This window comes from Alicyclobacillus shizuokensis NBRC 103103 (genome assembly GCF_001552255.1).
GTDB lineage: Bacteria > Bacillota > Bacilli > Alicyclobacillales > Alicyclobacillaceae > Alicyclobacillus_G > Alicyclobacillus_G shizuokensis.
The window spans coordinates 1-49,023 of sequence record NZ_BCQV01000036.1; the positions used below are offsets into that span (position 1 = coordinate 1).

At 59.7% G+C, this 49,023-nt stretch carries 52 protein-coding genes, 1 pseudogene and 2 riboswitches; of the genes and pseudogenes, 37 read left to right on the forward strand and 16 right to left on the reverse strand.

Annotation, left to right across the window (positions count from 1 at the left end):
• Positions 1-570, forward strand: a 570-nt coding sequence (locus ASH01S_RS13425; protein ID WP_067928969.1) for a GNAT family N-acetyltransferase, incomplete at its 5' end; no start/stop codon positions are given.
• Between the two features lie 11 nt (positions 571-581).
• Complete coding sequence (locus ASH01S_RS13430; protein WP_281178225.1) at positions 582-1,571, forward strand: DMT family transporter; 990 nt, start codon at positions 582-584, stop codon at positions 1,569-1,571.
• 65 nt (positions 1,572-1,636) lie between these two features.
• Here the strand turns inward: ASH01S_RS13430 and ASH01S_RS13435 are convergent, their stop codons facing one another.
• Positions 1,637-2,383: an AAA family ATPase gene (locus ASH01S_RS13435; RefSeq protein ID WP_373278580.1), complete on the reverse strand. Its 747-nt coding sequence runs from the start codon at positions 2,381-2,383 to the stop codon at positions 1,637-1,639.
• Between the two features lie 113 nt (positions 2,384-2,496).
• Here ASH01S_RS13435 and ASH01S_RS13440 point away from each other — a divergent pair, with 113 nt between their 5' ends.
• The 7 genes from ASH01S_RS13440 (at position 2,497) to ASH01S_RS13465 (ending at position 6,635) form a co-directional block, all read left to right on the forward strand.
• The gene (locus ASH01S_RS13440; RefSeq protein ID WP_245629079.1) at positions 2,497-3,069 is read left to right on the forward strand and encodes a DNA topology modulation protein; all 573 of its coding nucleotides are present in this window, start codon (positions 2,497-2,499) and stop codon (positions 3,067-3,069) included.
• Positions 3,070-3,336: 267 nt separating this feature from the next.
• Positions 3,337-3,555, forward strand: a complete 219-nt coding sequence (locus tag ASH01S_RS19285) for a hypothetical protein (protein WP_245629080.1) — start codon at positions 3,337-3,339, stop codon at positions 3,553-3,555.
• Positions 3,504-4,115 carry a class I SAM-dependent methyltransferase gene (locus tag ASH01S_RS13445; protein ID WP_245629081.1) on the forward strand — a complete coding sequence of 204 codons (612 nt, stop codon included), beginning with the start codon at positions 3,504-3,506 and terminating at the stop codon, positions 4,113-4,115. The genes ASH01S_RS19285 and ASH01S_RS13445 overlap by 52 nt, the downstream gene beginning before the upstream one ends.
• Positions 4,116-4,190: 75 nt before the next feature.
• Positions 4,191-5,123 carry an ornithine cyclodeaminase family protein gene (locus ASH01S_RS13450; RefSeq protein WP_067928972.1) on the forward strand — a complete coding sequence of 311 codons (933 nt, stop codon included), beginning with the start codon at positions 4,191-4,193 and terminating at the stop codon, positions 5,121-5,123.
• A gap of 58 nt (positions 5,124-5,181) precedes the next feature.
• Positions 5,182-5,409 carry a hypothetical protein gene (locus tag ASH01S_RS18970; protein ID WP_067928973.1) on the forward strand — a complete coding sequence of 76 codons (228 nt, stop codon included), beginning with the start codon at positions 5,182-5,184 and terminating at the stop codon, positions 5,407-5,409.
• Between the two features lie 78 nt (positions 5,410-5,487).
• Positions 5,488-6,000, forward strand: a complete 513-nt coding sequence (locus ASH01S_RS13460) for a GNAT family N-acetyltransferase (RefSeq protein WP_067928974.1) — start codon at positions 5,488-5,490, stop codon at positions 5,998-6,000.
• 35 nt (positions 6,001-6,035) lie between these two features.
• Positions 6,036-6,635 (forward strand): MOSC domain-containing protein, encoded by a 600-nt coding sequence (locus tag ASH01S_RS13465; RefSeq protein ID WP_067929008.1) that lies wholly within the window; start codon positions 6,036-6,038, stop codon positions 6,633-6,635.
• A 69-nt stretch (positions 6,636-6,704) separates the two neighbouring features.
• Here the strand turns inward: ASH01S_RS13465 and ASH01S_RS13470 are convergent, their stop codons facing one another.
• Together ASH01S_RS13470 and ASH01S_RS19290 are read right to left on the reverse strand one after the other, a co-directional pair.
• Positions 6,705-7,406, reverse strand: a complete 702-nt coding sequence (locus ASH01S_RS13470) for a LysR family transcriptional regulator substrate-binding protein (RefSeq protein WP_245629082.1) — start codon at positions 7,404-7,406, stop codon at positions 6,705-6,707.
• Between the two features lie 73 nt (positions 7,407-7,479).
• Positions 7,480-7,605 (reverse strand): annotated as a pseudogene (locus ASH01S_RS19290) (LysR family transcriptional regulator); the annotation flags it as partial.
• Positions 7,606-7,721: 116 nt separating this feature from the next.
• Between ASH01S_RS19290 and ASH01S_RS13475 the strand changes: the two are divergent.
• Positions 7,722-8,348, forward strand: coding sequence for a LysE/ArgO family amino acid transporter (locus tag ASH01S_RS13475; RefSeq protein WP_083517165.1), 627 nt, complete (start codon positions 7,722-7,724; stop codon positions 8,346-8,348).
• Between the two features lie 91 nt (positions 8,349-8,439).
• On the opposite strand, the gene ASH01S_RS13480 is transcribed toward ASH01S_RS13475, so the two are convergent.
• Entirely contained in the window at positions 8,440-10,809 is a 2,370-nt protein-coding gene (locus ASH01S_RS13480; RefSeq protein ID WP_245629083.1) for a heavy metal translocating P-type ATPase, read from the reverse strand.
• A gap of 22 nt (positions 10,810-10,831) precedes the next feature.
• Positions 10,832-11,128 carry a metal-sensitive transcriptional regulator gene (locus ASH01S_RS13485; RefSeq protein ID WP_067928975.1) on the reverse strand — a complete coding sequence of 99 codons (297 nt, stop codon included), beginning with the start codon at positions 11,126-11,128 and terminating at the stop codon, positions 10,832-10,834.
• Positions 11,129-11,369: 241 nt separating this feature from the next.
• On the opposite strand from ASH01S_RS13485, the gene ASH01S_RS13490 reads away from it, so the two are divergent.
• Positions 11,370-11,864: a GNAT family N-acetyltransferase gene (locus tag ASH01S_RS13490; RefSeq protein WP_067928976.1), complete on the forward strand. Its 495-nt coding sequence runs from the start codon at positions 11,370-11,372 to the stop codon at positions 11,862-11,864.
• Between the two features lie 73 nt (positions 11,865-11,937).
• Positions 11,938-12,531 carry an LOG family protein gene (locus tag ASH01S_RS13495; RefSeq protein ID WP_067928977.1) on the forward strand — a complete coding sequence of 198 codons (594 nt, stop codon included), beginning with the start codon at positions 11,938-11,940 and terminating at the stop codon, positions 12,529-12,531.
• 158 nt (positions 12,532-12,689) lie between these two features.
• Here the strand turns inward: ASH01S_RS13495 and ASH01S_RS13500 are convergent, their stop codons facing one another.
• Positions 12,690-13,139 carry a helix-turn-helix domain-containing protein gene (locus tag ASH01S_RS13500; protein WP_067928978.1) on the reverse strand — a complete coding sequence of 150 codons (450 nt, stop codon included), beginning with the start codon at positions 13,137-13,139 and terminating at the stop codon, positions 12,690-12,692.
• A gap of 199 nt (positions 13,140-13,338) precedes the next feature.
• Between ASH01S_RS13500 and ASH01S_RS13505 the strand changes: the two genes are divergently transcribed.
• The 3 genes from ASH01S_RS13505 to ASH01S_RS13515 all read left to right on the forward strand — a co-directional run bounded on the left by ASH01S_RS13505 (position 13,339) and on the right by ASH01S_RS13515 (position 17,278).
• A complete protein-coding gene (locus tag ASH01S_RS13505; RefSeq protein WP_067928979.1) occupies positions 13,339-14,580 on the forward strand; it encodes an aminopeptidase in 1,242 nt (413 codons plus the stop codon).
• Positions 14,581-14,656: 76 nt separating this feature from the next.
• On the forward strand, positions 14,657-15,739 hold the full coding sequence (locus tag ASH01S_RS13510; protein ID WP_067928980.1) for an NAD(P)H-dependent flavin oxidoreductase: 1,083 nt from the start codon (positions 14,657-14,659) through the stop codon (positions 15,737-15,739).
• A 90-nt stretch (positions 15,740-15,829) separates the two neighbouring features.
• Positions 15,830-17,278, forward strand: coding sequence for an NAD-dependent malic enzyme (locus ASH01S_RS13515; RefSeq protein WP_067928981.1), 1,449 nt, complete (start codon positions 15,830-15,832; stop codon positions 17,276-17,278).
• A 93-nt stretch (positions 17,279-17,371) separates the two neighbouring features.
• Here ASH01S_RS13515 and ASH01S_RS13520 read toward each other — a convergent pair whose 3' ends face one another.
• From ASH01S_RS13520 to ASH01S_RS19695, 4 genes are all read right to left on the reverse strand, one after another.
• A complete protein-coding gene (locus ASH01S_RS13520; RefSeq protein ID WP_083517167.1) occupies positions 17,372-18,685 on the reverse strand; it encodes an ammonium transporter in 1,314 nt (437 codons plus the stop codon).
• Between the two features lie 164 nt (positions 18,686-18,849).
• The gene (locus tag ASH01S_RS13525) at positions 18,850-20,049 is read right to left on the reverse strand and encodes a molybdopterin molybdotransferase MoeA (protein WP_245629087.1); all 1,200 of its coding nucleotides are present in this window, start codon (positions 20,047-20,049) and stop codon (positions 18,850-18,852) included.
• Positions 20,050-20,081: 32 nt separating this feature from the next.
• Entirely contained in the window at positions 20,082-20,657 is a 576-nt protein-coding gene (mobB, locus tag ASH01S_RS13530) for a molybdopterin-guanine dinucleotide biosynthesis protein B (protein ID WP_169794238.1), read from the reverse strand.
• The gene (locus tag ASH01S_RS19695; RefSeq protein ID WP_067928984.1) at positions 20,657-20,890 is read right to left on the reverse strand and encodes a hypothetical protein; all 234 of its coding nucleotides are present in this window, start codon (positions 20,888-20,890) and stop codon (positions 20,657-20,659) included. Before ASH01S_RS19695 ends, mobB begins: the two co-directional genes overlap by 1 nt.
• 337 nt (positions 20,891-21,227) lie before the next feature.
• Here ASH01S_RS19695 and ASH01S_RS13540 point away from each other — a divergent pair, with 337 nt between their 5' ends.
• The 14 genes from ASH01S_RS13540 (at position 21,228) to ASH01S_RS13605 (ending at position 36,287) form a co-directional block, all read left to right on the forward strand.
• Positions 21,228-21,968 carry an iron-containing redox enzyme family protein gene (locus ASH01S_RS13540; RefSeq protein ID WP_067928985.1) on the forward strand — a complete coding sequence of 247 codons (741 nt, stop codon included), beginning with the start codon at positions 21,228-21,230 and terminating at the stop codon, positions 21,966-21,968.
• Positions 21,969-21,974: 6 nt separating this feature from the next.
• On the forward strand, positions 21,975-23,036 hold the full coding sequence (gene cobT, locus ASH01S_RS13545) for a nicotinate-nucleotide--dimethylbenzimidazole phosphoribosyltransferase (protein ID WP_067928986.1): 1,062 nt from the start codon (positions 21,975-21,977) through the stop codon (positions 23,034-23,036).
• Positions 23,037-23,408: 372 nt separating this feature from the next.
• Positions 23,409-25,016: a sodium:solute symporter family protein gene (locus ASH01S_RS13550; protein ID WP_067928987.1), complete on the forward strand. Its 1,608-nt coding sequence runs from the start codon at positions 23,409-23,411 to the stop codon at positions 25,014-25,016.
• A gap of 13 nt (positions 25,017-25,029) precedes the next feature.
• Positions 25,030-25,269, forward strand: a complete 240-nt coding sequence (locus tag ASH01S_RS13555) for a hypothetical protein (protein WP_067928988.1) — start codon at positions 25,030-25,032, stop codon at positions 25,267-25,269.
• Positions 25,270-25,424: 155 nt separating this feature from the next.
• Positions 25,425-25,901 carry a flavin reductase family protein gene (locus ASH01S_RS13560; RefSeq protein ID WP_067928989.1) on the forward strand — a complete coding sequence of 159 codons (477 nt, stop codon included), beginning with the start codon at positions 25,425-25,427 and terminating at the stop codon, positions 25,899-25,901.
• A gap of 19 nt (positions 25,902-25,920) precedes the next feature.
• Positions 25,921-26,526, forward strand: coding sequence for a cob(I)yrinic acid a,c-diamide adenosyltransferase (locus tag ASH01S_RS13565; protein ID WP_067928990.1), 606 nt, complete (start codon positions 25,921-25,923; stop codon positions 26,524-26,526).
• A gap of 39 nt (positions 26,527-26,565) precedes the next feature.
• Positions 26,566-26,747: riboswitch (cobalamin riboswitch) on the forward strand.
• Between the two features lie 138 nt (positions 26,748-26,885).
• Positions 26,886-27,893, forward strand: coding sequence for an ABC transporter substrate-binding protein (locus ASH01S_RS13570; RefSeq protein WP_067928991.1), 1,008 nt, complete (start codon positions 26,886-26,888; stop codon positions 27,891-27,893).
• The gene (locus ASH01S_RS13575) at positions 27,890-28,915 is read left to right on the forward strand and encodes a FecCD family ABC transporter permease (protein ID WP_067928992.1); all 1,026 of its coding nucleotides are present in this window, start codon (positions 27,890-27,892) and stop codon (positions 28,913-28,915) included. The genes ASH01S_RS13570 and ASH01S_RS13575 overlap by 4 nt, the downstream gene beginning before the upstream one ends.
• A complete protein-coding gene (locus ASH01S_RS13580; RefSeq protein ID WP_169794239.1) occupies positions 28,912-29,742 on the forward strand; it encodes an ABC transporter ATP-binding protein in 831 nt (276 codons plus the stop codon). The genes ASH01S_RS13575 and ASH01S_RS13580 overlap by 4 nt, the downstream gene beginning before the upstream one ends.
• Positions 29,743-29,747: 5 nt before the next feature.
• On the forward strand, positions 29,748-30,281 hold the full coding sequence (cobU, locus tag ASH01S_RS13585; protein ID WP_067929011.1) for a bifunctional adenosylcobinamide kinase/adenosylcobinamide-phosphate guanylyltransferase: 534 nt from the start codon (positions 29,748-29,750) through the stop codon (positions 30,279-30,281).
• Positions 30,278-31,267 carry an adenosylcobinamide-phosphate synthase CbiB gene (gene cbiB / locus ASH01S_RS13590; protein ID WP_067928993.1) on the forward strand — a complete coding sequence of 330 codons (990 nt, stop codon included), beginning with the start codon at positions 30,278-30,280 and terminating at the stop codon, positions 31,265-31,267. The genes cobU and cbiB overlap by 4 nt, the downstream gene beginning before the upstream one ends.
• A complete protein-coding gene (locus tag ASH01S_RS13595; RefSeq protein ID WP_067928994.1) occupies positions 31,246-32,034 on the forward strand; it encodes an adenosylcobinamide-GDP ribazoletransferase in 789 nt (262 codons plus the stop codon). Before cbiB ends, ASH01S_RS13595 begins: the two co-directional genes overlap by 22 nt.
• A 2-nt stretch (positions 32,035-32,036) precedes the next feature.
• Positions 32,037-34,730, forward strand: a complete 2,694-nt coding sequence (locus ASH01S_RS13600) for a cobyric acid synthase (RefSeq protein ID WP_067928995.1) — start codon at positions 32,037-32,039, stop codon at positions 34,728-34,730.
• 81 nt (positions 34,731-34,811) lie between these two features.
• Entirely contained in the window at positions 34,812-36,287 is a 1,476-nt protein-coding gene (locus ASH01S_RS13605; RefSeq protein WP_067928996.1) for a potassium/proton antiporter, read from the forward strand.
• A gap of 25 nt (positions 36,288-36,312) precedes the next feature.
• Here ASH01S_RS13605 and ASH01S_RS13610 read toward each other — a convergent pair whose 3' ends face one another.
• Positions 36,313-37,239, reverse strand: a complete 927-nt coding sequence (locus tag ASH01S_RS13610; RefSeq protein WP_067928997.1) for a GNAT family N-acetyltransferase — start codon at positions 37,237-37,239, stop codon at positions 36,313-36,315.
• A 160-nt stretch (positions 37,240-37,399) separates the two neighbouring features.
• Here ASH01S_RS13610 and ASH01S_RS13615 point away from each other — a divergent pair, with 160 nt between their 5' ends.
• A complete protein-coding gene (locus tag ASH01S_RS13615) occupies positions 37,400-39,016 on the forward strand; it encodes an FMN-binding glutamate synthase family protein (protein WP_067928998.1) in 1,617 nt (538 codons plus the stop codon).
• 440 nt (positions 39,017-39,456) lie between these two features.
• On the opposite strand, the gene ASH01S_RS13620 is transcribed toward ASH01S_RS13615, so the two are convergent.
• Positions 39,457-39,759: a hypothetical protein gene (locus tag ASH01S_RS13620; RefSeq protein ID WP_067928999.1), complete on the reverse strand. Its 303-nt coding sequence runs from the start codon at positions 39,757-39,759 to the stop codon at positions 39,457-39,459.
• Between the two features lie 226 nt (positions 39,760-39,985).
• On the opposite strand from ASH01S_RS13620, the gene ASH01S_RS13625 reads away from it, so the two are divergent.
• Together ASH01S_RS13625 and ASH01S_RS19530 are read left to right on the forward strand one after the other, a co-directional pair.
• Complete coding sequence (locus ASH01S_RS13625; RefSeq protein ID WP_245629084.1) at positions 39,986-40,591, forward strand: DedA family protein; 606 nt, start codon at positions 39,986-39,988, stop codon at positions 40,589-40,591.
• Positions 40,592-40,803: 212 nt separating this feature from the next.
• On the forward strand, positions 40,804-40,938 hold the full coding sequence (locus tag ASH01S_RS19530; RefSeq protein ID WP_281178226.1) for a hypothetical protein: 135 nt from the start codon (positions 40,804-40,806) through the stop codon (positions 40,936-40,938).
• Between the two features lie 259 nt (positions 40,939-41,197).
• Here the strand turns inward: ASH01S_RS19530 and ASH01S_RS13630 are convergent, their stop codons facing one another.
• Positions 41,198-42,067: a MetQ/NlpA family ABC transporter substrate-binding protein gene (locus ASH01S_RS13630; RefSeq protein ID WP_067929000.1), complete on the reverse strand. Its 870-nt coding sequence runs from the start codon at positions 42,065-42,067 to the stop codon at positions 41,198-41,200.
• Positions 42,068-42,181: 114 nt separating this feature from the next.
• Positions 42,182-42,280, reverse strand: a riboswitch (SAM riboswitch).
• A gap of 259 nt (positions 42,281-42,539) precedes the next feature.
• Between ASH01S_RS13630 and ASH01S_RS13635 the strand changes: the two genes are divergently transcribed.
• Both ASH01S_RS13635 and ASH01S_RS13640 read left to right on the forward strand, forming a co-directional pair.
• Entirely contained in the window at positions 42,540-43,616 is a 1,077-nt protein-coding gene (locus ASH01S_RS13635) for a methionine ABC transporter ATP-binding protein (protein ID WP_245629085.1), read from the forward strand.
• On the forward strand, positions 43,613-44,269 hold the full coding sequence (locus tag ASH01S_RS13640; protein ID WP_067929001.1) for a methionine ABC transporter permease: 657 nt from the start codon (positions 43,613-43,615) through the stop codon (positions 44,267-44,269). The genes ASH01S_RS13635 and ASH01S_RS13640 overlap by 4 nt, the downstream gene beginning before the upstream one ends.
• A gap of 112 nt (positions 44,270-44,381) precedes the next feature.
• Here the strand turns inward: ASH01S_RS13640 and ASH01S_RS13645 are convergent, their stop codons facing one another.
• Entirely contained in the window at positions 44,382-45,125 is a 744-nt protein-coding gene (locus ASH01S_RS13645; RefSeq protein ID WP_083517173.1) for a L,D-transpeptidase, read from the reverse strand.
• A gap of 394 nt (positions 45,126-45,519) precedes the next feature.
• On the opposite strand from ASH01S_RS13645, the gene ASH01S_RS13650 reads away from it, so the two are divergent.
• The 3 genes from ASH01S_RS13650 to ASH01S_RS19700 all read left to right on the forward strand — a co-directional run bounded on the left by ASH01S_RS13650 (position 45,520) and on the right by ASH01S_RS19700 (position 46,537).
• A complete protein-coding gene (locus tag ASH01S_RS13650; RefSeq protein ID WP_067929002.1) occupies positions 45,520-45,747 on the forward strand; it encodes a hypothetical protein in 228 nt (75 codons plus the stop codon).
• 190 nt (positions 45,748-45,937) lie between these two features.
• Positions 45,938-46,252 (forward strand): GNAT family N-acetyltransferase, encoded by a 315-nt coding sequence (locus ASH01S_RS13655; protein ID WP_245629086.1) that lies wholly within the window; start codon positions 45,938-45,940, stop codon positions 46,250-46,252.
• Positions 46,253-46,336: 84 nt separating this feature from the next.
• Entirely contained in the window at positions 46,337-46,537 is a 201-nt protein-coding gene (locus ASH01S_RS19700; RefSeq protein ID WP_373278581.1) for a DUF6904 family protein, read from the forward strand.
• Positions 46,538-46,879: 342 nt separating this feature from the next.
• Here the strand turns inward: ASH01S_RS19700 and ASH01S_RS13665 are convergent, their stop codons facing one another.
• Positions 46,880-47,479: an acyl-CoA-like ligand-binding transcription factor gene (locus ASH01S_RS13665; protein WP_067929004.1), complete on the reverse strand. Its 600-nt coding sequence runs from the start codon at positions 47,477-47,479 to the stop codon at positions 46,880-46,882.
• 15 nt (positions 47,480-47,494) lie between these two features.
• Positions 47,495-49,023, reverse strand: a 1,529-nt coding sequence (locus tag ASH01S_RS13670; RefSeq protein WP_217996332.1) for a DHA2 family efflux MFS transporter permease subunit, incomplete at its 5' end; no start/stop codon positions are given.

Consider the following 49,023-nt stretch of genomic DNA (forward strand, 5'->3'; position numbering starts at 1 on the left):
TACATATGGAATCTACGGACGAATCAAGACTTCATGAAACACCTGCAGATGAGCGGCTATCGTATGGAGACATCTGTAAATGCGGTCCAGATATGGGACGGAACCTTCGTGGATACGGTCAGCCATGCGGAGGTCACTGTCGAACCGGTAACAGATCAAAATTATACGGACGCCCTGTATGTGGAATGCAGCATGACGGAATTTGGGGGACGGGAAGTACGTGAGAAGGCGTTTGACCAGGAATTTCATAGTCCTTTATATACCCACTTCCTGATGCGTGTTCATGGCCATCCCGCAGGAATCGCCTGCCTTTTTATGCATGGCCGTCACGCCCGAGTCGAGTCGGTGGGCATCGTGGAGGCATGTCGCGGACGCGGATTGGTCAAACCATTGCTGCGACGGGTGCAGAAAGAGGCCAGAACCCAAGGCTGCGCTCAGTTATGGGTGTTTCCTATCGATGAAGTCGCCGAGCGGATCTATCAAAAGTGCGGCTTTGCGACGTGCGGACGTCTCGAAAGCGCGCATGCGTATCGGGACACGAGCGGATTGGGCGGAGGTCGCAAACAATAGGGGGTACAGCTTTGGAATACGTCGAATCCAAGCTCGACTTTGCGGACCATTTAGTTCCTGCTTCCAACGGAACATCGTCCTCCGTGGCGGTTACGGGCACGAAATTCGACCGTTTCAAGGGCTTATCGATGGTGCTTCTGGGAGCTGTTCTTTGGGGCGTGTCGGGAACCGTTGCGCAAGTGTTGTTTCAGGGTTATGGATTGAACCCGGGATGGTTGGTCGCCGTGCGCATGAGCGTTGCGGGCCTCCTGCTGTTGGCGGGAAGTTCCATCAAGTCCGGTCCCAGCCAGGTCCTGGCGGTGTGGACGGATAGACGAGACGCCGGGAGACTTGTCCTCTTTGGGATTGTGGGATTGCTGGGGGTCCAGTATTCCTATTTCGCATCCATCCGTTATGGGAATGCGGCCACAGGAACCATCCTTCAATACATGGGTCCCGTGTTCATCACCGTGTACGGCGCATGGCGAAGCCGGCGCATGCCGAGCGCCGCACAGGTGTTGTCCGTCTTTCTCGCTCTCGTGGGTGCCCTGTTGCTTGTCACCGATGGGGATTTTCACAGCTTTTCGGTGGCTCCCCTGGCTGTGTTGTGGGGGATTGTTTCCGCCATCACGGTGGCTTTTTATTCATTGTACCCGCAGCATTTATTGCGCCGATACGGTGCGGCGGCGACCGTGGGATGGGCTATGCTCATCGGCGGTGTCGGCATGTCCTTCGTAACCCCTCCCTGGCACTTTACCGGTCACTACACACTCGGCACCTGGGGGCTTGTTGGGTTTGTCGTTGTGTTTGGCACCTTGATTGCGTTTTACATCTACATTGCGAGTTTGAAATATATTTCCGCTTTCGAAGCAAGCGTCCTGTCCTGTGGCGAACCCTTGTCTGCCGCCATCATCGCGGTTGCGTGTCTACATGTACAAATGGGAGCGCTGGCGATGCTGGGAGGGGTGTGCATCCTTGTCACCGTCATCCTTCTGGCACGCCAGCCTGCGGAGTCGAGGTAGCTGCTCGGAGAAGGCGCTGTGGCTGGCTGTCCGACGGCATCCACCCAGTCTCTTGGCGAGGGGGCTCACGATTGGCGGTCGTCCTCCTGAAAAAGTTCCTGAAGCAGGGCCTCTCGATGAAGCAGAAATTGTTTAGAAATGATATAGTGGTCGGTATCCTCATACTTGATAGGAGATAGGGGGGAGGTATCAAAATTGAGGATGCGGGCTCCTGGGTAGCCCAAGAGAATGGGTGAGTGTGTCGCGATGATAAATTGGCTTTGCCCGCTTTGCTCGTGCTGCCAAAGGATGCGCAGCAGGGCCAGTTGTCGGGATGGAGACAGGGCGGCCTCCGGTTCGTCCAGGAGATACAGCGCCTTCCCCCGGCCTCGAAACCGGTAGGTGAAGAGGGCCAGGAACGATTCACCGTGAGATTGCTCGTGCAACGACTTGCCTCCATAGGCTGCGTAGCCGGTGGGGCACTCTCGTTCCACTTCTTCAATGTGACTGGCAAAGTTGAAGAAACTCTCTGCTCGCAGAAAAAAGCCGCGCGTGACTTTGGGAAGCCATGAGAGTTGGAGGTGTTCATACAGCTGAGATTCGGTCTTCGCCGTGGAAAACACGTTCTGCTTTCCGCCACCTTCCGGATTGAACCCCGCCTGGATGGCGATGGCCTCCAGAAGTGTGGACTTGCCTGATCCGTTTTCTCCGATGAAAAAGGTCACGGGTGTATCGAACTCCAGGCTGGAAAGCCCGCGGAATGCCGGGATGTTGTAAGGGTATGCGGGACTTTCTTGAGGCCAGTCACGAAAGCGGACCTCGCGCAGGAACACAGGTTTCACCTTCATTTCTTGTGGCAAGAACTTTTTAGATATTATAGCCGAATGTGTGCGACTGACGCAGATAGCAGCGACCTGATGCGCGTTGCAAGAGAGGACCCGCTCGCATGCGGACCGCGGGTCTGAACGGCGGAGTGGTACGGATGCGGAAAATCGCCATTATTGGTTCTCCTGGGGCGGGGAAGTCGACGCTTGCCCGGCGGCTGGGTCAGGCGACCAGGATCCCTGTGATCCATCTCGATTCGTTATTTTGGCGCCCCGGCTGGACGGCTACGCCTCGCCCTGAGTGGATTCGGCTCCACACGAAGGCGATCAGCGGTGAGGAATGGATTATCGACGGGCATTATGGTTCCACACTGGACCTGCGCATCCAGGCAGCTGATACCATCGTCTTTCTCGATGTTCCACGCTGGCTGTGCCTGTGGCGGGTGTGCAAGCGGGCCATGCGGTATGTTGGCCGCACCCGGCCAGACATGGCAGAAGGGTGTCGTGAGAAACTGGATGTGGAATTCTTGAGATACGTTTGGGGTTTTCGCAGACGCGAACAGGCGGGCATTCTACGACGGTTGCAGGACGCGCAACGTGAGGGCAAGTGCGTCATCCATTTGCGCACCCGTGCGCAAGTAGAAAGGTTTCTGAGCGAGGTTCAGGTAAGTCGGGTTGCACAAATTAGAAAGTAAGCGACGGGGGCGACGAATCATATTTCGGGAGTGCGTGGATGAGCTGAATCGTGTCATCCGAGTGATGCATGATTTTCCCCATCCTTGGTTGGTGGGCGGGAAGGGACAAGGACAACCAGGATTTCCATGTCTGTCTGCCTCACCTGACCAAGGCTCAACGTCAATGGCTGTTGCGGGCATTGCAAAGACATCAGCCCAGCTGCCCGTGGTTGGCCGAGCTGGAAGGATAATTTGCCCAGGATAGAAACGATAGTGGGAGGGATGGGCATGGAGGAAGATGTAAAGAGCTCTGTTCGAAGGCAATTCAGCCAAAATGCCGGAGACTATCGTGCGGAGCCCCTGTTTGCACAAGGTGACGATCTGCAGTACTTGCTGGAAGCTGTTCCTCTCACGGGGGCGAACGCGTTTTGGACGTGGCGACAGGAGCTGGCCATGTGGCGCTGGCGTTTGCTCCGCATGTCGAGCAATGTGTCGGAATTGACTTGACGGACTCTATGGTCAAAGTTGCGACGGATTTCGCGAGGGAACGGGGGATAGGGAACGTTCAGTTTGCGACCGGGGACGCGGAACATCTGCCCTTTCCCGCAGCGTCCTTCGACCTCGTCACCTGCCGGTTCGCCGCACACCATTTCGCGGATGTCGGCAAAGCTGTGCAGGAAGTGACGCGCGTACTGAAACCTGGGGGCGCCTTCCTGCTCATTGACCACTATGCGCCCGAAGACGAAGCTCTGGACACGTTCGTCAATCACCTGGACAAACTGCGCGATCCGTCCCATGTCCGGGAACACCGGCTTTCGGAATACCAGGCCTGGTTTGCGGATGCGGGATTGTTGTATCGCGAAGAACGTAGATGGAATCTGCCAGTGCACTTTGAGAATTGGGTGCAGAGGGCACGGACACCGGAGGATGTGAAAAGGAAGCTGGCGGATTACCTTCGCGACGCTTCTCCCTCTTGCAAGGAAACATTTTGCATTCAACTGGATGAGCATCAGCACCCGGTTTCCTTTTGTTTGAAGTGCGCCTTGGTCGTGGGCAGAAAGCCTTGATGTTTGGTGGTTCCTGGGGCAATCGGGGGGATGGGCTCCAGCTTAGCTTGCGACCGGAAAGGAGAAAAGAGAACAATGGCCTATCGGACATTGACCGACTGGGATGTGGACGATGGCCTCTCGATGCGCGAGGCTGTTCAGATCATCGAGAGGGCCTTCGTGGAGCGAGCCAAGGGAACATTTGTATCGCCGCCAAGATTTCGTGTGGACGGAGGCAAAGGGGCGCTTGTGTTCACAGCGGGGGGAGCCATCGGATCGGAAAAACTTATCGGGTTTCGTGTTTATGACACCTTTCCGGGCGAACACCCGGACCGGACACAATTGGTGGCCGTTTTCAGCGCAGAAACCGGCGCCCTGCAGGGAATCGTGCTAGGGGAACGGGTGGGTATCATGCGTACGGGCGCTATCGGCAGCGTCGCCGTGAAGCACATGGCGCGACCCGACGCGGCAACGCTCGCAATTCTGGGGACCGGCAAGCAAGCCCGGGCCCAACTCGAGGCTGCTGTTGCGGTGCGTGACTTCCAGACCGTCAAGGTTTATAGCCCCAAGGCGGAACACCGCCGGCGCTTTATCGAGACTATGGAGCCGAAGATTGCCGCCGATCTCTTTGCGGTCGAGTCAGCGAGAGCGTGCGTCGATGGGGCCGATGTCGTGATATGCGCGACCAACAGTTCCAGCCCTGTGTTGGAAGCCGAGTGGGTGAAGGAGGGCGCGCACATCAATACGGTGGGTCCGAAGTACGTGGGCGCCCATGAGATCCCGATAGAACTGATTCAGAGAAACGGCGTCCTGGCGACCGATTCGCTGGAACAACTGCAGGCGTACCCGAAGCCCCATGTGGCGACGCAAGTGTCTCAAACGCCTGACATCATCGACCTGGCGGATATCGTTGCGGGCAAGACGGCCGGGCGCAAAAGCGTTCGTGACATCACGGTCTTCTTCTCCGTCGGGCTGGCGGGCACCGAGGTTGTTCTCGCCGGTGAGGTGCTGGGGAGAACGGGCGAATAAGCCGCAGGCTGAATTTGCGGTCGTCCACTTTACGGGGCAATAAGGATGGGCTGGGCGGATGAAGCTGTTTCGCTTTGACTTGTCGTTCGGGGCGGGACGAGTGCACGGCAGGCAATTCGAACTGGCTTATAGCGCCTCGATTTCTGCTGGCCATGCTGTGTATGGGGAGGATGGAGAATGGCACGAAACACGAACGGACACGGGACTTACGGCCATCGTCGTAGAGGGTGAAGACTTGGCTCCCGAGCAGTTTATTCCTAGGGTTTCTCTGAGGCGGCATGGGTGAGAGAAGACAACCGAGTCGGCTGATATGATGCGGACACAGTTGTCAGGGAACCTTGCAGTGAAGGAGACGATAGCCAGAGTGCAAGACAGCACGTTTGACGTTCGACCGATAGCTGTTAGCGATGCTGCTGCGTATTTAGACCTATGCCGACAACTGGACAGGGAAACATCTTTCATGTTATACGAACCCGATGAACGAACGACAACAGTGGATGAGCAGCGTGAACAAATCCAGTCGATATTGAGGACTGAAAACCAAATGTACTTTGTGGCTGAATCGGGACATCGGTTGGTGGGACATGTCCAGGCTTACGGTGGGAGCCACCGGAGAAACCGAAATACAGTACATTTGGTTGTTGGTGTTTTACAGGCCTATTCCCGCAAGGGGATTGGCGCGGCCTTGCTACGAATCATGGAGGAGTGGGCGCGAAATGTTGGCATTCATCGCCTTGAGCTCACAGTTATGACGCATAACTTGGCGGCTGTAAACTTGTACCGAAAAGCGGGGTTCGAAATCGAAGGAACCATGCGACATACGCTGTTCGTGGATGGGCGGTACGTGGACGAATACATTATGGGCAAGGTGATCTAGGGTTGCCATTGCCTATCGGCACAAAGGTGATATGGATGTGGAAGTCCCATACGTGTCGTGTGGAATCGGTTTACATAGCGGATCAGAAGGGGACATTCGTTACCAGGCCTGTGAATAGGATTCAACTGGAGTACGGTGGGATTCCAGGGGACCTGCACTTTGGTTTGACCAAACGGTCCGGTGTTCGGGAGTCGATGTATCCTCGCGGCACAGAGATTTTCAACCGCCGTCAGGTTACGATAGTATCCCTTGAGGAATGCGGGCGCATTGCCGAACGATTGGGAGTTCCGAGCATACGTCCGGAGTGGCTTGGGGCCAACATCGCAGTCGGCGGTTTTCCAAATTTAACGACTCTGCCCGTAGGGAGTCGCATTCTGTTCCCGGGTGGAGCCGGGCTCGTGTGCGAAGGGGAAAACCTGCCGTGCACACAACCTGGAGGCGTCGTACAGGCCCAATATCCAGATGAGCCTCGTCTGTCGTCCCGGTTCGTGCGCCATGCGTTGGGGCTCCGGGGCATCATCTGTGTCGTCGAGCGTCCCGGCGTTGTCCAGACGGGCGATACGGTCAAGGTCCTGGCCTACAGTCCGCCTCACAGAAACACAGTGCCTGGGAAAGGGCTGCCTCAACAACTATGAACGGTTGTATGCTTACAGACGATTGGAAGCCGAGAGGGCATTGCCGAGCGGACCAACTCCGAATATGGGTCAGACAGGCTGCACGGATATGACCTCTCGAGCGACATCGATAAATGCCTTCATGGCCGGAGAAAGCCACTTGTCCTTGTGCCAGGCGATTTGCGTGACGATGTTGAAATCGTACCCAGTCCAAGGCAATGCCTTCAGCCAGCCTTTGGCCACTTCGTCGCGGACGGCAATCTCAGGGAGAACGGCCAGCCCCAGCCCTTCCATGGCACAGCGCTTGATGGCTTCGATACTCCTAAGCTCCAATCGGTTTGCCGGGAGAGCTCCGGCACTGGCTATGGCGCTTTCGAACGCGCTTCGGTAATGGCAGCCAGGCTCGGTCAGCAGCAGAGTTTCATCGGTCAGGTCGGTGGGATACACTGCCCTTTGTTGCGTCAGAGGGTGCGTGGGATGACACACGAGCACCACGGGCTCCGGACAGAGTGGCACTATCTGCAGTGCGTCCGAAGTCGCTGCTGGCTCCAGCAAAAACGCTACGTCCAGTTCTCCGCGAGCGAGAAGGACTCGGATGTCGGCATCTGGAATGCCGGGGCGAAATGTCAGTTGTACCTTCGGATAACGCGAGTGAAACTGGCTGAGTACTGGGGGCAACCGGTAAATGCACTGGCTCTCCTGCGCGCAGATTGGCGAGCGTCCCCCTCGGTTCTTCCGGGCTTCCCACCACCTGTTGGGCCTCGTTCGACAATTGCAGGACCTGTTCCGCATACCGTTGCAAACGACGGCCAGACTCGGTCAGCAGCACGCGTTTTCCCAACCGTTCAAACAAGCGCACGCCGAGTTCGGATTCCAAGGACTGAATCTGGGCTGTAACGGTCGATTGCGCGTAATTCAAGGTCTCGGCGGCGCGGCTAAAATTAAGCGTTTTTGCGGCCGTGAGAAAAACTCGAAGCTGCTTCAGGTCCATTTGGCCAACTCCCTTATCGACCTCTCCGATAATGGTTATCGCGTCTTTCGCATACCGCGATTATACACCCTGGTGTACAATCACACTTGTTCATCGCGGAGCAAGGAGAGGGGAAATTGACAGCCGCGTTTGTCCACGGATTCCTGCTTTCATTGGGTCTCATCCTGCCGATTGGGATGCAGAATGGTTTCATCCTGATGCAGGGGGCGCTTCATCGCGGGCGGGGTTGGCTGCCTGCGGTGGTGACAGCTTCCCTGTGCGACACGTTGCTCATCGCCCTGGCGGTTCTCGGCGTCTCGGCAGTCGCGCTGCATATTGGGTGGGTGAGGTATACGCTTGGTTTCATAGGCGGGGCGTTCCTGCTGTACATGGGATGGTCCACATGGCGGGATGGCCAAGAGGAGGACGCTGCCTTCGCTGCTATGAGTACGGCGTGGACACCCAAGCGGCAGATGGGTTTCGCCACCTCCGTTTCCCTGCTCAATCCGCACGCCCTCATCGACACCTTGGCCGTAATCGGAGGGAGCGCGTCAGCGTACTCGGCTTGGGCTGAGAAGCTGGCCTTTGGCACTGCCTGCGCCGCTCTTTCATGGCTGTGGTTCTTTGGCTTGGCCGGTGTGGGCCACGTGCTCGGCAGACGCGCGCTGCAGACTACATCTTTGCGGGCGCTCCATCGGATTGCAGCGGGCATGATGTGGGCCTCCGCACTGTATTTGGGCTACATCCTGTATACATTTCGTTGACCCTGGCCTCTTGGGGCTGTGCAGTGCGTGGACATGGCGAATAACGAGCCGGCCAAGGGCCTGCCCCACCGTGCTACTTGCTACGCGCCTTCTACCGTAATTTCATGCGGCGCAGCAGCAAACTGTTCGACACCACGCTGACAGAACTGAGCGCCATGGCCGCCCCGGCGATGATGGGGCTTAAGATTCCAAGGGCTGCCAGCGGAATGCCCAATAGGTTATAGAAGAACGCCCAGAACAGGTTTTGCCGTATCTTCCGCATAGTGGCCCTAGACAGACGCAGGGCGTCGACAACGCCGTGGGTCCGGCCATGCATGAGCGCAATATGGGCCGCCTCCAACGCCACATCCGTGCCCGTGCCCATGGCCATTCCGATGTCCGCCGCGGCCAACGCGGGCGCGTCGTTGATGCCGTCCCCCACCATGGCGACCACGCGTCCTTGGTTTCTCAGTTCCTGTACCTTGGCCGCCTTGTCCTCGGGCAACACCCCGGCCATCACATGTGGAATTCCGGTTTCGTCGGCGACGGCCTGGGCGGTGCGCTCCTGGTCTCCCGTGATCAGCCATACGTCTATGCCGAGCGCTCTGAGCCCCTCGACCGTCGCGTGGGCGTCCTCTTTCAACGTGTCTGCGATGGCGATGACGCCGAGCAGCTGCTCATCCCGCGCGACCACCACCGTCGTGCGACCGGCGCGCTCGTGGCGGAAGAGTATCGCGTCCGGGAGCGGATCGGCAACAAGGTCCTGCAGCCATGCACGATTTCCGACGCGCAGCGTGGTCCCCGCCACTCGCCCTTGGATGCCTTTGCCGGGAATCGCTTCGATGCCCTCCGCGTGTGGGACGTCCACACCTTCCCCATTGGCGCACGCCACAATCGCAGCGCCGAGCGGGTGCTCGCTCTGCACCTCCAACGCGGCCGCGGCAGCGAGGAGGTCTTTGCGTGACACACCCGTCGCTGTCCAGACCTCCGTGACCTTCGGTTTGCCCGCGGTGAGGGTTCCCGTTTTGTCAAACACGACCGTGTCCACCCGGTGGGCCAGTTCCAGGTGTTCACCGCTTTTTATCAGAATTCCGGACTCAGCTCCCAATCCGGTGCCGACCATGATGGCGGTGGGGGTGGCCAGTCCCAGTGAGCAGGGGCAGGCGATGACCAGCACGGCGACGGCGGCTATGAGTCCATGGAACCAGTTTCCCGATACGCCCCAAGCGAGCAACGTGAGGATTGCCACACCAAGCACGACGGGCACAAAGACACCCGAAATTCGATCTACCAGTCGTTGCACCGGCGCCTTGGAACCCTGGGCCTGGTCGACAAGCCGGATGACTTGGGCGAGCGCCGTGTCCCGGCCGACCTTCGTGACTTCCATGAGAAAAGCGCCCGTTTGATTGACAGAAGCCCCGATGACGGGGTCCCCAGGCCCTCGAGCCACCGGCATCGCCTCACCGGTCAGGAGCGATTCATCTATCGACGTGTGGCCTTCTTTCACCACACCGTCGGCTGGAACCTTCTCCCCCGGGCGGACACGGACGAGATCGCCCACACGGAGCTCTTCCACCGGCACATCGGTTTCCACACCGTCGCGGAGCAGATGCGCCTCTTTCGCGCCCAGCTTGGCCAGCGATTCCAACGCCGCGCCCGACCGCGCCTTGGCCCGAGTCTCCAGCAGCTTGCCCATAAAAATCAAGGTCACGACCGTCGCGGAGCTGTCGAAGTACACGCCCGGCCTGCTCAAAATGGTCAAGGTCACGCTGTAAAAGTAGGCGACGCTGGTCCCAAGCGCCACGAGCACGTCCATGTTCGCGGCGCCACCCCGGAGCGCGTGGTAGGCTGCCTGATAAAACCGCCAGCCTACGTAAAACTGTACAGGCGTGGCCAGAATCAGGCTCGCCCAGCCGGGGAGGAACGGCTGTCCTCCAAACAGCATCACGAACATCTGGACCAACAAAGGCAGGGTCAGCAACGCCGAAAACCCGAACGTGACCCAGTCGCGGCGGTAGGCCTCGTCTTTGCGCCGTTTTTCCTCGTCCCTATTAGCGGCGCTTGCCAGGGTGGCGCCATATCCAGCCTTTTCCACAGCGCGGATGAGGTCCGGGGTGTCAATCAGACCCGGCACATACGTCACCTTCGCCCGTTCCGACGCCAGGTTCACGGAGGCCGACTGCACGCCAGGCAGCCGTCCGACAACCTTTTCGATGCGAGCGGCGCAGGCCGCACAGGTCATGCCTGTGATGACTAGGTCTGCTTCTTGAAGGGGCACCGTGTAGCCCGTCTTTACGATTCTATCGACAACGTCTTTCCAGGTCGTCTCCCCGCCGAGCACTACGTGCGCCCTCTCCGACGCCAGATTGACGTGCACCGCCTGGACTCCGGGCAGTTTCCCCACGGTCTTTTCAATCCGTGCAGCACAGGCGGCGCAGGTCATGCCCTCGACAGGCAGGGTCATTTCTGTGACTTGCGACACAACTTCATCCCCCGATTCTTGCTTATCCGCGGGTGAATTGGCGAATCACGCTCATCAGTTCCTCAATCTTCTCGTCGCCGTGGTCTTGGTGAGCCAAGGCATCGGCCACACAACCGCGGGTATGGGATTCGAGAATGGCCAGGCCCACTTGGTGAACCGCACTCTTGATGGCGGCGATTTGCACAAGAATATCGACACAATAGCGGTCTTCCTCAATCATCCGCTGGATTCCGCGGACTTGACCTTCCACGCGCCGCAGCCGGCTCAGCAGTTCATCCTTTTGATGGGCGTAGCTGTGTCGGGCATGCTCTGGACTCATGGGGGACCTCCTCACCTTCGTCGCTTCCGATAAGAAAACCATACCCCCCTACCGTATAAATGTCAATTCTCATCCCAGAAATGCCGGCACATGTTGTATCATGGGTGTGTATTTGTAGGAAGATACCTTTCCCCGTACGGGATGGCGTCTTGAAGGCGATGAAAGGGGCCGCGGGAACCACGTGCAGAACGAAAGGCGAACCATAGACCAGGACGGATGCAACAGGAACGGGTACAGGCCTATGGCGGTAAAGGTGCAGATTGGGCCTCCGAAGGGGGAAACGGAGTGGCGTTGGCTTCACACCCTGTGGCAACAGGAATGGGGTGGAGACACGATGGTCAGTCGCGGACACATCTATCAACTCGCCGATCTCGTCTCGCTGGTGGCCAAGGTGGATGGCGAGATGGCGGGGGCGGCAACGTATCGGATTGATGGCAGGGGTGGCTGCGAACTGATGAGTATCAACGCGACCCGACCCCACGCTGGGGTGGGCAGCCGCTTGCTTGAAGCGGTGGAACGTGCGGCGAGGGAAGCCGGATGCCGCCGGGTGTGGTTGATTACCAGCAACGACAACCTAAACGCCCTGCGCTTCTATCAACGCCGTGGGTACCGCATGGCCGCCCTGTACCCGGGCGCCATCGATGAAGCCCGGCGCATCAAACCGTCCATCCCGCTTGTGGGCAACGACGGGATTGAAATTCATGATGAACTGGAGCTCGCCAAAGCGCTCGCTTAATTCCTGGCGGATTCGAACCGGTTGGGGAGACTCTGGCCTCCGGGTAACCGGTTGAGCGGATGAGGAGGCACGCATGAAGAGGGTTTGTGTATTTGCTGGTTCCAGCACAGGAATTGACCCGGCGTACACGGTGGCTGCGCGGCAGCTTGGGGAAACCATCGCGGCCAGCGGATTGGAGCTGGTCTACGGCGGATCGAAAGTAGGACTGATGGGCGAGGTGGCCAACACGGTGTTGCGACATGGCGGCACCGTGATTGGTGTCATGCCAACGGGCTTGTTTCGAACCGAAGTTGTGCACACGGGACTGTCGCGGTTCATCGAGGTCAAGGACATGCATGAGCGCAAGGCCGCGATGGGCAACCTGTCCGACGCGTTTGTCGCCTTGCCTGGGGGATACGGCACCTTCGAGGAGTTGTTTGAGGTGGTCAGCTGGGCCCAGCTCGGCATCCATCGCAAACCTATCGGGTTGTTGAACGTTCAGGGCTATTATGTCCCCTTGCTGCAGATGGTCGACCACGCGGTGCGGGTGGGCTTTGTCCGCAGCGCCTCCAGGCAATTGCTCCTCGCAGCGGACAATGCGCCGGACTTGTTGGAAGCGTTGAAAGCCCATCCGCCCGCAGAAGTCGAACCCAGGTGGCAGCCTCCTGCTCAGGACTCCGCAAACTAGCTGCTCGCCGTACCGCCGACGAGTCTACCTTTCCGCAGGGCTTAAGACCGGCTTGAGACCGAACGAGGCCCCACGACCACAGCCCCTTAGGGGCCGGCAAGCCGCAAACGGGCCGCGTCTGGGATACCACGCGCAGCACCGCCAGGGAGCAGGCCCGTTCAGCGCCAGATCAGTCGGCGCGCTGAACGTGGGTGCTTGAGTTCCTGGATGGTCTTCAGAATGGACGTCAGCTGTTCGTCTCGGCTCTTGCGATGAGCATCCTCCTGCAGCTCCAGGATGTTCAGGATGCGCTCGACTTTCTCCTGAAGTTCCTGTTGCGTCGCCGCCAGCGTGTCAATAGCCGCTTGACAGGCGGCGATACGCTGGAGCAACCGTCCTTCAACCACCGCCCCGGAACCCGAGCCGGACTGGGATGCATCGCTTGCATCCCGGGGTTTTCGTCCCGGGGTCTCATCCGTAAGGAAAGCTTGTACATCGCGGGGTTGAATGATATAGGTGGGACCGAACGGTTCATCGACCTGTGTCGCCTTCAGCTTGCCCCGTTGAATCCAGCGCCGGACTGTGCTGGGATGGCAGCCCAGAGCCTGGGCGGCTTCGCGCACGGTCATGGGGCATCCCTCCTCATGAAAGCTTTGTTTCGAGTGTAGCCCATGCGGGCCGCGAGGTGTGTCGAAGCGGCCCGTCGACCGCTGGCAGTCAGTCCGGACCGCTTTTCGCGGCGGAACGGATTTCCTATACTGAGAATGGCAAGCACAAGATGGACTGTTTGAAACCGGAGACAGTTGAACGCGATAGGGGGCCTCGACCATGCCGGCAGACACGCATTGGTTGACATCATACGCGGAGTTGGCGATAGAAATGGGGGTGAATCTGCAGCCGGATCAGACCCTGGTCATCCTGGCTCCGGTCGCGGCCTGCGAATTCGTGCGGTGTGTGGTTGAAACCGCCTACGGGTATGGGGCCAAGGCCGTGCACGTGCTGTGGGATGACGACCGGGTGACACATGCGCGCTTGCAGCACGAGCGGCCGGAACAATTGCGGCAATATCCGGCCTGGAAGGCGCAGGCTTATCGGGATCTGGTAGACACACGGGCCGCCTTTCTCACGGTCGTCGCACCGCATCCGAAGTTGATGGACGACGTGCCGGCCGAGCGCATGGCGCTGGCCATGCGCGCCGCAGGTCAGGCCCTGGCTGCCTACCGGGAGGCCGTCCAGTCGGCGCAGGTAAGTTGGTCGATTGTGGCCGTGCCCAATGACGACTGGGCGCGAGAGGTGTACCCGCAGAGCCCACCGCCTGAGCGGCTGGAGCGGTTGTGGCAGGCGCTGGCGCGCGTCATCCGCCTGGATACGGCCGACCCCGTAGCGGCGTGGAAGCAGCACCTAGGGCAGTTAACGAGGCGAATCGAGGCGCTCAATGGGGCGCGTTTTCGGCAACTCCGCTATCTGGGCCCAGGGACCGATTTACGGATTGGCTTGCCAAGCGAACACGTGTGGCTTGGCGGGGGCACCACGACCCAGGATGGGATCTTGTTTGTTCCGAATCTCCCGACGGAGGAATGCTTTACGGCCCCGGTGAAGACCGAAGTGGACGGCGTGGTGCGCAGTACCCGGCCCCTCTTGCACGGAGGGCAGTGGATAGAGGACTTTGAACTGCGGTTCGAGGAAGGCCGCATTGTGGAGTACAGGGCGCGCGTCGGGCAAGACGTGCTGGCGTCGATTCTCGACACCGACGAGGGGGCCCGTTTCTTGGGCGAGGTGGCCCTGGTTCCGCACAGTTCCCCGGTTTCGCGGGAGGGCGTCATGTTCTGCCATACCCTGTTGGACGAGAATGCTTCCTGTCATCTGGCCATCGGATCGGCGTATCCCATCAATCTCCGAGATGGAGCCAAGATGAGCCGTGAACAGAGGCGCTCCAAAGGCTTGAACGAGAGCCTGGTGCACGTGGATTTCATGGTGGGGTCCGCGCAGCTGAACATCGACGGGCTGGATGCGTCCGGGCGGTGGGTGCCCATCATGCGCCAGGGCGAGTGGGCGGCCGGATTGGTATGAGCGGCTGCGGGCAGCCGCTGGATGGAGGATGGTGCGGGGTTCGTGGGGCGCGAAAAAAGCTGGGGAGGGATGTAGGGTGCTGGAAACCCCTGTAACGCGATTGCTTCACATCAAGTACCCGCTGATTCAGGCGGGCATGGCGGGCGGACCGACCACCCCGGAGTTGGTGGCGGCTGTGTCTAACGCTGGAGGACTGGGAACGATTGGCGGCGGCTACCTGCAACCCGAACAACTTCGCCTGCAAATTCGACAGGTGCGGGAGTTGACGGAGAAACCGTTTGCGGTCAATCTGTTTGTCCAGCCGCCTGTACAGGCACCGGCTCAGACGGTCGTCACGCAGATGAACGACTATTTGAATCAGTTGCGCCGCGAGTTGGGTCTGCCCGAACAGACAGAGGCCACTCCTATTGACGCGGACTTTGAGGAGCAGGTTGCCGTCGTCGTGGAAGAACGGGTGCCGGTGTTCAGCTTCACCTTCGGTATTCCCCATCCGGACGTCCTGCGTCGTATTCAGGAACACAGTGTGTGTATTGGCACCGCCACCAGCGTGGGCGAAGCCGTGGCGCTGGAACAGGCGGGGGTGGACGTGCTCGTGGCTCAGGGCAGTGAGGCCGGCGGGCATCGCGGCACCTTTCTGGGACCGGAGGAGCAGGCGCTCATCGGGACGATGGCCCTGATTCCACAGGTGGTGGACCGGGTGCAAATCCCGGTCATCGCCGCCGGCGGCATTGTGGATGGCCGCGGCTTGGTCGCCGCTTTGTCTCTCGGAGCCAGCGCGGTGCAGATGGGAACCGCTTTCTTGGCCAGTCCGGAGAGTGGCGCCCATCCGCTGTACAAACGGCGGCTCATGGAGGCTGAGGAAGACAACACCGAGCTGACGCGGGCCTATTCGGGACGCCTGGCGCGCGGAATACGGACGGAATACATGCGGAAAATGGCGCAGTACCCGGGTGAAATCCCTCCCTATCCGATACAGAACACACTCACGCGAGATATTCGCAAGGCTGCGGCCGAGAGGCATGACCCAGAATACATGTCCCTCTGGGCCGGGCAGGCCCACCCGCTGGTCAACACGCATCCTGCCGCCGCGCTGGTCCAGGAGGTCATGGATGTGGCCGCGGCCACACTGCGCTCCCTGGTTCATGCTGCTCATCCATAGTCCCATCTTCTCTCTCGCCCGCGGTCCCGTAGGATTTATGGTAGTATATCTATTATTTCTATTCTGATAATCTGGCGAGGAGGGGATTGTGTGGCGAATTCGGGTGGGAATGAACTGAGGCTCGTGTTTCGTCTGCGCATTGACAAGGGGGTGCGGTTCAGCGATGCATACACCGCCATCACGGAGGCGGGTGGGGATATAGTCGCCATGGATGTGCACCACGCCACCAAGGAGCACAGCGTACGGGATATCACAGTCAGCGTGCGCAGCGACGAAGACGGACAGCGCGTGGTTGCCGCCTTGCAGTCGCGTCCTGGGATTGAAATCCTGCACGCGTCCGACCGGACGTTCTTAGTGCACCTGGGCGGCAAGATTGGCACCCACTTAAAGGTGCCCGTGAAAAACCGTGACGACCTGTCGATGGTCTACACGCCCGGTGTGGCGAGGGTTTGTCAAGCCATCCACCAGGACCCGAGCAAGGCGTTTCAACTGACTATCAAGCGCAACACCGTGGCCGTGGTTACGGACGGATCGGCCGTACTGGGCTTGGGCAACATCGGGCCGCAGGCCGCTTTGCCCGTGATGGAAGGCAAGGCGATGTTGTTCAAGCAGTTCGCGGATGTGGACGCCTTTCCCATCTGCCTGGATACCCAGGATACGGAGGAAATCATCCGCATGGTCAAGGGATTGGCGCCTGTGTTCGGCGGCATCAACCTGGAGGACATCTCGTCTCCGCGATGCTTTGAAATTGAAGAGCGGCTGCGCCAGGAATTGGACATTCCCGTGTTTCACGATGACCAACACGGCACGGCGGTGGTCATGCTGGCGGGGCTTCTGAACGCACTTAAGATTGTGGGAAAGCGCATGCAAGACCTGTACGTGGTGGTCAGCGGCGTCGGCGCGGCGGGCGTGGCTTGTACGAAAATCCTGCTGGCGTCAGGGGTGCGCGAGGTGGTTGGCTGCGACCGCGCCGGCATTATTGAATCCGGCAAGACGTACGACAACCCCATCAAACAGTGGTACGCCGAAAACACCAACCGGGCGGGGCGGTCGGGCTCCTTGGCCGACGCTATCCGCGGTGCCGACGTGTTCATTGGGGTGTCCGGGCCCGGGGTCTTGCGCGTCGAAGACCTCCAGGCGATGGCGGCCGATCCGATTGTTTTCGCCATGGCCAATCCCACCCCGGAGATTCTGCCGGAGCAGGCGGAGCCCTATGTGCGTGTGATGGCCACGGGGCGATCCGACTATCCGAATCAAATCAACAACGTCCTGTGCTTTCCGGGCATGTTCCGCGGAGCCCTGGATGTGCGGGCGAGAGAAATCAACGAGGCGATGAAATTGGCCGCCGCCCAGGCGATTGCCGCCTGCGTGCCCGAGGACCAATTGAACGAGCAGTATATCATTCCCAGCGTTTTCAATCCGCACGTGGTGGAATCGGTGCGCAGATCTGTCGCCGAAGCCGCCGTCCAAACCGGGGTCGCCAGGCGAGACGTGCGCGATGGCGCACTGGATACAGCCGTGCTGACGGAGCACAATTGACTCAGCCCCGCAGATGGGCGGCAACCGGCTCGACGGCCAACCGGCCACCGTGTGCTTTCCACCGGCCGGTTGGCTGACCGCCAAGGCAAGCGGCTACTCCCGAACCGGATGGGATAGGGAGGCAGCCGGTTGCACCCGGTGTCCGAGGTGGGCCGCCCTGCTCGAACGCGGGGCGGCGGGGCTCCATTCGGCATGCGTTGCCGAGATTCCGTGCTGGCTGAGATCCAGGCCAGCGTCCTCCTCGGCCGCGCTGACCCGCAATGGCACAAAGGAGCCAATCAGCTTGAGGGCGCCGAATGTGGAGACCGCTCCCCACAGGCAGACGACGACGGCCCCGAGAGCCTGCACGGCTACAAGTCGGATGCCGCCCCCGAACAACAGGCCGCCCTGCTTCGCGAACACGCCGACCATCACGGTGCCGAAAAGTCCGCAGGCGCCGTGGACCGCGACGGCTCCCACCGGATCGTCCACATGCAGCGCATCGACCCAGTGGGTGGCGAAGATCATCAGCACCCCTGCGCAGGCCCCGATGACGAGCGCGCCCCAAGCGCCGACATAGGCGCAGCCGGCCGTGATGGCGACCAGGCCGGCCAGGATGCCGTTGATGGTGGCGAGGACGTCCGCCTGGTCGGAGGTGACGAGCGTGTAGGTCAGCGCACAGGCACCACCGGCGATGGAAGCCAGCAGGGTGTTGACGGCGATGGGGGCAAGTTCGGGGGCCTGGGCATTCAACGTACTGCCGGCGTTGAATCCAAACCAGCCGAACCATAGGACATAGGTACCTATGGCAGCCAGGGGAACGCTGCTGGGGGGGAACGGGTTGGCGCGTCCAGCGGCGCCAAACTTCCCGATGCGCGGTCCCAACAAGCGGGCGGCGACGAGCGCGGACATGCCGGCCATGGCGTGGATGGTGGCAGATCCAGCAAAATCGCGCATGCCGAGACGGTTCAGCCAGCCATCAGCACCCCATATCCAATGACCAGAAACGGGATAAATGACGGCCGTCATGATAAGTGCGAACAACAGATACGCCTTGAAATTCATCCGCTCCGCCACAGCGCCGCTGACGATGCTGATGGCCGCCACCGCGAACGCGGCCTGAAACAACCAAAAGGCGTCGTGAGGCACCGTGGTTGGCAGGTGCGTCAGCGAGCCAGAGAGGGCAAATCCAGAGGTGCCGATGACTCCGCCCGCGTCGCGGCCGAACATCAGGCCAAAACCGATTACATAATAAGCCAACACACCGAAGATGAGATCGACGAAGACCTTCATGATGATGGAGACGTGGTTCTTGGAGCGGATAAGACCGGCCTCCAGGAGCGCAAATCCGCCCTCCATAAAGAAGATCATCGAGGCGGTCAGCACCACCCAAACCGTGTTGAGTCCAAGCGCCAAGTGGTTTCCCATCGATCCATCTCCGTTCTCTGGCTGTTCTTTCACCCATTATGCGGGGGAGGCGGGGGAATGAAAACTGTTTGTGTCAGGAAATATAACAGACGGATGTGATGTAATCGGATTCATATGGAGGAGCCCGTATCGTACGGAGGAGAAGGTTGGGGTCGCGGCTGGGATTAACTTCCTGGGTGCAACCAGCGCAGGGGCACCACGGTGCCCGGCGGGCAGGATACATCGTCGACGCGCACCAGGCAATTGGCATCGGCCAGGCTGGACAGCACTCCTGGCGACTGGGATGTCGCCGTGTCTACCCAGACGCGGCCCGATTCTATCCATCCACGCGCCCGCAGCACGCGCGTGTGCTTGACAGGCTTGAGGTTGAGGGGCCGCGTGAGAGCTCCTGAAGCGGGGAAGGGGGTGTCCAGCCAACCGAGGCTGCGGCGAATGACCGGACGGACCAGCACTTCAAACTGGATGAGGCAGGCCGCTGGGTTCCCGGAGAGAGCGAAAACCACCGTCTCTCCCCATAATCCGGCCAGAAGCGGGGTGCCGGGCCGCATCCAGACTTTTTCGAGAACCGGGGTGATTCCCAGGTCCGCCAGGACGTTGGGAACATGATCGGCGTCACCCTTGGATATGCCTCCACTCAGCACGAGATAGTCCACTCCCGAGAGGTTGGTCACCGCGGCGCGGATGGCGGATGCGTCATCCGCCACGGTTTGCACGCTGGTGATGTCCACCCCGTCTTCCAGCAGAGCGGAGGCCAAAAAGGCGTCGTTGGTTGAGTAGATCTGTCCGCGACGCAGCGGCTGCTGGGGGTTTGCCACGAGTTCGCTGCCGGTTATCACGATGGCGGCAGTCGGGCGTACGGCCACGGATACTTCGGGGACGCCGAAGCCGTGGCAGGCGGCTAAGTGGCGGGCGCTCAGACGAGTCCCGCTCGGCACAATAACTTGGCCCGCTCGTGCGTCATCTCCAGCGGGTTGGACCGACTCACCTTCCCGGATGGAGCGCAGCACGATGACCTCGTCTTCGCCGTCGTCTTCACACCACTCGAAGCGCAGGACGCTGTCGGCTCCGAGAGGCAGCGGGGCCCCCGTCATGATGCGGACGGCCTCGCCCGGGTGCACCTCGCCAGCGCTCTCGTCGCCGGCCAGCACACACCCAACCCGGCGCAAGCGAGCGCCGCGCCGGGCGCTCTCCGCCCGCACCGCGTAGCCGTCCATCATGGCGCGGGCGAACGGGGGAACCGAGGCGCGTGCGCTGACCGCCGCCGTGGTAATGCGGCCCAAAGCCTGGGCGACGGGTATCTGCTCGCTGCGCACGGGACGGTGCAGCTGCAACAGCCGGTCAAAGGCGCCGTCCAGGCCTAGCATCGTGGTCAAACCGCATCCCTCCTGGGCCTTTCTCATCCAGACACCAGCCTCATGTCACCCAATCGTCCGGCCTCAATATCCGCGCACAACTCCGCCACCGATCCGTCCGTATACACCGGAACAGAGAGGGCGGTCGCCGTCATCACCAGATCCTCGGTGGTCACGACGGCGCGCAGGTTGTTCACGGCCGAGCTGGCCAACCAGTTCAACTCGCTCGCTTGGCGAATCACCGCCAGCTTGGGGAGCGGGTGGAACTTGAAGCCTTCGACGAGGACGGCATGCAGCGGACGCCCTTGCTGACAGGCGCGATGGACCACGCGGCGGCACAGGACCAGGGGTTGCTCTGCCGCCTGGTCCGCCATGTCCCGCCACAAGGTGCGCCCGCCGCCTGCCAGCACGGTGGCCACTGCGCCGCTGTGGACATATCTTGCGGTGTCGGAGGTCGCCTTTTCCCAGTCGTCCGGAGCGGTTTCCTGCAGGTGACCGTCGTGTTTGATCACCGCGACGCGCCAACCCTGTCTCGTCCACATCTGCAGGATGCGCTCCATCAGCTGGGTCTTGCCCGAATCCTGAAACCCAACGACGGAGACGACAAGAGGGCGTGGCATCATCGCTGCGGATTGTACGGGACACCATTGGCCGCCGGTGGGGTGCTCTTTCCGACCCAACCGGCAAGGGTGAGAATGGTCAGGGCATATGGAAGCATCTGGAGCAGGTTGGACGAGATGCTGGTTCCCTGCAGAGCCAGGCCCAACGCCTGGGCCAACGGAGGATTTTCGCCAACCGCTTGTGCGCGCATCAGGACTACGTTGGAAAACGAGCGACGATTCCACTTTCCCATCTGCTATGACTCCCTTGTAATCATCTCTTTGAACCGGGAGCAAGCTCCCGGTGGACAAAAGCAGATATCAATGGGAGCAATAAATTGAAATTCGATCTGTGTGAACAAAATCCTGCTCTTGCGAGACCATCCGCGCCTGCGTTGGCTGTGACGCGTGCCTGGTTCCTGTCTCCCGACACCGGCTATGGAGACTCTGTGGAAAATGTTTGCCATGTCGCGCGAGATTATGCCGAAGTCATCACCCTGGAACCCACGTGCGGGCTTGGTGTACAGTAGACGTGCCCAAGTGGGCAAGCCTGCGTCGGGTGTGAATGCCACTGTACAAGGAGGATGTTCGGTGCAACGCGGCAAGGAACAGTTCACGACCTATGAGGATGTTGAGCGAGCCCTGGATGCGTTTGTCACGGAAGCTTTTTTTGCCGCCCCGTTTATGACCTCACTGCAATCCGGGCGCTATCAACCGCACCAAGTGCGTCACTTTGCGGTCCAATACAGCTACTATTCGCGGCACTTCCCGAGAGTCCTGGGAGCGGCCATATCGGCGATGGCCCCATTGGCCGATTGGTGGGTGCCGTTGGCCGACAACTTGTGGGACGAGGCCGGTCGGGGAGTGCCTGGTCGTTCCCACGAGGAACTCTACAAAACCTTTCTCTTTTCCGTATATCCAGAGGTTCCTCTTGATGAACGCGGAGTCCCGCTGCAGCCGATGTCGCCGGCCGTCGAGCGGGCGGTCGACACGTTCATACGCTTCTTTCAGAACGCCACCCCGTTGGAAGCGATGGCGGCTGTCGGATTGGGATCCGAAATGTTCGCCGGGCGCGTGATGAAGGCTATCGGAGAGGGTTTCACAAGGCCGGAGTACAATCGTGAGAGGAGCCTGGATGTGCGCTTTTGGGAGGTGCACGCGGATGAGCATGAACCGCGGCATTACCAATTGTGTCGCGACATCCTGAGCCGGTACACAGAACCTGGCGAACTGGCGCTGATGTTCCGGGTGGGACGCGACATCGCCAAATCGGAGGCCGACATGTACCAGGGACTGCATGAGGAAATGTTGGCTCTGCCGCAGGAAGGGTGAGGAGACGTGCCTGTACAATCAGTCATTCAAGACTGCCTGGACAGGATTCGGCCCGTGTCGTCTGCCGCGGCCGATGCTGCCCGTCTCCGATTGGATAGACTGACCAAGCCACTAGGCAGCCTGGGGCGGCTGGAAGACGTGATGGTGCGGGTTGCGGCCATGGTGGCTTCTCCCGCCCCGCGCTTGGAACAGCCGACTTGTCTGGTGTTTGCTGCCGATCACGGTGTCGCCGCCGAAGGGGTCTCGGCCTACCCGCAGGAGGTCACCGCCCAAATGGCGGTCAATATCGCCAGCGGCGGGGCCGTCAGCAGCGTCCTGGCCAGGCAGCACCAGGTTCGCCTGCAGGTGGTGGATGTGGGTGTGACAGCGCCTTTGCGCCACCCTGGCATCCTGAATCGACGGGTGCGTGCGGGTACGCGCAATTTTACCGCAGGGCCGGCGATGACCCGCAGCGAGGCGGAGGCGGCAGTCTGCACCGGGATTGACACCGTTAACCAGGCCCACGCGGCTGGGTGCGGGTTGTTGCTGGTCGGCGAGATGGGGATTGCCAACACGACCCCCGCTGCCGCCATGGCGGCCGTGCTTGGCCAGTGGCCGGTGTCTCAGGTAGTCGGGACGGGAACCGGCATCTCAAAGGCCCAATGGGAACACAAGGTCCACGTAATTGAACGCGCCTTGGACGTCAACCACCCGGATGCGGAAGATCCTTGGCAAGTTTTGGCCGCTCTGGGCGGGCTGGAGATCGCGGCCCTGGGCGGTGCGATATTGGCCGCCGCCGCCCACCGCATGCCGGTCCTCCTGGATGGGCTCATGACCGGGGTCGCAGCCCTGTGGGCGTGCCGATTGGCCGCCGATGTGAAAGATTATCTGCTGGCCTCGCACGTTTCGGCGGAGCCAGGGCACCGTATGGTGATCTCGGCTTTGGGGCTGCAGCCGCTGCTGGACCTGGAACTGAGGCTTGGCGAGGCCTCCGGCGCCCTGTTGGCGTTGCCGCTTTTGCTTGCGGCCCAACGTGTGTTCACGGAGACGGCGACGTTTGAGGAAGCCGGGGTGAGCGAACAAGCTTAGTCTAGCTTCTGTGGCCTTGCTGACCGTGCGATTCGTCCGGTTGTGCGGCCGTGAGACGACAATGCTCTGGATCTTTCGGCTTTGTTTCGATTCTCTTATATGTACGTACAAATGAATCTCTGATAAGCATGCAAACCATGCCAAAATTGGCGTGGTTTGCTGGGTGTTTGTTGAAAGCGGTTGATGAATCCGCTACAATAGACACGTGTTTCGTGACATTTCCATGTCAAATCCGGAATTCCAAGGAGGGTTCTTCTCGAAATCACATCGAAAGGCATATAAAGGAATCTAAGACGTCGTAGATGTACGTACCAATGTGCATACCAATGTCCGAAGATCCTACGTTCCTTCCCGCTAGGAGTGTGACGAACCATGGGCCATGCCCTGTTCCACCCGTCAGGGATCGATTACCTGATTGTGGTAGCCTATTTCGTTTTTGTGCTTGCGGTGGGATTCCTGTTGCGCAAGCAAACGACCACTGGGGAAGACTTCTTTCTCTCCGGACGGGCGTTGCCGGCTTGGATAACCGGTATCGCGTTCATGTCGGCTAACCTGGGCTCCACGGAGATCATCGGCATGAGTGCGGGTGGGGCCGAATACGGCATGACACAAACCCACTTTTACTGGATTGGCGCGATTCCGGCCATGGTTTTCATGGGCTTGTACATGATGCCATTCTACTACGCGTCGCGTGCCCGCTCCGTGCCGGAATACCTGAAGCTGCGATTCAATGAAGCCACGCGCGGCGTGAACGCGGCCGCGTTCGCGGTGATGACCATCCTGGTTTCGGGCATCGGTCTGTATTCGATGGCCATCCTGTTTCAAACCCTGGTCGGGTGGTCGTTGAACACCAGCATCTGGGTGTCGGCCGCCATTGTCGTCGTGTATGTGTTTCTGGGTGGATTGACGTCGTCCATCTTCAATGAGGTGACGCAGTTCTTCTTGATTGTTCTGGGGCTCTTGCCGGTGACCGTGATTGGCATGCACAACCTCGGCGGCTGGAGCGGGCTTGCCCACCGCGTGCCGGCCGACTTTTCCCACGTTTGGGCAGGGCTTGGAAGCGCCAACAATTCGCTTGGGGCCAACTGGGTCGCCGTTGTGCTCGGCCTCGGCTTCGTGACTTCGTTTGCGTACTGGACCACAGATTTTTTGGTCGTGCAGCGAACGTTTGCGGCCAACAGCATGCGGGCTGCCCAGGTGACGCCGATTTACGCGTCGTTTATCAAGATGTTCATCCCGTTCATCAGTGTAGTGGTGGGACTGATTGCGCTGGCGGTCTTTCCGCACATCGGCAAAGACGGCACGAGTTACAATTTGGCGTTCCCGCTGTTGATGGCCAAATACTATCCGGTGGGGATGATAGGCCTCGGCATCACAGCCCTGATGGCCAGCTTCATGAGCGGCATGGCCGGCAACATCACGGCGTTCACCACTGTCTGGACCTATGACATCTACCAGGCTTATATCAAAAAGGATGCGTCGGATGCGCACTACCTGTGGATGGGGCGGATCGCCACGGTGGTCGGGGTGCTCATCTCCATCGCCACATCGTACATCGCCGCCGGCTTCCCGAGCATCATGGACTATATGCAAACGCTGTTCTCGTTCTTTAACGCTCCCATCTTCGGTGTGTTTTTGCTCGGGATGTTCTGGAGACGCGCGACCGGCTGGGGCGCGTTCTGGGGATTGGTTTCCGGCATTGCGTTTGCGTTCATCTTCTACTTTTTCCTGCCCTTCCACTTCGCCACGCCCAACGCGGGCAACTTCTGGCGCGCTTGGTGGGTATGGGTGGTTACGACTGGGGTCTGCGTGCTCGTCAGTCTCGTGACCAAACCTAAGTCCGACGAAGAATTGAAAGGTCTCGTCTACGGGGTGACGAAATACCGTTCGTACAAGGGGTACCCGTGGTACAAGCGGCCTGGCGTGTTGGGCTGCATCTCACTGGCGATGTTCATTGCTCTCGACATTATCTTCTGGTAAGGGGTGAGACACCATGGCACCGTCCCCGCACAACCGATTTCTCGATCTGCGCCGCCTGATTGGTGTTCTGTTGACTTTTGACGGGCTGATCATCGCCATCTACGGTGCCGTCAAGCATCCCGGCAATCCCGATGTCCCGCTGAACCTGGACCTTTGGTGGGGATTGTTGGTCCTGGTGGTCGGCCTGCTGTTTTTGTTCGCTTCTTTGCGCCCGCCGAAGCCGCCCGAAGAGGAGCCCGATTCTTTGTCATAACAGCACCCCGTTGGCCGCTGGCGCGCCACCCGGGGAGACCCGGGTGGCGCTTGCAATTTTTTGTTTCCCGCGAGAAGATGAAAGAGGAAGCAACTGGCCAGGTTTTCCTGCGCAATCTTGGCAGCACAATCTTCATCATAAAGGAGCGATGACGGATGGACGAACAGGCGAAAAAGACCGCGCTCAGAGGCATCACATACGGGTTGTACGTGATTGGTACGAAGGTCGGCGACGACGTAAATGCGTTCACGGGCAACTGGGTGACCCAAACCTCATTTACGCCGCCTCTCGTCGCCGTGGGAGTCAAGAAGGGAACAAGCTCCTGTGACGGAATTCTGGAGAGCGGCGTGTTTTCAGTTAACGTGCTGGAAAGCGGACAGAAAGACCTCGCGTTCGCGTTCTTCAAGCCGGTCTCGCGGGTCGGCAACAAATTCGGGGACATCGAGTTTTACACGGCGACGACAGGCAGCCCCATTCTCAAGGACGCTTTGTCTTGGTTTGAGTGCAAGGTGGTGGACCACAATGACCGAGGCGACCATGTGTTGGTCGTCGGGGAGGTCATCGATGCCGGTGTGCATCGCGAGGGGAAGCCGCTGACGTTGGGCGAATTGGGCCTGTTTTACGGCGGATGAGCGGAGGGACAAACGGCGCATGCGCATTTACACCCGCGGCGGCGATAGAGGAAAGACCACTCTGATTGGCCGCAAGCGCAGGTTCAAGTCGGACGCGCGCGTCGAGGCGTACGGCAGCGTGGACGAGGCGGGGGCGTTTCTGGGCTTGGCCTGCAGTTTCCTCAGGCCTGACGAGGACGCCGATATCCTCGACCTTTTGGGCGGTGTCCAGCAGCGCCTGTGGGATGTCGGGGCCGACCTGGCGGCACCCCCGGACGCGGGTTTCACGTATCGAACACCCGACACCGCGGCCGCGGAACTGGAACCGATGATAGACAAATATCAGGCGGAGGCGGGACAACTCAGCCAGTTCATCATCCGCGGCGGCGACACGGCGGCGGCCGCCCTGCACGTTGCCTGCACCGTGGTGCGGCGGGCCGAACGCCGTGCTGTCGCCTTGATGCAGCAGGAGGAACTCCACCTACCGGCGCTCACCTACCTCAATCGGCTGTCCGACCTCTTGTTTGTCCTCGCGCGGGCTGTCAATGCCCGCCGCCAGCTTGGCGATGTGGTCTATGAGCGCAGCGGGGAAGTGTTTCGAGAACCGCACGCGGCACCCAAGGCGGACAGAAAATCGGACAATTGACAGTGCGTTGGCGACTTCTGTACAATTTCGGTGGACAAACTATCATTTCGCCTGTCAGGTGCCCTGCGTGAGCAGGGAGAATAGGGAAACCGGTGCGAATCCGGTGCGGTCCCGCCACTGTGATCAGCGGTTTGGGCGGGCGTCACTGCGGCTAAGCTGTGGGAAGGCGTTCGCTGGTCAGTGCTGAGAGCCAGGAGACCTGCCTGACGGGTGTGCGAGCTGAACCTTCGAGGAGAGGTTGAGTGCGCCGACGGGCATTTTCACCCAGTGCGTGAACTCTGCCTGCGGGCGGAGTTTTTCTATGACCACTCGCAAACGACTCGCAAGGGGACGCTCCAGACTGGTGGATGGAGGGTTCCATGTTGAAGCACAAGATGATCTCGGTCGCCACAGTAGCTGTGCTCACTGCCGCGCTCGCGGCCGCATGCGGCAGCCCAGGAGCGGGCAACCATGCGTCCGGCGCGAACCTGTCCGGCGGCAACAGCGCGTCCGGAACCGGCAGCGCGCAAACTGTGCACTATCCCCTGACGCTGACCGACGATGTTGGCCACAAGGTGACGTTGGACAAGCAGCCTCAGCGCATCATATCCGCGACGGAGGGCACGGACGAAATCCTCACGGCGCTGGTGTCCAAGAAGAAAATCGCTATGGTCACCTCCTACGCGGCAGATCCCAGCTACTCCAATGTTCGCTCCTTCGTCAAAGGCATTCCCACCATCTCCGACGCCGCCACCGATGCGGAGAAGATCCTGGCCGCCAAGCCCGACCTGGTGCTCTTGGCGTCCTATACCAAACCAGGAGCCGTGAAGCAGATTGAGCAGGCGCACGTGCCCACATACGAGTTTGACAACTTCAACTCCATCTCCGACATCGAGCGCAACATCGGCGTCGTCGGCAAGCTCGTCGGCGAACCGGCAAAAGCTCGCCAGGTGGTGCGGGACATGGAGCGGAGCTTGACCGCCATTCATCAAGCCGTGAAGAGGGAAAAGCCGGTCACCGTGCTGGACTACAGTTCCTATGGCTTTGCGGCCGGGCGCAACACGACGGTCAATGATGTGATCATCCATGCTGGCGGCAAAAACGCGGCTTCCCAGTTGAACGGATGGGCCAAGATCAGCGATGAAGAAGTCGTCAAGTTGAACCCGGACGTCATCATCGACGCTTCGGATGACAAATCGTTTATCAACAAGATCCTGCAAGACCCCAAGCTGCAAACAGTGTCGGCTGTGAAAAACCACCGGGTGTACGTGATCAACAGCGCTGACCTGGGAAGTGTGTCCCAGTATGTGGTCAGGGGCGTTTGGGATGTGGCCCATGTCCTGTACCCGAAGGCCGACCTGCCCAAGGTCACGGTTGCCCGCCCATGACCCGCGTCTCCGCCCTGCTGGTGCTGTGCAGTCTGGCGGTGGCCCTCGCAGTGGCCGCCGCCTTGGAGGTCTCCATCGGTCCCATGATGATTCCGGCGGGACGCCTGATTCCAGACACCTGGGCTTATTTGCATGGCGCGCGCAGCGGCGATGCGGTGGTGATGGGGGCCATTCGCTGGCCGCGCGCCCTGGCGGCCGTTCTCGTCGGGGCGGGACTCGCGGCGACGGGCGCCGTGCTGCAAGCCGTGTTTCGGAACTCCATGGCCGATCCGGCCGTCATAGGCGTCTCCAGCGGCGCCTCGTTGGGGGCGGTGTTGACGATTCAGACCGGTCTGGCCCAGCTGAACGCTTGGTCCACTCCCGTCGGCGCGTTCGTCACCGGGCTGCTTGTGGTCTATGTCATCTACCGTCTTGCCACGCTGCAGGGGAAGACCGCCATCCATGCCCTGCTTTTGGCAGGCGTTGCCGTCGGTTCCTTTTCCAGCGCCATGGTCACTCTGTTGCTCTCGCTGGCGCCGCTGGAGACGATGCAGCAGATGTTGTTCTGGCTCATGGGGGGGCTGGATGGCACGACGTGGATGAATGTATGGATGATTTTGGTGTTCGTGGCGGGTGGATTCGTCGTTTACCTGTGGCACGCACACGCGCTCGACATCCTGTCGCTCGGCGAAGAGCAGGCGGAAGGGCTCGGCGTCCCGTTGCAGCGTACCAAACAGGTCCTGTTTGCCACTTCCGCCCTTGTCGTCGGGGCGTGCGTGAGCGTGAGCGGTGTCATCGCCTTTGTGGGCTTGATAGTCCCGCACTTGGTGCGGATGTGGGTAGGTCCGCGCCATCGTCTGCTGCTTCCGGCCTCGGCGATGGGCGGCGGTATCCTCTTGGCGCTGGCCGATGTGCTCGCGCGCATGGTGCTGCAGCCAGTGGAACTGAACGTGGGCGTCGTCACGTCCTGTTTGGGCGCCCCGTTTTTCCTCTACCTGCTGCGCCGGCATTACCAAGCCTTCGAGCGGGGGGCGAAAGGTTGAGCGTCCGAGTTGACCTGGAACTCGCCGGGCTGGGTTTACCCCCTCGGTTGCAGGCGGTGTCCGCGCGTTGGCGGGGCGGCCAGGTGATCGGCGTCGTCGGCCCAAACGGCGCGGGGAAATCGACACTGCTGCGGCTCATCGCCGGGGTTCTGCCCGCTGCCACAGGTACGGTGTCGCTCTCTGGGCGCCCTTTACGGGGGCTTGCCAGCAGGGAGCGGGCGCGCTGGTTGGCGTATCTGCCGCAGCAGCTGCCAGAGGACTGCCCGTTCACCGTGCGTGAGTTTGTCGAGATGGGGCGCTACGCACACCGAAGCCCTTGGGGCGGGGTGGGTGGCCACGGATGGCAGGTCATCCACGACTCGATTGCACGTATGGGACTTGGCTCATACGAGGATGTGCCCCTGTCACAGCTGTCTGGGGGAGAACGGCAACGGGCGGGCGTCGCCCGCTGCTTGGCGCAAGAGAGTCCAGTGCTGTTGCTTGACGAGCCGATATCGAACCTGGATGTGCACTATCAGCTCGACATGCTCCAGCGCCTGCGTGAACTGGCAGACGCCGGCAGGTTGGTGGTTGTGGCCATCCACCACCTGGAGTTTGCGGCCCGCTATTGCTCCCAGTTGCTCCTGTTGGACAAAGGGCGCGTGTATGCGTGCGGACGGCCACAGGAGGTGCTGACCGCAGCCGCCCTTCGCGACGTTTTTGGCGTGGAAGCCGAGGTCTTCACGGATGCTCACGCTCACCTTCGCTTCACGTACCTGTACCCCAGGGAGGGTGATGCGCAGAGGCCGTCAACAGCTGTGCAGGCCGGAGAGGAGGCCAACCGTTGAAGTCGGTGTTCGTATTGGGAGGGGCGCGCAGCGGCAAAAGCGGCTACGCGGAACGCTTGGCCTGCACGTTGGCGGCGGAGAGACGCCTGTCGGTGACGTTTGTGGCCACCGCGCAGGCGACGGACGAGGAAATGGCGGACCGGATAGAGCGGCACCGCGAGGCACGCCCGCGCGATTGGGAGACGGTGGAGGAAGCGTTCGACATCGTGCCCATCCTGCGCCGTCAGCGTACGGATCAACTTATCATCGTGGATTGTCTGTCGCTGCTTCTCAACAATTGGATGTACGCTGGGTGCTCCGAGGAGCTTTACTGGCGGCGCGTGAACGCTTTGGCGGATGCGGTGACCATGGCTGTTGGCCCGGTGATTATGGTCAGCAACGAGGTGGGGGCTGGGATTGTCCCGGCGGATGGCCTGTCCCGCCAGTACCGCGACTGGCTCGGATGGTTGAATCAACGGATGGCGGCCGTCGCAAACTCGGTTGTCTGGATGGTGGCCGGGATACCGGTGACTGTGAAAGGTTCGACCGAGACGCCATGATAGCCTGGCCACCGGGATTATCCCATCTCGCTCTGGCCGCATCCGCGTTGCTGTGCGACCGCATCGTGGGCGATCCCGCCCGCATCCCGCATCCGGTGGTCCTCATGGGTTGGTGGGTCCGCCGCGTGGAGGGTGTCTTGTATCGGCCGCAAGCCAGTCCGCGGACGCAGAGGTGGGCGGGTGTCGCCTTGTGGCTGCTCGTGTGCGCCCCGGTGGTGGTCCTCTCGGAAATGTTTCTCGTCCTGTTGTATCACCTCGCCCCATGGCTGGGGTGGATGGGCGGACTGGTCCTGACGAGTACAACCATCGCCTGGAAAGGTTTGCGGGCGGCGGTGGCCTCCGTCTATCAGGCCCTGCAGTGTGAGGGGCTGCCTGCCGCGCGGCTGGCGGTGGGCCAGATTGTCGGTCGGGACACAGCTCACCTGTCCGAACCGGAGGTGGTCCGGGCGGCGCTGGAGACGGTCGCCGAGAACCTGGTGGACGCCGTGGTGTCACCGGTATTGTTCGGGCTTCTGGGTGGACCCTCGCTGGCGATGCTGTACCGGGCGGTGAACACCCTTGATTCGATGGTCGGTTACAAGAACCCTCGGTATCAGTACTTTGGCTGGTTCAGCGCCCGCATGGACGACGGGTTTAACTACGTCCCAGCTCGCTTGTCTGGCCTCCTCTTGCTGGGCGCCGCTGGCTTGTGCGGCGGTAGCATGCGCCGGGGGTGGCGGGCATGGCGGGAGGACGCCCACAAGCACCCGAGCCCCAACGGTGGCATCCCAGAATCCGTCGTGGCTGGAGCCTTGGGGGTGCAGCTGGGCGGTGTCAACTCGTATGCGGGTGTGGTCTCCGTTCGCGCCCGCTTGGGCAAGGCCACCCGGCCGCTTGAGCGAAGGGATGTTTTGCGGGTCATTTCCTATTTAGACAGCGCCGCGTGGTTGCTGCTCGCGGCCTTGACGATAGGGGGCGCGGTGTATTGGCGGTTATCCGCTGGCTGACGCTCGCAGTGCAGTTTGCGACTGTATGCCCAACGCCGCGCGTGCGCGTAGTTCGGGGGTCCGACCTGCACGCGAGCATGGGCCTGGTGCCTGTGGTAGGGCTTGGCCTCGGCGGGTTTCTCTGGATTGTTTATCTGGGATTGGCGGCTGTGCTGCCTGTGCGCACGAGTGCCGCCGTTGCGCTTGCGCTGTACACTGCGAGCACGGGCGCCCTGCACCTGGATGGCTGGATGGATACTGTCGACGCTCTGGCCTGCAGGCGGTCCCGAGACGAGGCGCTGGCGGTCATGAAAGACAGTCGTTCCGGCGCCGTCGGGGTTGTGTTTTGCGTCTTGATGATCTTGGTGAAATACACAGCTTTGGTCTCCGTGCCGGCGGCGTGGCCGGCCGGCGACAAACCTTGGTTGATCCCGGACGCGTGGCTGTGGTGGGCGCCGATGCTCTCCCGGTTGGGCATGGTCTGGTCCATGCGGATGGCGCCTGCGGCTCGACCCGGGCAGGGCTTGGGGGCGATATACGCCGGTCGATTGCCGTTGCCTGTAATCTTGCTGGCTACCTTCCTCACGGGTTTATGTGGACTGGCCTTGCTTCCTGCTTGGCACGTCCTTGCCGCTGGCGCGCTCACGCTGGGGGCATGCGTCGGCTTCACAGCCTGGATGCGACGGCGCTTTGGCGGCATGACCGGAGACACCTACGGGGCGCTGCACGAGGCTCTTGAGACGCTGCTGTGGTTGATGGCGGCGGCGTTGTTGGCGCGGGAGGGATGACCATGCTGGACGCCCACGGTGGGCGAATAGAGGATTATATGGAGGATACGGGCCTGGCCGAGACGGAGATTGTGGATTTCAGCGCCAATATCAATCCCTTAGGTCCTCCGAGATCCGTGCAGGCCGCCATAGCGGACGCCCTGCCAAGCGTCCGCCATTACCCCGACACCCATCAGCGCCAAGTCAGGCGCGTGTTGTCTGAACGCTTTCAGGTCGGTGAAGAGTATATCCTTTGCGGCAATGGAGCCAGTGAAATAATCGATCTGTTTTTCCGCGCGCTGCGTCCAGCACGTGTCCACCTGGTTGAACCTGCCTTCGCAGAATACGCGCGGTTTGCCCGGCGCAGCGGAGCGGACATCCATGCGCTGACTGCCGCCTCCGAACTGCTGGCCGGGCGACTGGAGCCGGTCCTGAAGAGACTGGACGCGGCGGTGCGACCTGGTGATGCCGTAGTCCTGAACAACCCGCACAATCCCAGCGGCCGCTTCTTTTTCCGCTCGATGTGGGAACCGTTCGTCCTCGATTGGGCGGAACGCGGCGTCTGGGTGTTGTGCGACGAGTCGTTTCTGGATTTTCGGAAGGACGGGGACGCGCACTCGGCCATTCACCTGTCTGCCCAAACGCGGCGCCTTGTGACCGTGCGTTCAGCGACGAAGGTGTACGCCCTGCCCGGCCTGCGCTTTGGTTTCGGCGTCGCGCATCCCGACACAGTGCGCCGTTTGGAGGCGGGACGAGACCCTTGGAGCGTCAACCGCCTGGCCCAAGCGGCGGCCGTGGCTGCTTATCAGGATGAGTCGTTTCTGCAGGCGACCTGGCGTTGGCTGGCAGAGGAACAGGATTTTCTTGCCGCACGCTGGGGGAGCCAGGCAGGCTGGCGGTGGTATGCGGGAGACGCCAACTTTTTTCTCGTTCGGTGGAACGACGCGTCGGTCGAGGGGTTGCTTCTGTATCTCCAACAGCAGGGACTGTTCCTCCGCTCGTGCGCCAACTTTCCGGGGCTGGGACCGAACTTTTTGCGCATTGCCGTCCGCAGCCGTCCAGAGAACGAACGGCTGTGGCAGGCGGTGATGAGCTACCTGCATCCCGCTCCACCCCGTCCCGTCATGGTCCCTCTGCCGCATATCCCAGAGCCCGCTCAGCGCCGGGCCAAAAGTCTCATGCTGGTTGGCACCGCCTCAAGTGTCGGCAAGAGCGTGTTGACCGCAGCGCTGTGTCGCATTTTGCACGAGGACGGGGTGGACGTCGCCCCGTTTAAGGCGCAGAACATGTCGTTGAACTCCGCAGTCACCCCCTCCGGGCGCGAAATTGGCCGGGCGCAGGCGGTGCAGGCCGAGGCGTGCGGAATTCCTCCCAATGAGCATATGAATCCCGTGCTGCTCAAGCCAACCGGTCCGCACCAGAGCCAAGTGGTCTTGCAGGGGCGCGTGTACGACTCGGTCACTGCCAGGGAGTACTTTGCCGGCGACAAGCGTGAGCTGTGGAACGCCGTGCAGGAAAGCTACACCTACCTGGCCGAGCGCCACCAGGTGGTGGTCATCGAAGGGGCCGGGAGTCCGGTGGAAGTCAATCTCAAAGCGCGCGACATCGCCAACTTTAAGGTGGCAGCGATGGCGGATGCGAACGTGCTGCTCGTGGCGGACATCGACAGGGGGGGTGTCTTTGCGTCCATCATCGGTACGCTGGCGCTGCTTGACGCGGATGAACGAGCGCGCGTGAAAGGCATTCTCATCAATCGCTTCCGGGGCGATATGAGCCTGTTTCGTGAGGGAGTGCGGTGGTTGGAACAGCGGACCGGCCTGCCGGTCGTGGGCGTGGTTCCGTTCATTCCCCGCATCGGCATCGATGAGGAAGACTCTGTGGCCTTGGACTCCATCCGCTACCAAGGCGGAGGACGGGCAACGGACCATCACCCGGTCCCCGTGGCGCACCAACTGCGGATCGCCATTGTGCGGCTACCGCACATCGCCAATTTTACCGATTTCGACCCACTGTTTCTGGAGCCGCAGGTAGAGGCTCACTTTTGCGCCCGGCCAGAGGAACTCCAGGGCGCGGCTGCGGTCGTACTGCCGGGGACCAAGAGCACGTTGCTGGATCTGGCCTGGCTGCATGAGTCCGGATGGGTACAGGCCTTGCAATCGTTTGTCGAGGCGGGCGGATGGGTGCTCGGCGTCTGTGGGGGCTTTCAGATGCTGGGCGTGCATGTACTGGATCCGTACGGCATAGAGGCTGGGGTGAACGAAGAGCCAGGACTTGGCCTCCTTCCAGTCAGCACGGAAATTTTGCCACACAAGCGCACCGTGCTGGTCCGGGCGGAGTTGATGGGCCCGTTTGCGCCCCTGCGCGTGGACGCGTACGAGATCCACATGGGGAAAACGAATTGGCGAAGTGAATCGGTGCTGCCGTTTGCCCGTCTAGAGGACGACGCCGATGGACGGGTGCGTACGGACGGGTGCATCGCCGAAGACGGTCGTGTCATCGGCACCTATCTGCACGGGATACTCCACAATGACGATTTTCGGCGTGCTTGGTTGCGCCGCCTCTGTCAAGCGCGGGGCATTCCTTTTTCCCCGGTGCCCCTGCGGGTGCAGGCGGTGCGGGAGGAGGCGTTGGCACACCTGGCTGAGGTGGTGCGCAACCATGTCCAGCTTCCCCGGATCTATGAATGGCTGGGGATATCGAGCGGTTTTGTATCTTAAGGTGAGTTTGGTAAACTAATTCTTGAGCCTCTTGCAAGGTGAAGACACGGACAGATACGTCCGTTGGCCAGGAGGTGAAAGATGGAAGTTGGACTGCTGCTGTTGTCGCTTGTCCTGATTGCTGGCGTCTGTTCAGCCCGGGTGAACAGTCGCATTGGATTTCCGGCGTTGATAGGCTTTGTCTTGATAGGCGTCCTCATTGGCCCCAACGGGTTCGGCATCGCACCGCGTATCGATGAACACGTGGCCCAGTACCTCGGTTATGTCGCTTTGATTCTCATCCTGTTTGAAGGTGGCTTGCATACCTCCTGGACACGCATCCGCAACGCGTGGGCTCCTTCTCTATCATTGGCCACGTGGGGCGTGCTCATCAGTTCGGCTTTCATGACGGTTTTGGCTCTGGAATTGCTCCATCTGCCGTTTTACGCGGCGGCGCTTTTGGGGGTGGCCGTCAGTTCCACCGATGCGGCCTCCGTGTTCTCCATCCTCGGAGGAGCCTCCCTGCGGCGCAGGTTGGTGGACATCCTGGAGGTCGAGTCCGGCACCAATGATCCGATGGCGTTCTTTCTCACGCTCATCCTCATCGAGTGGGCGGAGCGCGGGCCGGGTTCACCAGGGGCCGCCACCCTGCATGTGGTTGTCCTGTTCGGTCTGCAGATGCTGGTCGGTTTGGCTGCCGGAGTGGCCATTGGGTATGCGGGCTCCTTCGTGAATCAGCGCATCAAACTTGACACCGGCGGGCTCTATCCGACCCTCTCTCTGGCGTTTGCTCTGCTCGCCTTCGGTGTTGCCGACGTCTTCAATGGCAGCGGGTTTCTGGCGGTGTACGTGGCGTCCGTGTGGATGGCCAACCATCGTCTCGAACACCGCTACAGTATCCTGCGTTTCCACGAAGGCGTCTCGTGGACCATGCATATCATCATGTTTGTGGTCTTGGGGCTGCAATTGAACCTCACCGGGGTTTACCGCATTATGGTTCCCGGCTTGGGACTGGCGGTCGGGGCGCTGTTTCTGGCCCGGCCGACAGCCGTGTGGCTGTCCACGTTGGGCATGGGCTTGAACTGGCGGGAAAAGGTGTTCTTGAGCTGGGCCGGTTTGCGAGGCGCCGTGCCCATTGTGTTGGTCCTGACGGCCATGCTTGCCCCTGTGTATACACCCGGAACCATGCTCGACGCCGTGTTTTTCGTTGTGCTGGCCTCCACTTTGGTGCAGGGCTTGACGGTGGTTCCGTTCGCCAAACGACTTGACTTGTTTGATCCGTCCCCCTCCGAAGGACTGTTTGAGTTGGTGGCGATTGCCCGGGAGAATGCGATTGTCCTGCCGGTGGAGATTGTCGCGGATTCGCCTCTGGTAGAAAAGAAGCTGGTCGAAGTCCCGTTTCCGCCCAATACCCTCTGTTACGCCGTCGTTCGCGGTGCCAGCGTCCTGGTTCCGCGAGGGGCAACGCGGCTGCAGGCGAATGACCACCTGTTGGTTCTGTCCGACCGGCGGCACATTCCGGACTTAATGCGCCTGTTTGCCAACGAGTCTGTGGGTTCACCGCAATTCCTTCCATGACAGCGCGTCGACAGCGGGAAAGGCGTCATCCCAGGGCCGGATCGAGCAGCCCGTAAAGCCAGAGTCGCCGGCCCGGCAGCGGCACGCCTCGCCACGTCATCAGCGGCGAGATCATGGTCTCCTGCCAACCGGCCTGCTCAAGATAGCGGCGGAATTCGGTTTGGGCGCTGGGCACGTCCACGCGTATCATCCCGGTTTCCAGCCGTTCGGCTGCTGCCGTCACACTCTTGGCCACATCCAGGGATTCCGCCAGCAGTGGGCCAATGGCGACTGCTCCGGGTCTGGGCACAAGGACGGCGGTCCCAACGAGTTGTTGTTCTCGATTCAGTGCAGCTATGGACAAACGGGCGAGGCTTCGCAGCGCCTGTCGATCCGGTTGATCTTCGGGGGAGAGGAACAGGTGATGGCGGGGTGCGCCGTTGGCTTCCTGGTCGAGGCGGGCAATTTGGGGCCAGTGCCTGGGGCTGACTTCCACGCCTCTCGCCAGCTGCCAGCCATTCTCCGCTTCTTCGCCGGCGAAGATGTCCGCGTGGACGCTGGGCGACGCTGCGTCGCTGCCAACCGGACGCTGCATGCGGTGGATGAAGCCGACCGTCTCAAACCCCAGCGATTCATAGAGACGGTAGCCCGGGGCAGTGGATAGCAATGACACGCAGGCCGCTCGCGACTGGGCGTAAGCTAAGCAGACGGATACCAAACGGCGTCCGATGCCGCACCGCTGGACATCAGGGCGAACCATGACCATGCCGATGGAGGCCCACGTGGGTGGGTAGGCGAATACGGCGGCGGTCGCCAGCAATTGGCGGCCGCGACGCAGGCCAATTACCCACCCGGCGGTCAAGAGCCACAGCACCTGTTGGCGGCGAAACGCCCATCCCAGCTGAGCCGCCAGCTCCTGAACGGCCGCCGCGTCCGAAGTGCGCAAAACCTCCCAGTCGTCGCTGTTGTTCATCCGTTCCTCTCCTTATGCTCCCTCTGATCTCTGACGCCCATTCTATCACGGTGCACTGGAAGCGCGTACCAAGCTGCCGTCGCTGCGGGGCCAGGAGGCATAACTGGGGGTGATTTCGCGAACATTGTAACCTGTCACAGTCAAGACAGGGGGATTGTTGATGCATCCACTGCAAACGCTGGCCGATGTCTGCGTCATCATCGCCTTCATCCTGGGCAGCTTTTTCCTGCTCGCGTTGGCGGGGATTGTCCTGATGCTGTATGTGCACGACCGGCGGCAAGACCAGCATCCCGTCCTGCGCAATTTTCCGGTTATTGGCATGGCGCGCTATTTTTTCGAGAAGATAGGTCCTGAACTACGCCAGTACCTGTACAACAGCGACACGGAGGGCAAACCGTTCTCCCGTGTCGACTACGAGACCATCGTCAAGAGCGCCAAGTATCAACGCAATGTGATTGGCTTTGGCTCACAGCGGGATTTCGACGGGCCCGGGTATTACATCCGCAACGCAATGTTTCCCAAGCAAATGGAGGAGTTGCGGATGGACCGAGAGACGCGCATACAAAGCAAAAAGTATGTCCTGGTCTCCGATCCGCTGTTTGGACCACGCACGGAGAAGTGGGTGGATGCCAATCCGTTGGCGTACCTGTTGGCGGACGAGGATGCGATCACGATTGGCGCGGGAGTTCCGCACCCGTTTGTGGTCAAAGGTCAGATTGGCATGTCCGGCATGAGCTTTGGCGCCCTGGGCAGCCACGCCATCTTGGCTCTCTCGCACGGCCTGGCCATCGCCCAGGGAACTTGGATGAATACGGGCGAAGGCGGGCTGTCGTCCTACCACCTGGACGGTGGGGTGGATATCATCATGCAGATTGGTCCTGGATTGTTCGGGGTGCGCGACGTCAAGGGTCGGTTCAATTGGGATGAACTGCGGCGCAAGGCGGAATTGCCGCAGGTGCGCGCCTTTGAGTTGAAACTGGCGCAGGGAGCGAAGGCGCGTGGCGGCCATATCGACGGTGACAAGGTGACGCCCGAGATCGCCAAAATTCGTCTGGTGGAACCCTATAAGCCTATTGACAGCCCAAACCGTTTCCATGAGTTCGACGACCTACCGTCACTGTTCGATTTCATGGAACGCATCCGTGCCGCGACCGGCAAGCCCGTGGGGATGAAAATGGTGGTGGGAAGTCCAGAACAGGCTGACGAGTTGGCGGCGTACATGCGCCATGCCGGGGTGGGGCCGGATTTTATCACCATCGACGGCGGGGAGGGCGGGACGGGAGCTTCTTACCAAGAATTGGCGGACACCGTGGGACTGCCCATCAAGTCGGCACTGCCTCTGGTCGACGCCGCCCTGGTTCGCCACGGGGTGCGCGACCGGGTGAGGCTCATCGCTTCCGGAAAATTGTTTTCCCCCGACCGAGTGGCGGTCGCCCTGGCCATGGGAGCGGATCTGGTCAACATTGCCCGCGGATTCATGATCACGGTGGGCTGCATTCAGGCCCTGAAGTGTCATGCAAATATCTGTCCGGTCGGGGTTGCCACAACCAATCCTGCTCTGGAGAAGGCGCTGGTGGTCGACGAAAAGAAGTACCGAGTGGCCAACTATGTGATCACGATGCGGGAAGGTTTGTTTCGGCTGGCGGCTGCGGCTGGCCTGGATTCGCCCGTCCAGTTCACGCGTTCGCATGTGGTTTATCAACACGCCGGCGGGCGGGTGTCCAGTCTGGATGAGGTGGCACCGGTCTTGGGCCGTCAGGGAGTCGCCGGACCCTGACGGCGGCCGTACCCACTCACCGCCCTGGCTGGCGATATGGGGGATGAATGGGTGGAGCAAACGGTATACGCGGCCGCTGGGTGTGCATAGGTGGGACCGGGGGCGCTAGAAGACCCCTCCGCTTGGCGCCCTGGTGGGCAATCTTGACCAACTCCCGGACTCTTTCATCCTGGGCCACATGCAACGCCAAGGAGCCAAACTTGAGAAAGGTGTCCAGTTTCATTCCCTTCACCCGCCTTTTGACGCATGGATTAGGCCCGCAGGCCAAAGGGCTAGGGGCTTTGCCATTACCCTATTCGCTTGACCATTCTGCGTGCTGGCGAATGCCCGGAGCATGGCACCAGGTGGTGTGGACCCTGCACCCGTGGACATGGGCCTGGCTGGTACACCGGGGGTCCCCCTCGTCTAAGGAGGGGGACGCGCTGTGAGTCCTTGACATCTTATTCGTAGGAATTGTTCTGCTGATTGGCCGTCGCCTGTGCCTGCTGCATGGCTTGTTGAGCCTGGTTTAACTGCTGCTGAATCTGCTGCAGTTGTTGCTGCTGCTCGGCGGTCGCCTGCATGCCGGCCTGCGTTTGCGCCTGCTGCAGCTGCTGTTCGGCCTGCTGCAGTTGTTGCTGCGCTTGCTGCAGCTGCTGCGGATTGGTGTTCTGTTGGGCCCGCTGAATGGCTTGCTGTGCCTGTTGAACCGCTTGTTGCAACTGCTGAAGTTGCTGCTGTTGTTGTGCGTTTGCCTGTGGCATGGTGTTGCCTCCTCTTTGTCCTGTTAAGCATGACGAGTCATGCCGTCCTTTAGGATGGGTGGAAAACCGAGAATTATGAGGGGAATCTTGATCAGGCAAGAGAGACACGCCGATGCAGCCAGACGCGTGCTGGACTTGGGTATAGCGCCTTCCGTTTGGCGCCAGACTGGGAGAATGGATATCCCGTGCTGAAAGGGAGAGCAGCGCGAATCTTCGATGCAGGAGCATGAACGTGCATTTTGACATTCAGGAATGGTTGCAACACTATGGCTACTTCGGCGTACTCCTCATTCTGCTGTTGGAGCCCATCGGCATTCCGTTCCCAGCGGAGACGACATTGACTGTGGCCGGCATTGAGTGGACCCGGGGCGTGTTTCACCTTCTGCCCCTCTGGCTGGCCGCCGTTGTCGGCAACGTCACGGGATCCACCGCCGCCTACGCCATCGGGCGCTATCTGGGGCGTCCCGTGATTGTTCGCTTTGGGCGGCACGTGGGCATCACTCAGACGCGTTTGGATGCAGCAGCAAATTGGTTCAACCGCTACCAGGGCGGGATTCTCCTGGTGTCCAAGTTTATTGCCGGCATCCGTGTCCTTGTCCCCTATGTGGCCGGCATTGAAAACATGTCTCTCATTCGATTCAGTCTCTATAACGTGTTCGGCACCCTGGTTTGGACGGTCATCTTCATTGTGTTGGGACGCACACTCGGTGTGGAGTGGGCGCGGTATCACCACCTTCTCGAGGAACACCGGGCGGTGATGGGGGTCGCTCTCATCGTCTTGGTGGCTGTTTTGGTGAGCTGGCGTGTGTACAGGCGGCGCAAATCGGCGTGAGCAAAGACGCTGTTCCATTGGCAACGGGCGGGACGCCAGCGGGGTCGGTGCTATCGGCGCCCCACGCGCACACGCAGGCACACAGAGATACGGTGTGATACGGTGTTCGCGATCCGGCTGGTAGGTTCGGGCGCCAGCACGGGTTATCTGCCCTGGCGCCGCACCTCAGCCCCTCATAGCATGAACCATCTCAGGAGAGGGGAGTGTGTGCGTTGTACGGAGCGTTTGGAGGCTACACCCGTTGGGCGGTCGTGTTCCTTATCATCTTCGTCCTGTTCTTCCTTTTGGTGCCGGCCGTATATGCTGGCGGCGCCGACGGAGCCGTAGGGGCGCCGGGCGCGTATTGAGGCCGGTTCATCGGACCGCGTCTCCGATCTCGGCTTGTGATTGACCCTGCGCATGGCCCTTGGCGCACCGGCAGGCCGTGAAGGCACGGAGGCCATCTCCTGCCCTGGCCTGCTGGCATCCCTTTGCCAGCCGCCGCGGCTTCACACTGTCAATGGATTCCTCTAGTTTCCAGATAGCCCAATCCGGTCTCGACTGATGAAAGACGGACGATGCCCCCAAGCCGGCACAGCCTGAGGGACCGCCCGTCGTCATCCCGGCTTACTTGAGTGGAATGGGCTTGCCAAAGACCGGAGCCACCGAACCATGATAGTGGTTTTCAATGAACTTTTTCACAGCTTCCGAGTTCAACGCTTTATCCAACTTCTTGATGGCCGGCTTGTTTTGTTCCCCATCGCGCACGACGACCACGTTGGCGTACGTCCTGGCAGCCTGGGAATTCGCCTTTTCCACGGCCAGTGCGTCGGACACCTTGTACCCAGCCTGCAGCGCGTAGTTTCCGTTGATCACCGCGTAGTTCACGTCCTTGGCCATGCGCGGAATGGCGGCCGCATCCAATTCCTCAATGCGCAGATGATGCGGATTCGATACAATGTCATTCGGGGTCTCAGACAAGCTGTTCGGATCTTTCAACTTGATCAGCCCGTTGTTCGCCAACAGCAGCAGTGCCCGTCCCTCGTTCGTGGTGTCATTGGGAACGGCCACGGTGGCGCCGTCCGGAATGTTCTGCAACGATTTGCTTTTTCCAGGATAAAGACCGAGCGGCTCGAAATGAACCATGATTGTCGGTACCAGGTCGGTATGGTTCTTCTGATTGTACTCCTCCAGGTAGGGAACGTGTTGGAAATAATTAGCATCCAGTTGTCCTGACGCCAAGGCCCGATTGGGTTGGACGTAGTCATTGAATTCCACGACCTGCAAATTGACCCCTTTCTTGGCCAGAATGGGCTTGACATAATCCAGGATCTCGGCGTGGGGTACCGGGGTCGCGCCAACCTTGAGCACCGTATCCTGCTGGGATGATTTGGCCGTGGACGGATTCGTCGATTGACTGCTGGCTCCGCAGCCTGCTGTGAGCGCTGCGCCGATGCCAAGGACGGCCGCAAAGCGCAGGATGTTGCGGGTGTTCATCTGAATCTCCTCCTAGCTTGGTCTCTCTGTCGCCTGGGTCTATACCGTGGCCCGGCCTGCGTCTCGCGCTTGGCATGAAAAAACCTCTTCCCAAGGGAAAGAGGCGGAGTGCACCTCTTATCTCTCGGAATGCATCCGCAGGAGTTAGCACCGTGCGCGTAGCCGGTTGCCGGGCATCATAGGGCCAGTCCCTCCGCCTACTCTGGATAAGAGTGTAGATATATGGGGTTATGCACAACCATTTATACGCGAAGCCACCTCCGCTTGTCAACTCATCGATCTCTGGCTTGTCAAGCGAACATAAAATGGCTAGAACGGGGGACCGAGTGCATTCATCGGGGTGCCCGGATACTGCACGCCTTCTCGAGCGTGTTTTCATAGGCAGGTCTTTCCCTGCAGGGAGGGATAGGCGACGATAGAGTTACGAGGGATTTGCAAACTGTACGGACAGCCCAAAAAGCCCGTGGTTGCCTTGGACCACGTCAACCTTCGCGTGCAGGCGGGGGAGATCTTTGGGCTGATTGGGTACTCTGGGGCAGGGAAAAGCACCTTGCTGCGTTGCGTGAACCTTTTGGAGCGTCCCACCCAGGGTGAGGTGTGGGTGGATGGACAAGAGATGACCCGCTTGAATAAGCGGCAGCTGCAGTCGGCGAGACGACAAATCGGCATGATCTTCCAACACTTTCACCTTCTCGCTTCCGCCACGGTCGCCGACAATATCGCCTTTCCATTGCGTTTGGCCCGCCACCGGAACGCCGACGTGACAAGCCGCGTGAACGAGCTGTTGGACTGGGTGGGGTTGTCCGAGCATGCCCACAAGTATCCCGCACAGTTGTCCGGCGGACAAAAGCAGCGTGTAGCGATTGCTCGCGCCCTGGCCACGCGGCCGAAGATTCTGCTGTGTGACGAGGCCACGTCCGCCCTGGACCCTGAAACTACGCGACAGATTCTGGATTTGATTCTGCGCGTCAACCGCGAATTAGGTGTGACCGTTGTGGTGGTCACGCACGAGATGTCCGTGGTGCGCCGGGTCTGCGACCGCGTGGCTGTGATGGAGGCCGGGCGCATTGTGGAGAGCGGATCGGTTGTGGATACGTTTTTGTTCCCCAGGCACGAACTCACCCGGAGGCTCCTGGCGATGGATGATGAGAGCGAGGCGAACTTATCGGCAGAGGTGGCGCACAGGCAGGGGAACCGGCTGGATGAGTGGCCCGGCCGCAAGCTGCGGCTTGTGTTTCGTGGCGATGCGGTCTATCGACCCATTTTGTCGGAAGTCGCCCAGATGACAGGGGGCCACTACAGCATTCTTCAGGGAACGGTGGATGTCATCAAGGATGTGCCGTACGGGCGGCTGCTGATGCAGTGGTTCGGGGACGATACGGCCGTGGCCCAGGCCATCGCCGCATTGGAAGAGCGTGGCTGCCGTGTGGACGTCCTGGATGACACCTCCAGTTTGCCGGTTGCCGATTCACCCCGACCGTTGGATGACGCTTCGCGCCAGCAGGGGTCAGTGAATGTCGGGGCCGGAGCAGGGGGGGATGCTGGATGAGCAATCTTGTCTGGCCGGATATTCTCCAGGCGACCTGGCAGACCCTGTATATGGTAGGGGTCTCCACGTTGTTTGCCACTGCGCTTGGGTTGCCGATGGGCGTTTTTCTGGTGCTGTTTTCCACACGCCATCTGATGCAGCGGCGAGTAGCCTATCAGGCGTTGGCGGTCATCGTCAATATTATCAGATCCGTTCCATTCATCATCCTGTTGATTGCCATTATTCCGTTCACAGAGTGGATTGTGGGTACCTCCATCGGCGTTAACGCAGCCATTGTGCCCTTGACCGTCGGGGCGGCGCCGTTTTATGCCCGTGTGGCGGAGACGGCGCTGCGCGAAGTGGAGTCCGGAGTTATAGAAGCGGCACAAGCGATGGGTGCTTCCGTGTGGCAGATTGTATGGCGAGTGTTGTTGCCCGAGGCCCGGCCTGGGCTGATAGCCGGCGTTACCATTACCGCCGTGACTCTGGTCGGCTACTCGGCGATGTCGGGGGTGATTGGCGGCGGAGGATTGGGGGACCTGGCTGTCCGTTACGGATACGAACGGTTTGAAACGGGCGTGATGTTGGTCACCACCGCCATTCTGGTCATTATCGTTCAGTGTATGCAAATGTTAGGGGACGTGTTGGTCAAACACTACGCCCGTCGTTCGTAAGTCTGCGGCGAAGTCATCCCGTCCGGGCGAGCCGGTGCGAGCTGGATGCCATGCCGTCCGTATGGCACGCCGGCCCTCCTGGCTCGCCCGTTGTGTTGGTCTGGTCCTGCGTTTAATCATGGATGACGACCTTCGTGCCGGTGGGAATGTGTTCATAGACCCACTTGGCGTCCGGAATGGTCAGATGGATGCAGCCGTGGGAATCTTCCTGGCCGAGCTTTTCGGCATCCTTAACGATGACATGTCCGCCCTTGTCCATCGGCACGCTGTGAAAAAGGTATTGGCCATGGTTCAACCATGAGACCCAATACTTGGCTCCTTCGTGGAATCGCGGGGTGTAGAACCACGTGCCTCTTTCCGGTTGCACGTAAAAGGTGCCCCGCGGCGTGTAGGTTGCCTTGCTGCCGTCCACACCGGAGGAAATGATCATCGTGTAGAGGGTCTTTTGTCCCGATTTGATGTACATTCGCTGCTGAGAGATCGACACGTCTATCCAGACCGGCTCTCCGGGTTGCAGCTTGGGATAAGGTCCATCGGAAGGTTCGTTCCAGTTCACGGTGGGTGTTGCCGTGGAATGTGAATCGAGTTGCGCGGTGGCAAGTGAGTGGCTGCCCAATGTTGCGGCAGGATCCTTATGGTTCTTCGCAGAAACTGACGCCTCGCTTGGTGGAGATGATTGGTGTGCAGGGACATTCTGTCCGCCCAGAGCGTGTTCGGGAGCCGCGTTGGTCGACGCTGCTTGATTCGACGTGTTGTTGCGTTCTGCGGTATCGGAGGATACGGATGTTCCGCAGGCAGCCAGCAACCATCCGCACAGCACGACCGCCGTGGCGAGTCGGAACGAGGCCCAGTGCATGCGCTTCTCTCCTTGTCTGAAGGCTTTCCTCAGTATACAGGATGTCTGCCTATGAAGCCAGTCCATTTCGACACATTTCGAGGGATTCCTGTATGCAGAGGGACCGGATACACGCCTTGTGCGTTACGAGAGTGGCTCCGTCGCTCGTCCCCGTAGAGTCGAGCGGCGAAAGCCATACTCATGGAAGCACTGTTGGCCTGGGGGGCAGCCGGCGGCTTTTTTGCCTTGCAGAAGTTTGTCTAACGTTCCAACGCTTGATGGTCGCTGGGACCATTGTAACCCATTTCACAAAAACCCAAAGTATATTAAAGTTAAGCTTGGCGGGCCCGTGTGAACGTGGTGTCCTCGCGACATCGCAAGAATTCAATCCGATGGAAAACGGAGGAGTTATGATTTGGAAAAAGACCAGCATCGTTCTTGGGTTCGCTCCCATCACGTGTCTGTGAGAGAAGACCACGGTGAAATCTTTGATGATCGCCTCAACGTCATGGCGGACGCAGTCACGCCTTTGCATTTGAAACTGCAGCGCATCAACCGGGGAGAACAGGAGAATCAAGAAAGCTATGATCTGCCGCGCAGCTTCTGGTCTTGGACGAACCGTTTGCAGGCTCGAGAAGAATAATTATGAAGCAAGCAGGTTGCGGGGAGGAACTATATGGTAAGGATCGTACAGGCCTCTACAGATGATCATTTCAATCAAGTAAGAGAACTGCTTGTAGAATATGAAAAATCATTAAGTATAGACTTGGGATTCCAGAATTTCAAAGAAGAATTGAGAAATATCCCTGGAGAGTACTTCAGCAGGTGGCTGTATGCTGCTGGCTCTAGATAATGAGCAAACGATAGGATGTGTGGCTCTGAGGAAGATAGATGAAAACATCTGTGAAATGAAGAGATTGTATGTCAAACCAGGTTGGAACGGAGAAGGAATTGGAAGAAGGCTTGCCACGTCTATCATTGAAGAGGCCAAGACTCGTGGTTATTGCTTTATGCGATTAGATACCCTGCCAACAATGGAGAAAGCTATCTCACTATATCAATCTTTGGGGTTTTATAGGATTGAACCGTATAGATTTAATCCCATTGAAGGAACTCTGTATTTGGAATTGGATTTAGAGAACAAGTGACACGCTGTTTAACCAACGGGGGAGATGGTGCAATAAGGGCACGGCGCATACTGGCCCCTTTTCTATTGTTCAGTTTTCGGGACCATTGGATATGCGACTCAATATCTGGATCTGCTGGACATTCGATACCTGGAAATGAGGGATAAGGACGAACGGGCAAATGCTCTTACGAGGATGGTGAAGCGGATGGTCGAGAGAAGGGCAAGGAATATCAGGAGATCGAGGGATAGGAAAGGAAAAAAGACTTGGGAAGGACAGGGCTGGAGGGGTAAACCTTCATGGTGAACAAACAAGAGAAATCGCTTGGAGATGCATTTCGCAATCAAGTTTGTAGTAAACGTTACGTGATTAGAAGCCTTTTTATATTGGTGCTATTGGAGGCTGGATTATTGTACACCCACGCCCCCTGGTGGAATTATTTAGTTGCCATATTGATTTACACCCTTCTTATATTCACATTTGATTTCTTGCTACTCTTGTACCTGGAGAGAGAACGAAAGAAACGGTAGCCAGAAGTTTTCCAGACCGTGTTTCAGGAGTATCTGCATGTGCTGGACGAGACCGAGGAGCGGATCCCCCGGGTGGATACCGTTTTAGTGTAATCCCAAACCATCTGACGTGATCGGCCTACAAAGATATCCCTGACTCCAGCAGCGCGAATCCTTGGTCCATCAGCGATGCAATGTCAGTATGTGGGTCATCTGCCATTGTTTCCATCGCGGCCATCCCGACACCGATAATGGCGCCCGAAATCACGCGAATTTCGAAATCCTGCGGGCTGCGTCCTGTTCGCTCAGCGAGTGCCTGCGCCAGAACGTGCATTGCTTCGGTAAATTGGTCCAACATTCTGGCGCGCAATTTGGGAACGGACAGAATCAGTGCGATCCGCTCCTTCTGTTCATGTCGTTGCTCCGCAGACAATTCGGAGAAGAATTTCCGGAAAGCTTCCCGCAGAGCTTCAATCGGTGCCAAGTTCGGTGGTTGGGCATTGAAAGCTCTAATAAGAATCGGATCGGAATCGTCTTGCAGCACAACGTCCTCTTTGGTAGGAAAGTAGCGGAAGAACGTCGTTTCCGAAACCTCAGCGGCCTCGATGATCTGCTCTACAGTTGTTTCATCGTAGCCTTGTTCACGAAACAGGCGCAGTGCATGCGCCTGGATTGTAGCGCGTGTCTTTGCCTTTTTACGCTCACGCAAGCTCAGCGTGCTTTTGTCCTTTGCAGCCATAAGGTGCTCCTTCTTTCAGTATTTCATCGCCTCGTTCTCACGCTTTCGACCTGGTAGGAAAACGACCGTCAAAATGAGGCCAAGGATGGAGATACCCATCGACACCAAGAGTGAGGTGTCCATACCACGGACGAAGGCGTGGCGGATCGATTGTTCCAAGGACGTCGATCCGATGCTGCGAGCGACGGCTAATCCGGCAAAAATGCTTCGTCGAACCGCTTGAACTTCCTGGGATGGCAGTCCGGACAGGATTAAGTGGCTCTGATACGAGTTACTCAGCACACTTCCCATGATGGCTGTTCCGAATGGTGCTGATACTTTCTGTAAGAGTTGGACCACTGCCGTGCCAATCCCGCTGTCTTCGTGTGACAGCCTCGACAGGGCAGCCGATGTGGCGGTCGCTAAGGTCAGCCCAACACCGAATCCGACCAGTGCCATCCAAACTGCGGAAAAACCAACGCTGCTGTCGATGTGGGTAGTTGCTCCAATTATAAACCCTGCACATGCCACCACGTAACCTAACGAGGTGGCAATCTTGTCTCCTCCAACACGATTGATCTGACCTGCAGGCACAGCACCCGCAATGAGCCCCCCAATCAGCGGCAGGAGCCTCCATCCGGATCCCATGGTACTCGTGCCTAACACTCCTTGAAAGTACTGCGGTGTGGTGAACAATACCCCGATTAAGGCGAGTCCCGGTACGGCGGAGAGAAGTGCACCAAACGCAAACGAGCGTGATTGAAACAGGGAAAGGTGAATCAGTGGTTCCTTGCCTGGTCGGGCACCTTGTCGTTGTTCCCACAAAGTGAACCCGACAAGAACCACCAGGCCAATCCCGATAAACAACAGAGCTTTCGCGTTTCCCCACCCGTTATCTCCGGCTTCAATCAAGCCATATGTCAATGCAACCAATCCGACGGTGGACGATGCAACACCGATTGCGTCCAATTTTGGTTTAGCGGCAGCGCGTGACTCGGGAACGAGTGGGGCAACCACGAGGCATGCGACGAGAATGACAGGGACATTGATGAGGAACATCCACCCCCACCAAAAGTGAGTCAGCATCCAGCCTCCGAGAATCGGGCCGAGCGGAAGTCCCAGAAAATTCGCCGCTTCATAAATACCCACGGCTTTGGGGCGCTCTTGCTCATTGAATAACACGGTCAGCGCCGACATCGCCATGACCGTCACACCAGCCCCGGCGACGCCAAGGAGGACGCGGGCTGCGATAAATACGCCGGTTGAATGTGAGTATGCGCAGGCAGCGGATCCCACTCCAAACAACACTAATGAAGCGAGCATGATCTTTTTCCGCCCGAAACGGTCACCGATAAAACCCACTGGCAGCACCGCCGCTGCAAGCATCAGAAGATAAGCGGCTGAAAACCATTCAAGGTCCGATTCTGACGCGCGAAAGGCTTTTGCGAGTGTAGGTAATGCCAGGTTGAGAACAGTGCCATCCAACGTTACGGCTAAAATTGACAGACTCAGAGCTGCTAACGCGAACCATTTGCCTGCGCTGTCCCCCATCATGTGTGTAACGG

Coding starts and splice junctions, on each gene's coding strand:
- ASH01S_RS13600 (WP_067928995.1), top strand. CDS start 32,037: ATGCTGGACGCCCACGGTGGGCGAATAGAGGATTATATGGAGGATACG.
- ASH01S_RS13505 (WP_067928979.1), top strand. CDS start 13,339: ATGCCGGCAGACACGCATTGGTTGACATCATACGCGGAGTTGGCGATA.
- ASH01S_RS13565 (WP_067928990.1), top strand. CDS start 25,921: ATGCGCATTTACACCCGCGGCGGCGATAGAGGAAAGACCACTCTGATT.
- ASH01S_RS13500 (WP_067928978.1), bottom strand. CDS start 13,139: ATGACCGTGCGCGAAGCCGCCCAGGCTCTGGGCTGCCATCCCAGCACA.
- ASH01S_RS13555 (WP_067928988.1), top strand. CDS start 25,030: ATGGCACCGTCCCCGCACAACCGATTTCTCGATCTGCGCCGCCTGATT.
- ASH01S_RS13655 (WP_245629086.1), top strand. CDS start 45,938: ATGCTGCTGGCTCTAGATAATGAGCAAACGATAGGATGTGTGGCTCTG.
- ASH01S_RS13640 (WP_067929001.1), top strand. CDS start 43,613: ATGAGCAATCTTGTCTGGCCGGATATTCTCCAGGCGACCTGGCAGACC.
- ASH01S_RS13620 (WP_067928999.1), bottom strand. CDS start 39,759: ATGCCACAGGCAAACGCACAACAACAGCAGCAACTTCAGCAGTTGCAA.
- ASH01S_RS13465 (WP_067929008.1), top strand. CDS start 6,036: ATGTGGAAGTCCCATACGTGTCGTGTGGAATCGGTTTACATAGCGGAT.
- ASH01S_RS13525 (WP_245629087.1), bottom strand. CDS start 20,049: ATGCTAGGCCTGGACGGCGCCTTTGACCGGCTGTTGCAGCTGCACCGT.
- cbiB (WP_067928993.1), top strand. CDS start 30,278: ATGATAGCCTGGCCACCGGGATTATCCCATCTCGCTCTGGCCGCATCC.
- ASH01S_RS19285 (WP_245629080.1), top strand. CDS start 3,337: ATGGAGGAAGATGTAAAGAGCTCTGTTCGAAGGCAATTCAGCCAAAAT.
- ASH01S_RS13520 (WP_083517167.1), bottom strand. CDS start 18,685: ATGGGAAACCACTTGGCGCTTGGACTCAACACGGTTTGGGTGGTGCTG.
- ASH01S_RS13625 (WP_245629084.1), top strand. CDS start 39,986: ATGAACGTGCATTTTGACATTCAGGAATGGTTGCAACACTATGGCTAC.
- ASH01S_RS13615 (WP_067928998.1), top strand. CDS start 37,400: ATGCATCCACTGCAAACGCTGGCCGATGTCTGCGTCATCATCGCCTTC.
- mobB (WP_169794238.1), bottom strand. CDS start 20,657: ATGCCACGCCCTCTTGTCGTCTCCGTCGTTGGGTTTCAGGATTCGGGC.
- ASH01S_RS13575 (WP_067928992.1), top strand. CDS start 27,890: ATGACCCGCGTCTCCGCCCTGCTGGTGCTGTGCAGTCTGGCGGTGGCC.
- ASH01S_RS18970 (WP_067928973.1), top strand. CDS start 5,182: ATGAAGCTGTTTCGCTTTGACTTGTCGTTCGGGGCGGGACGAGTGCAC.
- ASH01S_RS13610 (WP_067928997.1), bottom strand. CDS start 37,239: ATGAACAACAGCGACGACTGGGAGGTTTTGCGCACTTCGGACGCGGCG.
- ASH01S_RS13485 (WP_067928975.1), bottom strand. CDS start 11,128: ATGAGTCCAGAGCATGCCCGACACAGCTACGCCCATCAAAAGGATGAA.
- ASH01S_RS13605 (WP_067928996.1), top strand. CDS start 34,812: ATGGAAGTTGGACTGCTGCTGTTGTCGCTTGTCCTGATTGCTGGCGTC.
- ASH01S_RS13490 (WP_067928976.1), top strand. CDS start 11,370: ATGGCGGTAAAGGTGCAGATTGGGCCTCCGAAGGGGGAAACGGAGTGG.
- ASH01S_RS13470 (WP_245629082.1), bottom strand. CDS start 7,406: ATGCGGAACAGGTCCTGCAATTGTCGAACGAGGCCCAACAGGTGGTGG.
- ASH01S_RS13450 (WP_067928972.1), top strand. CDS start 4,191: ATGGCCTATCGGACATTGACCGACTGGGATGTGGACGATGGCCTCTCG.
- ASH01S_RS13665 (WP_067929004.1), bottom strand. CDS start 47,479: ATGGCTGCAAAGGACAAAAGCACGCTGAGCTTGCGTGAGCGTAAAAAG.
- ASH01S_RS13570 (WP_067928991.1), top strand. CDS start 26,886: ATGTTGAAGCACAAGATGATCTCGGTCGCCACAGTAGCTGTGCTCACT.
- ASH01S_RS13440 (WP_245629079.1), top strand. CDS start 2,497: ATGCGGACCGCGGGTCTGAACGGCGGAGTGGTACGGATGCGGAAAATC.
- ASH01S_RS19695 (WP_067928984.1), bottom strand. CDS start 20,890: ATGGGAAAGTGGAATCGTCGCTCGTTTTCCAACGTAGTCCTGATGCGC.
- ASH01S_RS13495 (WP_067928977.1), top strand. CDS start 11,938: ATGAAGAGGGTTTGTGTATTTGCTGGTTCCAGCACAGGAATTGACCCG.
- ASH01S_RS13645 (WP_083517173.1), bottom strand. CDS start 45,125: ATGCACTGGGCCTCGTTCCGACTCGCCACGGCGGTCGTGCTGTGCGGA.
- ASH01S_RS13630 (WP_067929000.1), bottom strand. CDS start 42,067: ATGAACACCCGCAACATCCTGCGCTTTGCGGCCGTCCTTGGCATCGGC.
- ASH01S_RS13550 (WP_067928987.1), top strand. CDS start 23,409: ATGGGCCATGCCCTGTTCCACCCGTCAGGGATCGATTACCTGATTGTG.
- ASH01S_RS13560 (WP_067928989.1), top strand. CDS start 25,425: ATGGACGAACAGGCGAAAAAGACCGCGCTCAGAGGCATCACATACGGG.